Origin of the sequence: Ralstonia condita (assembly GCF_958405655.1) — a bacterium.
Classification (GTDB): Bacteria; Pseudomonadota; Gammaproteobacteria; order Burkholderiales; family Burkholderiaceae; genus Ralstonia; species Ralstonia condita.
The window spans coordinates 1-42,738 of record NZ_CATYWO010000012.1; the positions used below are offsets into that span (position 1 = coordinate 1).

Consider the following 42,738-nt stretch of genomic DNA (forward strand, 5'->3'; position numbering starts at 1 on the left):
GATAGTGTCCACGTGTCCACCTAGAACTAGATGGACACGATGCTCCTTGCTACGCGGGTCCCCTTCAAGACGGGTTCACCGGGTGCTTACGGAGATGCCGGGCGTAACCTGCATTATTGATAGCCAGCTCCAACTTGGGTCCAACGGCGCCGCTTAAGTTTAGCGTGATCCACTTGTGGCTCATCTGCACAATCACGCTTGGTTTCTCCGCGACTTTGACGTCGCCGGTGCCGGGAGACTCGGGAGCATCGGCCTTATTTTGAGCCCTCCTTTGCCGCCTGCCGTTGTCACCCTTTCCGGGTGTGCTTGAAGAGTTCCCAGAAGGTTTTCCACCTCCGCCACCCTTCCCGGAGCCGCCCACCGGCGAGGTTTGCAATTGGTCGTCGACGGGAGGTTCCAGTAGCCTGTCACCCGATGGTGGCGGCGGTACTAAGCCCGCTTGCCCCGCAGCCACCTTGCCGGCATCCAGAGCTGCCTCTTCGGCAGTGGCTTTGATGGTGCCCAGTTTCCCGGACACCTCCTTCTGGCGGCCCGGCGTCTTCAGCTCCTTGTCGACAAGCGATCCCTTGATCTCAACGATTGCGTACGGACGTAGTTGGTTATTGGCGGGATTAGCCCGCCACACGGCATCAATACCGTGTCCTTTCTCCGTCTCCGTCAACAGTTGTTCGAGCTTGCCATGACTGTCGAGTCGGCCCAGCACTGTCTCACTTGGCTCTTTCTGCCAAGTGCCCAACTCGCCTTTATCGTGGGATCGCCAGCCGGTGCCCCATTTCATCTCCTCAAGGCAGTAGTACGCGCCGATGTGTTCTGCGATCAACCCCGTGTACTTCGTATCAAGCACCTTCGACACGGAGAGCTTCGCGTTCACGGTACCCTGCTTCGGCGTAGCGATCCCACGATTGCGACCCTGCTTCGCGTCTTCGCCGACCTTGGCGGGCTTCTCGGTTTCTTTTGTTCGTTCCTGAACAGCCTGCGCCGAGGAATTTGGTTGCTTACGTCTCCAGTGAAGAAGCTTGCGTTCAAGGAACTGCGCGGTCCAGTACGGCAGGTTGGCCTCGACCCACACCATCGCTTGATCAAAGGACAGCTGCATTCCTGTCGACATGTGGCGATAGGCCCAGGATTTCTTGATCTGCTCGCGTGCGCTATCAAGCGTGGACTTAACGTGGGAAGCCTCGAACAGTTTGTCAATTAGCTCGGCCGGACTTGTTGGGATGTTCAGCTTCGTCAGCACGTAACGCAGGATGTCGTACAGGACAGGCCCATAGACCTCGGACTTGTGGTTGACAAGCCGAAACGTGCGTTTAACGCCGGCACCAACCATGGGCACCCAGCCAACCACGGCGAAGACCAGATCGAAACCTGCTTCCAGCTTTGCCAGTTGATCCTGACTTTCACGCACTGACCACACCGTCCAAATACTCTCGACAGTGTCGTAGACGTTTTGCGCCACATAAAAAAGCGGAAACGCATTGGTGGCAATGGCCGTACCGATCTGCTCGACAGCGTCTTCCAGGGCGGCTTGCTGCTCAGCTGTGAGCGGGAGAGTAGTGTCTTGCGCGTCGCTCATTTCAGGTCAGGCCTTCCAGCAAACAATTTGAATAGCGATTCGAGGTTGTCACCATCTGCGACCTGATGCCCACCGTTTTTTAGCTCCTCTAGCACGTCATCCATGTGCAGCTCTTGCGCTGCCGGCAGGGGCTGCGGCGTAAATGGGCGTGGGTCTTCGCCGAAAAACACCTTGCCGGTGTTCGGCACATCGTGCAGCACTGCGTGACCGTTACCGTCCAACTTCCCGCTGATAACGGTACCGTCCTGGAGCAGCACCTTGTACGCCGCATTCGGCACGGGCTTCAGGTTGTCGTCCGTTAGATTCAGCTCAAGCTTGTTGTGCAGATCGACCACTCCCAATGGCAACGGGGACAACTCAGCCGCTTGCCCTCCCGGTCCGACCAATGGGTGTCCGGCTCCCTTCACCGACAACAGTCCTGACGTCTCAAACGTGATGGCATTGCCTTCCAGCCGGATCATCGAATCCCCGCCGTGCAACACGATGTTCTTCTGCGCCAGGATTTCAACGGAATCTGCCGACGACGTGACGGTGACGGCCTTGTCCGCCAACACCGCCAATGCATCGGTATGGGCCTGAATCGACACCGGACCGCCTTCTGCGATCGCACGGATGCCGTTACGCTGCGCGAATAGGCTCACGCCCTTGGCAGCAGCCGCAGCAATGACGTTGCCGGCAGCGAGATGCCAGTCCGCCTGCGCCGTGCCATGCAGATGTCGGCCCGCGTAGACGGTCGTGGTGGCCTGTGAAGCCAGCGCAATGCTCGTGGGCGACTCCGCTACCAATAAAGGTTGACCGAAACGATCCACCGGAGCTTGGTTCGGCTGGATGGCGTCTTGTCCGTTGACGTTGCCGTCATAGTGGCCGTCCTGCGCCGGGTCCAGCGCCTGGGTGAGCGGGTCAAACGCTTCGTTGGCTGCCAACGGCAGCGCCTGCTGGCTGGTGGCCGCATCGGAGAGGCGCTGTGCAGTCTTCTGCGCTGCCGAGAGCTGGCCGCGCGCCTCGTGTGCGTCGAGCACCGTACCAGCCGCTTGAGGCCGTGCCGTTGTCGAGAGCAATAGCCCGCCGCCTGCACGCACCACGGCCCATGCATCGGTACGCAACTCCGCCCCGGTGCCCCGCCAACTGCCACGATCGCCACCGATGGCGCCGTGCGACATCACGTAGCCTAAACTGAGTTGGCTATTGGCCGTAGAGCTGGCAAGCCGCGTGCGCAACTGGCCTGGATGATCGTCGACCACCCACTGATTGTAGCCGTCGCCGCCCAGCCCCTGCGAGTGCCAGCCAGAAAGCGCTTGGCCGAGCGGCGCATCAGCAGCAGGCCAAGGCAAGGCATCCTGCTCGCTGTGGAGCTGCATGGCTGCCAACGGCCTGTCTATATCCCCGTCGATGAAGGTAAGCAATACCTGCGTTCCTGCACGCGGCAAGTGGTTGGCACCCCAATTCGGGCCAGCGCTGGAGGTCGCTACGCGCACCCAGGCAGTCACCTGGCTGCGGTCAGCGCTGTCCGGATCGCGGAAAGAACTGGCATCGGGCGCACGCAGCCACGGAAAGCGGACACGCACACGGTGATCGCGGTCCGTCGTGAGCGGTGCGCCGTCATCGGCAATCACCACGGCAGCTTGCCCCTCAGGCGCAGTGGGACGGCGGCGATACTGCGGCACGATCGGTGCATCGGCCGGCACGGCAACAAAACGATTGCGGTAGCTGCCGGACTCGATTTCCGTAGTGCCCAGCAAGTGGGCAAGTTCGGTGCCGAGGTTGTTCGCGGCTTCGTGTTCAATCTGCAGTGTGACGAATGAGCTGTGGCGACTGTCGAAGTGCTGTGTGAGCGTGAAACGCTCACCAGCGCCTAACTGGCGTACGCTGCCTTGGCCCTGGTAGCGCAAATAGCCACCCTCGTGAGCCTGCATGCGCAAACGTGCTGCTCGGTCGGCGCCTTGCGCATTCTTGAATTGATAAGGGCCGGATGCCTCGAAGCGCTCCAGCGTCGGTAGTTCGCCGTCTGGGTCGCTGGCGGTCGCCTGGGCGGAGGTGGCGGCCAGTGCCTTGTAATCCCACGAAGCAACCGTGACGGCGTTGGTGCCGACGGTATGCGTTTGCGAGAAGCGCTCAATAGCGTCTTCCTGCTCGGTGGCGTCCACGCGGTGGAAACGGATCTCGGGCTGTGCGCAGGCCGGCCGCTCGGCATCGTTGTCGAAAATGACCAAGCAGTGTCGCGATTGCGCAGTCTTGCCGTCCCCGGACTGGGAGTCGCCTTGCTGATGCTCGAACCGGTAGGAGAGTCCTTCCTCCGCGAGCAGCCGTTCGATGAAAGCGAAATCGGTTTCGCGGTACTGTGAGCAGGAAGAACGCTTGGCGCACGGCTGGCTCACGGCTAGGCGATAGTGCGCCAACGGATAGTCGGCCAATACATCTTCGATAATTTCCAGGGCTGTCTTGTCCTGGAATACGAAGCAATCGCTACGGGTGCGCAAGCGGTCAAACCACGAGCCGACTGTCAGCCGATAGCGCGCGAGACCACCATCGCCTCCGAGCGCGGCGCAAGCCACCACATAGCCGTGCCATGCACGGCGGCTGCCGTCAGGCAGCATCAGCCGCAGCGTGATTTCCTCGGTCGCCAGCTTGGCGGTATCGAGATGAGCGGACGGGCTCGGGCAGTCGATATGCAAAGCAAACGGCGCAGACACTGCCTCTTTTGCGGTGAAGCGCTCCACGACTAGGTTGTCCGTGGTCAGTGCGGTCTCGATAGTAATCTGGCGCGTATGCTGACCGAGCAGGCCTGATAGCGCCGACAAAGCAGATTCTGGCAAGTACATCGCTGTGGAGCTTTGGCGTTATCGGGGCATTGCGGACACATGAGCGCGGGGCAATGCGCCAGTCCGCGCAGCCATCTGTGTTGCGCACAGACGGCAATACCTAAGGTTCGATTGTTCGGGCTCGAAGACCACGTTTCCCCCCAACGATGTCGAGTGTCGGGCCAAGGCCGTTGGCCAAACCAGAAGTTTTGCGGCGGGGATATTAGAGGATTGCGGCGCCGCACACGTCCCTCTAGAGGATGATTCTCGTTGCGGGTTATTTATATCTGCGTTAAGCAAAAATACCGCGACCCCTTCCCCGGACTAGGCATGCTAGCGGGAGCAGCCCACCATCACGGTTATGATTTATTAATGTGGGCATGCGTCTCCGACAGGGTTATGGCAGCCACCTCAAAGAAATTTCATACGCTGCCGATATTGGCTTAAGTCATCCTCGTCCCTCATGACTCAACTGCAGATATCCGAGAGTGGTGGAACGCGCCATGAATGCTGAGGGAGCCGGAAAAGCCGCACTTCGCCTGACGGCGATGATGAGACAACCGTCCTAAGCGGATGCGCCCATCACCCTCTCCGCTTTGCTCAAAGGAAATCCATGAGTTCACTCGTCACACAGGAAAGGATCATCGAAGTGCTGGAATGGGCCTACGACAAGGCGCTCACTGGTGTTCCCGGCACAGACTCGTCCTTCGAGATGGCCCACGAGTATCTGAGGCATGAGGGTACGTTGGTCGACAAAGTAAATTCGTTGATCCGTTGGCAGAACACCAAAGCCGGCGCAGCGGGCTTTGTGACCGGTCTCGGTGGGCTAGTCACACTGCCGGTCGCCATCCCGGCCAATCTCGCTTCCGTACTGTTCGTGCAGATTCGCATGGTCGCTGCGATCGCTCATATGGGCGGGCACGATATCAAGAGCGACAAGGTGCGAACTCTCGTACTGTCGTGCTTGGCGGGAGACGCCGCCATGGAAATCCTGCGCGACTTCGGTATTCAACTCAGCGGCAAGCTTGCTCGGATCGCGATCAGCAAGATCAGCGGTAGCGTCATCAAGAAGATCAATCAAGCCATCGGGTTTCGGCTCGTCACCAAGGCCGGTTCCACTGGTCTGATCAACCTGACGAAGATGGTGCCGTTCGTTGGCGGCGTGGTGGGGGGAGCATTCGACGCGACCGTCACCAATACCATCGGCAATGTCGCCCGAAAGATCTTTATCACTAGCGAAATAGTCAACGATGCCGCCCAAACCACTGAGCCGGCTCCGGAGGCTGGCTGATTCGTAGGTTGCTGCGTTCAGTGACAGGCGCCACAAGCAAACATAGGGAATTCCAACACAGGGGAGAATTGCGGTGATCACGCTCAATGAGTTTGAGGGGCAGTGGCTAGAGGAAGTGGTTGCAGGCGAGCCTTCGACAACGCAGTTGGGGCATCGCTTTGCGGAAAAAATACTCCGGGACTGGCACGAGATCGACTCGGCCACGTCTGAGATCATTCTTTGTGATGGCGCGGGAGACGGCGGCATAGACGCTGCTGTTTTCGTACCCCGCGATCCGGATGAGGGAATCGAAGGCGACACGTGGCTGCTGGTTCAAAGCAAATACGGCACGGCTTTCAACGGTGCAGGGACAATCAGCGCAGAAGCGCAGAAGGTATTCGCAACCCTGGAGGGCAAGCGCGAAAAGCTTTCATCGCTATCCGCCGAATTGGTAGAGCGACTGCGAACCTTCCTCCAGAATCGTGGCGCCCAAGACCGTCTTGAGTACGTACTTGCGACAACAAAGCGGCTGACCAACGAGGAACTGGAATACCTCAATAACATCAAAACGCTCGGCCGCGCTAAGTTTGGCGAGTGCTTTGACGTGGACTCTGTATCGATCGAAACCATCTACAACAAAGTCGCTGAAGAGGATGCCTTTGGCGTATCCACGATACGGGTCAACCTCAAAACGGTTGTGGCGAGTTCAGGGAGCATCCTTCTCGTTGGCGCAACTCGCCTCACCGAGATCTTCAAGTTCATGCAAGCCTACAAGGCCGAATCTGGTGACCTTGATCTTCTATACGAAAAGAACGTCCGAAAGTTCCTCGGCAACAAACGGAAGGTCAATAGGGGCATCGAACAAACTCTTGAGGCACATCCTGAACGGTTTGGGCTCTACAACAACGGCATCACCATCGTCGCGGAGGCTGTCGAGCGTGTAGGCCTTGATGAGGTCGAACTCACCAATCCGTTCATCGTCAACGGTTGCCAAACGACGAGATCCATCTGGTCCGTGTTGCAACGTCGACTCAACGCAGGTGGCTCAGCTCCGACTGACGCCTACAGGCAATGGCTTGAGAGGCTTGAGGCGGCCGTAGTTATTACAAAGATTGTCGTCGTCGGATCAGAAGGTGAAGAGCTTCTGACAGAGACGACGCGCTACACGAATTCGCAGAATGCCGTGGGCGAGAAAGACTTCATTGCCCTGGAGAAGGACTTCCGTGCTTGGGCGCCGGCGTTTAATTCGAAGTATGGCATCTTCCTCGAGATCCAACGCGGGGCCTGGGAAGCTCGGCGCGCCTACCAACGACAGAACCCGCTTGCTCTACCTCACTATGAAGAGGCCGCCTATGCGTTTGACCTGCTGAAGGCCTACGCTGCGGGATGGTTGACGGAACCCGGTATTGCCTACGCGAAGAATCCGCCGTTCGCACCTGGCGGCACGCTCTTCAACCGCATCACCAGCGATGGTCAGTTTGGGGTGGATGCGTTGTACGCAGCGTTCCGAATGCAAAAGCTTGCCGACGGCTACAGTTTTGGCCGAGGCGCGAAGAAGCAGACGCGGGGACAGACGCGGTATCTCTTCATCATGGTTGCAGTAGATCTTGTACGGGACTTCCTGCTCAACAATCAGCTCGACTATTCGCACCCGGCGATTTGCGTTGCAATTGCCAAGCTACACGACGCCGACCTACTTCAGCATGTGGGGGATGCTGCAGTTGAACTGATCGACGACTACCTCACGGTCGGCAACGAGGATTGCTTGTTCTTGGAGCCCGAGTTTCTGAAGATGCAGGACCTGAACGCTTTCCTGAAATCGGAAAAACTCGGAAAGGGGGAAGACTTTTGCCCACATTTGCGCACGCAGATATCGATGGCTAAGCGGCTCTTTCGCCGGAACACGGCAACAGAGAGTATCAAGACAGCGTTGCAAACTGAAAGCAGACAGATCAACTCGCCCGCCAACTGAACCGGGACTAGCCATCCTTCCCGCAGCGTAGCGGCATATGCAACGTACTCCCCGCAAGCCGCCGACGCTTAGTACGGCGGGCGCGCAACCTGCCTCGGGACATCGAAGCCAACTATCCTATTTTTTCTGAATTACATATCACCCTCCCGAGCTGGCTAGAGCCCAGCTCCGTTCGTGCAATCCCGCACGGGCGTACCGCTCGGGAGATCCCGTGAATTTCACTCTTTCGACCACGCTCGTGGTCTGTCTGATCGCTATCGCTGTCATCCTCCTTGCACTGGGTGTGTACTGGTGGAGGTTTCGCAAAGACAAGCCGCGACAGAACCCAATCCGCCCGCCTGAAACCGCGTGGCGGTCTGATCCCAGTTCATTCGATCCGTACGGCGATGAGTGGGAATCGTTGGCTCCGTATCCAGAGCACACCACACGCGCCATGCACCACGCCCGTTCCATGGGGCAAGCCGGTCGCGCCTTTCATCACCCACACAGCGTTACATCACTCGATGCCCCGCGTCTCATCCGCGATCAGCACGACGGCCAAGATCTGTGGGAAGCATCGCAACAGGTCACCACACCAACACCTTCGCCACCCGCTTCAGACATTTCCGGCAACGACTCGCACGTCTGCTGTCCGCATTGCCAGTCGTACCGCATCGAGACGCTCAATATCGCCCGCAAGGCGGGCAGCACGATTGGCAGCGTCGCGGGCGCGACGAGTGGCATCGCGATGGCAATGTCGGGTGCGGAGGTGGGCGCGACTGTTGGCGCTGTTGGCGGCCCTATCGGCTCGATCTTCGGCGGCTTGGCCGGTGCGGTGATCGCCGGACTGGTCGGCAGCGCTGCCGGATGCGCAGCGGGCTCCGCTGTTGGCGCCGCCATCGATGACAACGTGCTGGAGAACCACCTGTGCCGCTCATGCGGCTCCACATTCAGCGTCAATCAGGAATGAGCCGGGCATTGTCCGGCGCCTTCTTTGTTTTCCCAATTTCCAAACGATCCGCAACCGCCTGGCCGTGGCCGGGCTTTATGCCGGATCGATTCGTCGACAAGGATTCCATCATGCATCTCGTTTCCTCCATGGCCTACGCCGGTCAACAGCCCTGGCACGGGCTGGGTAACAAACTCGCGCCCAACCAACCAATCGAAGTCTGGCGACAGCGTGCGGGCCTGGACTGGACCATCGAGTCCTCTGAGGTCCGCTTTGTGTCGGGCAACGCCGGTTCCAGTATCGGGGCCATTCATGCCTTCCCCGATCAGAAGGTGCTTTACAGGTCCGACACCAAAGCGCCGCTTTCCGTAGTTTCTTCGCGCTTTCGCGTAGTGCAGCCGTTGGAGGTCTTGGACTTCTACAGAGATTTGACAGAAGTCGGCGGCTTCGAACTGGAGACTGCAGGTGCGCTAGCCGGCGGGCGAAAAATTTGGGCACTCGCCAAGACCGGCCACTCCGGCGCACTTAAAGGTAAGGACACTATCAAGGGGTATTTGTTGCTCGCCACTGCCTGCGACGGAACGTTGGCAACGACAGCCCAGTTCACCTCTGTACGGGTGGTTTGCGCGAATTCATTGCAGATCGCCCTGGGAGACACCTCCGGCGCTGTCAAAGTCTCCCATCGCAGCCAATTCGATGCGGATGCCGTCAAACGTCAATTGGGTATCGCCGTTTCATCCTGGGATGCTTTTATGGCGCGCACGAAAGCACTGGCTGAACGCAAGGTTAGCGATTCCGCTGCGGAAGCATTCTTCCGGCGTGTACTGACCTACCCCGCTACCAATCCGGCTGATCAGGCAACGCTTGCGGTCAATGAACGGGCGATCAAAGTAGTCGGCGAGCTTTTTGCCGGACGCGGCAAGGGTGCACAGCTCATTTCTGCCTCTTCCACCGCCTGGGGTGCTTTGAACGCGATTACGGAGTACGTCGATCACCATCGCCGTGCACGCAGCGACGACCACCGCCGCGATGCGGCCTGGTTCGGGGCTGGCGCCGTTCTGAAACAACGTGCATGGGACGAAGCGCTCCGGCTTGTGGTGTAGCTGTCCCTCTTCCCTCTCTCAAACTACGGGCCCGGTCGAGTTCGCTCACCGGGCCGTTTTTCTTTCTGGAGGTTCCATGAGTGCCATTGAACCCATCCGGCCCGGACCCCGGCGCGCCGCATTGAAGCTGGTCAAGACAACCGAGCTGTCCCGCGCCGATTGGCTGGAAGTCCGCCGCACCGGCATCGGCGGATCGGACGCCGCTGCTGCGGTCGGCTTGAACCCCTACAAGAGCCAATTGGAACTGTGGCTGGAGAAGACCGGCCGCGATGCCGATCTGCCCAAGCCTGATCCCAACGACACCACCGAGCCGATCTACTGGGGCACGCTGCTAGAACCCATTGTGGCAGCCGCGTACACACAACAAACCGGGCGCCGTGTGCGCAAGGTCAATGCCGTGCTGCGGCACCCGACCATCCCTTTCATGCTCGCCAACCTGGACCGTGAAGTCGTCGGCGTGCCCGACGTGCACATCCTGGAGTGCAAGACGGCGGGCGAGTTCGGCGCCCGTCACTGGCAGGACGGCGTACCGGAATACGTGCAGCTACAGGTGCAGCACCAGCTAGCGGTCACCGGCAAGCGTGCTGCGGATGTGGCTGTGCTGCTCTGCGGCCAGCAGTTGGCCGTGTACCGCATCGAGCGTGACGACGAGTTGATCGCGCGGCTGATCCCACTGGAAGCGCAGTTCTGGCACTACGTCGAGACCGACACGCCTCCACCGGGAGACGGCTCCGAATCCGCTGACCGGGCGCTGCGCTGCCTGTATCCGCGAGACAGCGGAGGTACGGTGGATTACTCGGACGACCGCCAGTTGTCCGGGGTGTTTGCCGACCTAATCGCCGTGCGCGAGCAGATCGAAACACTGGAAGTAGCGGCGGCCAAGCTCAAACAGACCATCCAGTACGCCATGGGCGACGCCTCACGGGCGCTGTTCGATACCGGTGAAGTCACCTTCAAGCGCAGCAAGGATGGCACCAGCACTGACTTGGATCGGTTGCTGGCTGACCACCCAGAGCTTGCCCAGCAGTACGCCATCCCGAAAGCCGGCTCGCGCCGCTTTCTCATCTATCCCTGAATCGGAGTCACCCAATGCTCAAAGGACTCGCCATCACGCCGCCCGTCATCGGGCGGATCTCTATTGGCCGCGTGGTCGAGAAGAACGGCCGGCGTCTGCCGGAGAAGGACGACCAGTTCACGTTAACTACCCAGGTGCAACAACGCGGGGAATGGGTATTGCATCCACTGAATGAGTCACTGCGCAAAGCCACCCCGGGCAAGCTGCGATCGATCCCCATTCGGCTGCTGTTCAATGATCCCGACCTAAACCTGCGTGCCGAATACACATTGTTCGATCGGGAGACCGGCCGGCCCGTTTGTGTCGGCAACGGCGAGCGCTGCAAGCGTGTCGAGGAAGGCGGGATTGCGATCCTTCCCTGTCCGTCGCCGGACGGTTGTCAGTTCGGCGGTCCTGGCGGATGCAAGCCGTACGGGCGGCTCAATGTCAGTGTGGGGGACGAGGACGAGATGGGCTCGTTCATCTTCCGCACCACGTCATGGAACTCCGTCCGTACGCTGGCTGCACGACTGCACTACTTCAGCGCCGTGTCCGGCAACCTGCTGGCCTGCCTGGCGCTGGAATTGAGGCTGCGGGGTAAGTCCACCACGCAGAGCTACCGTGCTGCGATCTACTACGTCGATCTGAGTGTTCGGGCGGGAACGACGCTGGAAGCCACGATCACAGAGGCGCGCGAGTTGGATGCGCGTCGCAAGGCCAGCGGGTTCGATCAAACGGCCTTGGATGCTGCGGCCAAGGCGGGCTTTGCCAACGGCGCATTCGAGGACAGCCCGGAGGAAGCCGCAGCCGTCGCCGAAGAGTTCTTTCCCGAGCCGACGGCTGGCAACACCGAGTCTGGTGAAACAGGGGCAACAGGAGAGCCCAAGCCGCCGACCCTGCGCGACAAGCTGGACCGCAGGGCTGCTCTCTTGGGCGGGACCGCTGCATGATCCGGCTGTCCTGCTGGGTGCTGTCGATCGCGGCAACGGCCACGGCGATCTGCTTGTCAGTGTTGGCCGGCTGGCAGCGAGGCGGATCGCTACCGGAACGGCTGGTGTGGGTGGCGATCGGCGTCGTGCTGGTGGCGAGCGCCCACCTGCTGCCGGCTCTGGTGCGGGATTCGCCGTACCGGGTGCGTGCCATTGCGGGCATGCTGTGGGCCGCCTGCATGCTAACGGTGTGCTACGGGCACGCGACGTTCTTCGTCCTTGCCCAGCGGCATGCCGGGGAACTGCAAGCCACTGCGGTTCCCGTAACCGAGGCCGTACCGACTGGCCGCAGTCTCACGGCGGTCATGGCAGAGCGCGCCGCCGTGACTGCGCGACTGGCGGCGGCCAACGCACAGCGCTGTACTGGCAACTGTACGACGCTGGAAGCCCGTCGAGTCACGCTGACTGCCAAGCTCGATGCGCTGGAGGCTGAAGCCGGAGAGATCCGGCGTCGGCAGTCAGCGGATGACCGGGCAGAGGAACGGCGTGACGCCCTGGTAGCCGATCCAGTCACGGCGCGGCTCGCCGCGTTACTGGGTACGACCGTTACCCGGGTCGATCTGCTGTCGGGCCTCACCTTCGCTGCGGTGCTGGAAGGCGTCGCCTGCCTGCTATGGACGGTCACGCTGCGGTCACGGCCGCCAGTCCCAACCGTTCCGACAACTGTAGCAGCAGTTACGGTCGATCATGCGCCAGTCACGGCCAGTCACGCACCTGAGCCTCGGAGTCACGAAGCGGAAGCGGAGGGTCACGCACCGGTCAGCGAACCAGTCACGCCGTTTCCGACAGGTGAACCGCCTGATCCTGACGTGACGCAGCTCGCGCAGGTTGTTGCAGCCGGACAGGTCCGCCCGACCGTTGCCGACATCCGGCGTTTCCTGGGCGTCTCACAGGCCCGTGCGGCAACACTGCGCCGCCAACTCGCCGCACTCGACTCGTCCTGACGCCATATGCCGGGGCTTCGGCCCCGGCTCTCTTTAATCTACCCAACGAGGGGACAAGGCCATGCCGAAACCCAAAACCAATATTGAATTCGCCCGCGAGCTGATGGACTTCTCGCGCTTCGGACCGCTGGCACAAATGTTCGTGATCGATGCGCTTTCCAAGTGGTCCGACAAGATCGCCAACACACCGATCGAGGAACTGCGTAGCGCATTTGAGGGCAACCCACTGATCGGCGCCGAAGCCTGGCAGGGCGTGGCTCGCGAAATCAAGGAAAAGCTCCATGCCCACTTCGCTCGACAGACCTGACATGCCCAACTCCGCTGTACCGATCGGGGTCCCCCGGCATGATGCTCTTCGGGGCATCTTGTATGGTCCATCTTCAAATAAGCCGGTATTGCAGCGATGACTCTCGTCCCTTGGCACGAAGCAGCTCGTAGAACTTGTATGCCGTGTACTTTTCGAGGTCTGCCTGAGGGACTTGTCGAACTTGATCTGGCCGGCTGGACTCGATGTCCCCCATCCGGAACTCTTCGAACGTGCGCTGAATGAGCTTCAGGGTAATCATCGGATCTGCCTTGAGATCGTCTAGTAACGTCAAGCCAAGCTGATTTTTGGCGATGTCTGCCTTGCAGAACATGGAGCGCACAGTTTCGAACCGCTCAGCGTTCTTCAGAAGAGAGTACTCCGCTAGCAGCAGTACAAGGCTTTTTGCTTGTTCGACGGTTTCATCCGGCTCTAGCGAGTACGCGCGAGCTCTAGCGCGATTCAATACGTCAGTCTGAATCTCATCCCAAGAGCGGTTGGCCATCTCGACACCGAACTGGCCGGCAAGTATGTGGAGATCCTTTGGATCTCCGGCCGTGAATGTGTGTTCGTCGAATTCCCACTTCTCGGCTTTCTGCACAAACTTGCGGGTTAGCGCTGGTCCGCTATATGCCTTGCTTAGGAGAACGTACTTTTGAATGGTCCCAAACAGCTCCACGTAGCAGTACAAGTTGGAACCCTGACTAAATAGATACAGATGATGGGTAGGGTATGAGCCTTCGTGGATATGTTTCTCTGTCTCGTAGAGGCGTTCGACGTCGTCCGTTGGGTAATAGGAAAACACGCTTGCCCGCAGGAGTGACTCCGAGTTGGTCAGATCGTCCTTGGCTAGGAGATGCTCGAAAATCTCTCGTGCGATCCCGTTGTGGCTGGCGTAACCAATGGCGATCTTGAGCACTCCGCGAAGGACCGGGATGGAGTTGGGACTAGCTGTGACGAGCAGGCTCTCCGCATAGATCGCAGCGTTGGTGCTCAGCTCCAAGCTGTAGCCGTCCAACAACTCTGACTTCACGGTATCGGATTTCGCGTATTGCTCGGCCTGCTTCAGCGTCGCCGCCAGAACCGTTACGGTTTTCCTGGAATCGCTCTTGAGGAAGAGGGGCCGCTTTGGCACCACTGAGAAATCGTTCTGGAGCATGAACAGTTGCTGCTCTAGAGGCCCAGCGTCTGCCGTGTTAGGCACCAGTCGGGCTTCAGTCCGCGAGTGGTCACCCCGGTCACGTGGAGGTTGAAGCAGAACAGTCAGGGGGGAAAGTGCAAGTGCGAACTGCTTGTCCACAGCCTCGCCGAGGTTCGCGCCACATTTCTCGCACAAAATGGCGGGCGAAATCAACGCTCCACCGATAGAGTTCTGAATAACGTGCTCACCGTGTTGACGCACCGTTGAGTCATTAAACGGCTTACCGCACAAATAGCATGGCGCTGGCATTCCTTATCCCTTTTTGTTCAGGCGTCTTGCGTCTCCTCGGACGCCGCGTGCTAGCAGCGGTCGTCGCTTCGAGTCAACTGTGCATGATCACGGCAGAAAATAAAAGGTGGGGCCGAATGTCGTGTTCTGGCCGAACTCGGCTCGTGGGTCGGCTCTTGGATGCTCCCCGGAAGATCCGCGAAGAACGGCGTTTCTTGTGTGTAGCGCAGACGAAAACCGCGCACCGATCCCACCATTTGTAACATCGTCAGGGTTCGGGGCTTCGCACCGAAGGCGCTCAACCCATTGATTTGTAGAGGGAATTAGGCACTACAGATTCTCACAATTTAAAACGGTATCGAATCGGTCGATCGACCAAACTTTCTCCATCAACAGACCACATGCGCTGGTCACGGGAGAACGAAGATGAACAACGAGCAACCGAACGTCCAAGGTCAACACTACGCCGGCACGTCGACGAGCCAAATGCCACAGTCGCGCAGCATGCATCCGCTGATGGCTGCTGCTGCCGTCGCGGTGATCATCGCGAGCGTGACGGGTGTGGCTGCCATGACTGGCGTGCTGCCCACCTCGAAGGCTATGCAGGGCAGCACCAACCCGACCGTCGCCGCGCAACCGGCCTCCGCACCGCTGGCGCTGGCTGCACCCGGCCAGACGGCAGTGCCGAATCAATCGGCCCCGACCTATCCGACACAGCCGAGTGCGGTACACCACACGGTGCATCATCCGGCCCCGTCGTATGCGGAACATAACCCGTCGTCGAACGCCGACTATGCGCAGCCGAGCCCTGCTGCCAACCCGTATGCTGGTCAGGTCACCGCTATCACGCCGATCGCCACGCAGCAAGGCAACGAAACCGGTCTGGGCATGATTGGAGGCGCTGTGGTGGGTGGCCTTCTGGGCAACCAGGTCGGCAAGGGCAATGGCCGCACGCTGGCAACCGTCGCTGGTGCGGTGGGTGGCGGGTATGCAGGCCACGAAGCCGAGAATTACTACCACCGCGACACGTCCTACAACGTCAGCGTACGCATGGACAACGGCGCCACCCGTACCTTCGCGTATAAGGCTGCACCGGGCTTCCAAGTGGGTGACCGCGTGCACGTGGAAAACGGCAATCTGGCTGCTGGCTGATCGTTGCACGCTGCCACAGGCAGCATAAAACCGGCACTCGGGCCGAACGCGGTTCAGTTCAGCGCAGAGCCAGAAACAAGCAAAAAGGTCGCTCCGGTAAATCGGAGCGGCCTTTTTTTGTGCCCTTAACTTGACGGCATTGCAGGCATAAAGCCGGGCTTCGCGCCCGACCTTCTCTTCTTTCCATTTCCGCAATCCCGACGACCCTGCGTCCGGCTCCGCTGGAGGCCGGCGCTCGTCCATTTTCAGGAGCACTCCATGACAGAACCATCCGTACCCGCATTGTCCCAGCCGCGCTTGCCGCTTGGGCAACTGGTGGCGACGCCTGCCGCCGTTGCCGCACTGGCCACGGCTGGCGTGTCGGTTTTCAAACTGCTGAACCGCCACGCCAGAGGCGACTGGGGCGATCTTTCAGCCGAGGACCTCGCACTGAACGACCTCGCAGCTATCACCGGCCAGCGCGTGTTGTCCAGCTACTTGCTGGGGAATGGACAGAAGGTGTGGATCATCACCGAATGGGACCGCTCGGTGACGACCGTCCTGCTGCCGGAGGACTACTGATGGACGCCTTGGTCCAGAAACTGCACCCGGCCATGAGTTCCGGGCAGCGGTTGACGGTGGCGGATTCCGGCAAGCCACTCTTCAGCCGACAAGGCGATTGGGACGGTGGCAGTCCGTTGCACTGTGTCGCCATGGCGCTCGCGCTGCTCGGCAAGCTGTCCGATCCGGTCCAGATTCGACGGCATGCAAGCGGACCCGAAAGCCACTTCTGGGATCGCGCCTGGCCGCACTACCTGCACGGCCTGACATTATCGGAACTGGAAGCCTTTATCTGGGAACTGAACTGCGGTGCCCGGCCAGTCTCCATCGAGGGCAATCCGGCGACCGTGCTGCGCTTCTGTGTTCGGGAGCTGTCCAAGGGCTGGCCGGTGATCGTTGGCTGGCACACCAGACGACATGCGCATGCCGCGCTGGCTGTGGGCATCGAGGGACGCCAACGCAATCGTCGTTTTACGCCACACACCTTGCTGCTGCTTGATCCAGCCGAGTCCGAACCAGGGTTGGCCGCCTTCAATGCTAGGCTGAAGTTTGGCAAACGCAAACCGCTACTGGCGATGGCGGCGGCAACACAAGCTGTGACGCTGGAAGGTGCCGTATCGATCCGGCTGAACCCACCGTAGCTACCGCAACCGGCTGCGCTTGATTTCGGGTGGCGTGGCTGCGTTGGCACGCCGTTGGCCTGTTGGCTTGAGCGATACACCGTCCAACGGCGCGAACAACTCGGAGAGCGTCACACCAAGGCAGTAACAAATGCTCGCCAGCGTCTCGACCGATGGGTTGGCAACGCCGCGCTCGATGGAAGAAATGTAGGTCCGGTCGACGTGCGCCTCAAACGCCAACGTTTCCTGCGACTTATCGGCAGCATGCCGGCACTGCTTGATGCGTTTGCCCAGGGCCACCGAGATCGGGGCCGGACGAACTACTGAGGGTGTGTCGGAGCGCTTGGCTGTCATGGCGAACAGGATGCCCACCTGATGACTGATTCACGACGCTATAAACACGTCAAATAATGCTGTCTATACTCTACAATCCACAGGCTAACTGCCGATAACCCTGAGCAGTGGGGTTTCGTCACGCCCTGAGTTGTCGAGTAAACACGACAAAACCAACAACACCAATAAGGAAGCTGAAATTGAAGAACATCACTGTAGGGGGTAGCAAATTCATCGTGGGTGTCGTGATGGCCGCCGTTTTGACGGCCTGTGGTGGCGGTGATGGTGGCAGCACTGCCGACACCGGCACGTCGACGGCACCCGCAGCCAACCCGCAGAGCCTGACCGGCACCGTGGCAGTCGGCACAGCGTTGGCGAATGCCAAGGTGATCGTCATCGATGCCAAGGGCAACACCACATCGACCACCAGTGACGCCAGCGGCAGCTACACCGTGTCGCTTTCGGGTCTCACCGCTCCGCTGCTGATTGCGGCCAACGATCCGGCCGGTATCTCGCTGCCGCTGTATTCCGTGGTTGCCAGCACGGCCACCGGCAGTTCCGCACCGGCCGTCGCCAACGTGACGCCGCTGACCACGGCCGTCACTGCCCAGCTCACCGCCGATGGCAACCCGGGAGGCTTGGCGACATCCTCTGCACTGGCGGGCGTGTCTTCTTCCGCTGTCGCAGCCTCAGTAGCGAAACTCAATACCGCCCTGTCGGCCATCCTGGCGGCCAAGGGGCTCGATGCTGGGTCGTTCGATCCAATTGGGGGAGTCTTTACGCCGAACCAAACCGGCGCGGATGCGGTGATCGATGCTGTGGCCATCACGCAATCGACCACGGGAAGCGGCCTGCAGCTTTCCAGCATTGCAGATCCGAACACGGCGATCCAGTTGAACCAAACCGCCGCGTCCACCGCGCCTCTCGCGGTGCCGCCGCAGCCGGCGAACTATCTGGCGACGCTGGTTTCGCAACTGGGCCAATGCTTGGCCGGTACGGCGTCGGCCTGCTCCACTGCCATTGATGCGAGCTACCTGAACCAGGGCTTTGCGACCTTCCAGGCGCGTCACCCCGGCATTGCTGCCACGGGTTCGAAGCTGACGGGCGTGAAGACGGTAACGTTCCTCAAGCCCAACACGCTGCCGAACATCACGGGTAATGCTGCGCTGGTGTACTTCCTGTTCACCGATGCAACGGGCACGGCGAACTTCGCGAGCGATATCGTGCAGCAGCGATCCGATGGCACCTGGGACATCATCGGCAATCAGGAGCAGTTCAACCTGTACATCGCCTCATTCTTGGGCCGCAAGCAGTTCCTCAATGCGGCCGACGCCGGCAATGGGCGCCTCGAATCAGGGTTGGATATTCGGATTCCCGCAACCTTCACTGTGGGCAGCACGACCACCACCGTCACATCGGCCTCGGTGCAAGGTCCTGGCCTTCCGGCTGGCGGGGTCTACCTGACCAATATTGATCCGCAATTCAATCCGCGCCTGACGTTCCCCACGCCAGCATTGACCGGGCCATTTGTCGCCAACGGCCCGGTGCCCAGGCCGGACATCGGCATGTCGACGCAGTACAAGTGGTCTTGGGCATCGCTGTCGGGTGGCAACAGCACCTACGCGCCCAACGGGCTGGCCGAGTATTCATCGCAGCCAGTCGATGTCTCCAGCATCACGCAGTATGGCGTCTACACCGTCACGCTTTACGACGCAACCGGGACCGCCATCGGCACGCCGCAAAAGGTGCTCAATGTCGGCCCCAACGCAGCAGCGGCAGCAGCCATCCACGCGCCGTGGCAGACGCTGAACAGTACGACGATCGGCAACTACCTGACGGCCGGCACGACGGGGCCGGGATGCCAGGGCAATCCAGCCACGGTGACGTGGACCAACCCGGCTAATGCGCCGGCCTATCCAAACCTGTGGGCGGCGTTCGCTTCGTCCTTCCCGCGATCGGTTGTCAACGGCATGCCCTCGGCGCTGCAATCTGCACTAGCGATCAACTCGTCTACACCTACCAGCAATAGCGATGGGTCGTTGTCGTCGGTTGTCGCCAACGCGCACGGTGGCCTGACGGCAACTGCGAGCTGCGGCGCGGTCAACGCCCAGCAAGTGCAACTGGGCTGGCAAGCCGGTGGGCTCTATTACAGCAATTCCTGGCAATACAACAACTAATCCATGACACAGAACGGCAACCCGCCCCGAGAGGCGGGCAACCGTGACGGGGAGCATTTGAGCCGTGCCTGTTTCGCAGGCGCGGCTTTTTTACAGCCGCCGCCCCCAACACCGAACCCATCACTCTCATTCCAAGGAATCTATCCATGAACACCACCACCACCCTGCATTCAGCACGTCGCGTGCTGGCCCTCGGCGCGCTCGTGACCAGCGCGTTTCTTCTGAACGCCTGCGGCAGTCGCACGCTTGATTACCGCAACGCTGAAATCGTCAACGGCAAGGTCTACGCAAAGGGGGCCAATTCGCCTTTCTCCGGGAAACTCACGAACACGCCGTCGAACGTCCTCTTTATGCGTCAGGAGGGATACCAGAAGCTGTTGGGGCAAGCTGGCACGCTCATGATGGGCCTCTATGGAACGTCACTGCTTTGCGATGCCAAGGTGGACGATGGCGTTCCTGATGGCGATGTCACCTGCAAACGCGCAGGGACCAACGTCTTGCTGATGAAGGCGCATTTCGATCAGGGCGCGATGGCTGGGGACTTTGTGATGTACAACGAGTCGGGTGAGAAGCCAACCATTGAGGCGGGTTTCAAGAACGGGAAACTGGACGGCGAGGTCAAAGCCTACGCTGCGCAGACAGGCAAGCTGGTCAGCCGACAGTCGCTGAAAGACGGCCTCAATGAAGGGCGTTTCCAGCAGTGGGATGCGAAGACCGGGAATCTCGTCGTTGAGGCCAACTATCACAAAGGCATTCAAGATGGGAGCTACGTCAAGAACGACGCCGATGGCAACGTTCTGGAGAAAGGGAGCTTTGCCGAGGGGAAGTTCACGGGCGAGCAGACCGTGACGGTGGGCGGGCTCTTTTACAAGGAGCCGGTCGAACAGCGAACCAAGGATGGCGTCGTACAAAACCAGAGCGAGATCGACACGGCAACTCGTACCGCAAGTGACGTTAGCCACTGCGTTGAGCGACTTCGCTACGAAGTCTACGAGCGGAATCACAACTTCCCGACCACAGAAGAACTCCCCCCGCTGATCGACCAATGCAAGCAGCGTCTTGCATCGGCCTCCACTGGACCCAGTGTCCTTGAGTCGATGGCGGCAGAGGGCCGCGACAGGTGGCCTGATGAAAGCAATGCCTGCACCGAACGCTGGTCAGCAGCCTTCAAGAAAGCAAACGGCGAAGATGCTCTCGTGAACTATCAGCAAGCATGGGAGTGGGTGGACAACTGCCGCGCCGGCAAAGAGCCGAAGTGATCGTGTGGCGCCTGCAGCCACATTTGCCGAGCGTGGCCCCTCTGCAAGGGAGGGGCTACGCCGGCATTATTTTTTTGCTTAACGGCAAGTGGGCGTCATACGGCGCCAATGCACGTGACCATGTCAGCTAGACTGGGCACCGCAATCGCCTTCATGAGCCGTCGAAGGGAACTGGCAGTTCAACCTGCGAGTACATCATGGACATCCATTCTCAGGGACTGTGGGTTGCCGCATGCTTGATCGGCTGCACGGTCTTCTCTGTCGTTCTCTGCATCCGGGTTTTGCCGAACCCCGCTGATAGCCTCGCGGAGATCGAACAGCCTGACCTGAGGCGAAACAACAAGCTGGTGCTGGGTTGGGTCGTGCTTGCTTGTACCAATCTCGTCGTCGGCCACTTGATCGCCTACCACATGCTGGGTTCACAGCCGATGTGTTGACCCACTGTGGCAACGCGCAACACGCCGAACAGTGTGGCCGGCGCGAGCATCAAATGCGCGTAGTCTTGAGGTATCGGACGACCTTGCCCGAGCCGAACGCCAACGCGATACGCATGCAATTCGCTCCGCTCGCGTCAGGCTGCATTGGCTTTCCACCGTGGCGGACCATGAGGTCAAACGCCTCTGGTAGATCGCTTTCGGCGGCCAGCATCAACGGCGTTCGCCCCGGCACCGGGTAACTGTGTCCGGCGTTCGGGTCGGCCTCGAACTCAAGCAGCAGTTCGATGATGCGCAGCAGCTTGTCAACGCGGTGACGACGCACGTGTTCGTCGACGATGAACTTCGCAACTTGCCCGGACAGCGAAGGACTCCCTGCCGCCAAGCGAGGCTGCGTCCCGAAGACGCCTGCCGAAGTCACTCCGTAGCGCCGTAGCGTATCTTGCAGCATTAAATCAGGGGCTTTCAAGAAGCCCTCAATCAGCCGGGCCATCATCCGCTCAGGATGAATCTTTCCCGACAATTGGCTCAGTGCGTAGTACAACGGCGATTGTTGGTCCGTATGTGCCCGCATATTGGGATCGGCCCCTTGGGTCAGGAGCGACGCAACCACGTCCGGTTCACCAAGCTCGATTGCACACATGAGCGGCGTCAGCTTCTTGCGCGCCGTCTCGGAATTCAAGGTGTCGGGCTGATGTGTAACCTTCAAGAGCAAGTCGAGTGCCGCTCTTTCCCCCGTACGAACCGCGTGCTGCAGTGCACATAGCAAGGGAGACCCACCGGAACTGCCCACCGCGTCCACGGACGCTCCGGCATCGAGCAGCCGCCGAACGTGCTCGGGCCGTCCAAACGCGGCAAAGAGGCTGAGCTGTGGCCAGCGCCTGACTCGACCGTCTTCAAAGTGAATCGCCCGGACACGATCGACACGCCTCAGGTCGGGTTCGATCGCGGAAATCGCTTCGTCGGAAATCAGCAGCATCCCCGCAAGAGGCTGCATTGCGAAATCTGGTGGGGACTCCTGAAACCGACCATCGGGCGGAAACAGCACAGGCAACTGCTGACTGAACTGCTCCACTTCCCAATCCTCGACAACGTGCCCATCTTGGGGCGTCTGGAACAACCCGAGCGCGACGGCCACGTGCTTGAATCGTTTCAAGGCGGGCCTCTTCCCCAAGAAGGCTGCAATGCAGGCGGCCTCCTGCACAATGTCCCTGAGCTGGTGTCCCGCGCGGTAGCAGGCCAGTTCAAACGCGTTTTCAAAGTGCGGGAACGCTTCCTCGTACTGGCCCGACAGCACGTGCCATCTCGCTTCCATCCATTCGTAGTGATAGGCCGTCCGCCCTTCGGGGTCATGGTCACTTGCCAGCGCCCGAAGTTGCTCTATCTCGCCCCACAGGCGTGATTGATCCCCTGCTGCCTTGGCCGCCCCACGCGTCAGCTCGCTCCAGAGCCTTTGGCCGCGCCCCGCCAACTCGGGCCGCATGGCCCCGGCCTCGCGGACCAATTCGGCTAGCAGTGCGGATGGATCGCACGCTGTTGAAGCGCCGATCAGTTGCCGTGAGAGCAACGGACGGAGCGACTGCACCCAGCTCCGCTCGAATCGTGCCAATGCCGCGCTCACCAGCAACCAGAGACCAGCTGACTCAGCGAGATCATCATCGGAATGCGTGCGAAGCTGCATCACGAGCAGTTGGACGCTTTGCGATGACGGAACGTCGATACCTGTGCGCCACCTGGTGAGCTTGTCACGCTCAGTCCGATCCGTCCCGGTACTCGCCGGGTAGAGGAACGTGTCGATGGGACCGCCAATGCGTTCGCCAAGCCAGTCGAGAACCACGGCGACGGGCACGCATTTCTCATCAAGCAGCAGGTGGAGATCCGGCCCGCTGCGCCGCTTGTGAAGCGACATCAGCAGCTTCGCCGCATTGGGCACAAAGAAATGCTCGATCAGGACCGGCAGCGCGTGAGATCGATCGAGCGCGTCGAGAGGCACCCCCAGCACCAGACGACAGTAGCGCTCTTTCAGATCCAGTAGCCACGGTTTGATGAGCGCCTGCGCATCGGCCCCCATCGCCCGCGTCATGCCGTCGATCAGCAGTTCCTGGATCACCGCATCAATCTTCGCCCAGTCAAAATCTCCTTCCCGAGCAAGCCGGTCCACATCGCGGTCGCTGTGCTTGATATCCAGGGCACCGGCTAGCGCGCGAATACATTCGCCAATTCTTGGATAAGGGGGCGCTGCCTGACTCATGCCTGCGTCCTCGTCAAAACGCGGCGGACGTCCCGCGTGAAGTTCCGGCTGGCACGCCAGTCGCTGGGCGTGCATGGCACCGCGAGCATTCGACCATTCGGGGCAATCAATCTGCCATGTTTGCGGCCGGCGATGTAGCGCCAACCATCCTTTAACAACCGCCGCACTGTGCCGGCGATGTCCTTGTCTTTACTGTACATAGTGAAATGCGGACTCGGTGGCACCAAGGGCACCGAGCCCTCCCCCTTATTTGGAACCCTTTGCACCGGTCTGATTGACCGTGGCTGCGCGCTGTGCGCGGGCGGCAAAGGTGCCTGCGGTTACCTGCCCGCCGCCTGCCTTTGCCGTACTGGACTGGATACGGGCAGCCGCTTGGGAGGTCATGGGGGACGGAGATTTGGATGCCTTGGATGACATGTTGATTCCTTTCGAAGTTATGGTCCACGTTGGACGCTCGAAAGGCTATCGGTCTGCGGCTCAGCCGTCTTCCGCGCCGTTGGTCAAAAATTTCCACAATCTGCTCTGCATTACCGCTGCGGCTGCGCTTTTCGCCGTGCAGCATGCGGCCCCGACATCAGTTGGCCTGGAGCGCCGCGCACATCCCACTCCTGCTGGCCTTGCATCTGCGTGACTGCAGCGCGGCAACCCGCACCCTGAAAGGCTGCTGAAAGCGTCGAGGCCATAAAGTAGTACCACTGCCTAGGACGATCTGTGCCGGCGCAGCGCGGTCCGCGACAGACGTGATCGGTCGGGTGTGTTCGAAATCATCGGGGCGTTGTCAGATGCGGTAGTCAACCGGCGCAAAGCATTTGTCGCCGGGCAGGCTCCGCCCCCGTTTTGCTGTAAGCCTGTCTTCTCTCTCCATATTGGGCCTGTGGTATCCCGCAGGCTTTTTCTTTTCTGGCCCCGTCGCCTGGACAATCGCTGAGTTTATGGCTTCAACGAATGAAACTAGACGGATGCGGTAACTTTGGAGTTGGCGTCGGATTTGCTCTATGCTTGCTGCCAGCAATGCAGCGTGCTGCACGGTACGCTGATGCTGGAGTGTTCATTCACCTAGTACCAATTTCTCCTATGGCTACCAAAGCTAAGACTGCAGCAAAGAAGGCGACCCCGAAGAAAACCGCGCCGGCAAAGAAGCCTGCACCCGCCGCCGCGTCGGTCAAGCCGTTGAAAGACACCTTCACCAAGGCCAGTCTTGTGAGCCATCTGGCCGAGCAGGCCCAGGTTGACGCCAAGGCGGTGAAAGCAGTGCTGCTCCATCTGGAGAACACCGTCGTCGGCGCCCTGCACAAAAAAGGCGCAGGCGAATTCACGCTGCCTGGTCTCTTCAAGGTGACGTCCGTGAAGGTCCCAGCGACCAAACGACGCTTCGGCAAGAATCCATTCACCGGGCTGGAACAGTGGTTCGAGGCGAAGCCGGCAACCGTGCGTGTCAAGGTACGCGCCCTGAAGAAGGTCAAAGACGCTGCCCTGAACGGGTAACGCAGGAAAATGCAAAGGGAGCCGAGGCTCCCTTTTTTTGCATGCTAAATCTCGAACAAGGCACTACTGTCGAACCACCTGGCAGCGCGTTGCTTCGCCTTGCTGAACTTGAAGCCGCCATCAACACCGCAACGTCACTGCTATCGCTGGCTGATGCGCGTGCAATCTGGCGCGAATTGAACGCCGTTGCCCGAGCGCTCAAGCAAATCACTAGCCCATGACCGTCACAACGAAGTGCATCGCACTCTGGCTCGCCATTGGTGGTCTGGTTTTCGGCCTGATAGCAGCGTGGTACTGGTTCAGGTCGACACGGGTACCAATCGATCCGCTGAATGGCGATCCCAACGCGATCATGCCGGCTGTGCCAGAACTCGGGCAGCTCGCATGGCTGGCAGCACAGTTCCGTGCTAACCAGGAAGTCGGTCGCCTAAACACCATCGCCGCGAGTCTGACTGCTGTCGCCGTAGTTCTCAGTACCGCCTCGTCCGTTGTCGGCATGCTGTGACGACAGTGCAGAGCATTTATCTCTCAGTGTTACAGGTAACCCAAATGGGGCTACCGGAACGACGCCCCCGTAGCCCAGGGGCAAAGCCATTTACTCCAAGACTATTCAGCTATGTCGGATTCAATCCTTTGGGATCGAGGTGAGGAAGTCGCTAAGCACAGGGGCCGCCAAGGCAAGGCGTGGGAGCTTGATTTCTTGCGCGGGATGCATGCCGAACCTGCCCTCCAGCATCTGGCCACCCACCTGTCCAATAACACCGGCCGACACATCCAGCTCTCCTCGATTTGGCTAGACAAGCATGCGTGGGTCTCGTGGACCGACGAAAACGGCAAACGGGTGAGTAAGCGTGAACTGGCGGACCTTGCAGTCATCGTCAGAAGGCCAAGCGGAAGGAGCCTTTCAAGATGGATGTGGCTTCTGCAGGGAAAGAGAATCGGCTGTCCATTGGAGACCTATTCAGGGACGAGCTCTCCCTACGAAGTGGATCTGTTGCAGCGTATGCCGCCGTTTAATCTCCGAGGAACGAATTTTGACCTGCAGACCCGAGACTTCGACCCTACGGTGAAGATCAAGGTAGGCTCGCCGTGGAATATTGAGCAAGTTTTCGTGCCATGGACTTTCCTTGATTTTCCCGATTCGAAAACATCGTCGCGGTTTACCAATCATCCACTCATAGCTCCCCGATGGTTGGGCGGAATGCCGAAACCCGGCTGGTGGGCGAACACGTGGCTCAACGGGGCGGTGACACAACGGATCAGTTCGTACACCGAATGCCTTTTGTCCATTGTTACAGGCCAAGCGCCAGTATGGTGGGACCCAAGGGGCGGGTCACGAGTGGCAGGTCTTGTACCCGGGGCACCTATCCATAAGCGCTTTCCGACGTGGAAGCGGCTTTACCAGTCCCTGATGAGCGCAGCAGTCTCCTCGACTTCCGGGCATGCTGTCTCCAAAGACAATCCGACGGGGGCGGTACTTCAAGTCAGCAAGTTCATAGCCAACTTTAGCCATGCACCATTTCTTCCATGGCTCTATGCTGAATCACTGGATTCGACGGTTTCAGTTGCCGGCCATGCACATGGCGGTGATTGTTCGGACTTCTTCGAACGTCGGTGTGCCTTTGGCCAGCGCGTTAAGCTTGAGTCCGACTATTTTCAGGCTAGCCACGACGTCGTGCCTCCTCTGGGCGAAAGCATAGAGGATGAGCCAGGTGGAATGCTGATCTTGTTCGTTGACATTCTGTCACCGCCGAAACGCCGCGCACGTTAGCCGAAAGCGAAGCAACCCTGCACGCGAAAATGCGTTGTGGCACTGGGAAGCTCGTTGGCAACTGCACAATCATGGCTGTTTTGCGGTAGCGGTTGGTACCACAAGTCGGAGTCTTGGCGGCTACGCGCGGTCTCATGGCCAATAGCCATAGCCTACACACGCCGATTGACCAGCCGCGTGACGACGTCGCTAACAAAGCACTCCAGCGACGACGTTTATAAATCTCGCCTCGTGTGAGGCACCTGACCTGCCGCCAACAAGGCAACGCAACGATCGGCAAAAGCAATTGGCACAGCAAGTGCACAAAGATGTCGAGCCCGGGTCAGACCAACATAGAGGACACGCTTTGCCTCCATATCCACCCGAGCTTCCCACGACTCGAACAGCGCTTCTGCCCGGTTTTCAGGGGCACGATTGGGTGGAATCACAACGCACACAGCGCCATATTCGCGGCCCTTCGCCTCATGAATCTTGGCGCACCGCAAGCCCAGATCGACCGCTATTTGAAGATGGTCAGACCACCGCGCATTGGCGGGTCGGCGAAAGAAGGTCCGTACGGTCACCCCGTCGGGCAGCGCCAGGCCCAGCAATTCTGTCGCGGTGTGCACCGAGGCGATCCAGGCAAGTCGATCCGCATCAGTATTTCCACATGCTTTGGGAAGATTCATGAGGAATGAGAGAGCCCGTCTCCGATGTGCCCGCCGATCCATGCCTACCCGCTCAATCGTTCGCCGTAGATGCTCGTTGGGCTGACGTAACCCCATGAGGTCAAGCAGCAATGTCTCCACTGCCTGAACCACCGCCTCCCTCGATCGCGCCGTCGTGGCAGGTGACCAGAACTCGCCCACTTTGCGTGCCAAAAACTCAATCCGCGAGTTGCCACTCGAATCGTTGGGAATCACGCCAGCGGCACGCTCCGCAACGTTGCCTGAATGCGCTAGAACTACCGAATCCGTCGAATCCAAGCGAAGTTCCGCAATATGGTCCAAGAATGCCCGACCGATGGTGGCATTCGGCGCTCGACCTCCGTACGTCAGAATCAAAACAGGATGTTCGACGCTCGCGGTGTCGCCGACAGATTGATCTACCTGTCCGACACTTTTGAGCGTGGCGGCTAGCTGGCACACCGCAGGGCTGCTACGAAAATTGCCCGTTAACTGGCGATGGGAGTCAACAGGGTATGTCTCCTTGAACTCCTGAATGCCTGCTGGATTGCCATCGCGGAATTCATAGATCGACTGATCCGGGTCACACACAAAAGTGACATGGATACCGAACCTCCTAAGCCACGACAGGATCTGCAAATCCAGCGGATTGCAATCCTGCCCCTCATCGACTATGACTTCTTGGAAACGTGCCGCCAACGCTCGGCCGAGCGCTCCGCCGCTTGAAGGATCACGAATTAGTCTGAGGGTCTGGGCACGTGCATCGCCAGCGCTCAGATAACCAGCCTGCAGCAAACCGCGCCGCCGATGTGCTGCCGCCTGTTGATATCGGGCTTGATGCTGGCGAACATGATTCTGCAATCCAATCTGCCTGATCCTCCCAGGGTCAATAGCATTGGTTTCGGGGTCGAACAGATCCAGGCTCACTGGATCGCCTCGGAAGGCAAATTGCCCCGTTAGACGAATCTCGATGCCAAGAGTGTCCCAACTATCAACGATGATCGGTCGTGTCGTACTCGTTGCCGCGCAACCGGGTAGCACCACGAAATGCCGAACGAACGCATCAAGCGTTCCCATGAAACTGGGATGTTTTAGGAGCAGGGCTAGCCCTGCCGCTTGGCAGCGCTCCCGAAACTCGTCGACAGCGGAGTTCGTGAACGAGAGCACAGCCACGCCACGACGAGGTGGCAACGTGGCTGCAATATTCGCGAGACGAGCAATAATCGTGCGAGTCTTTCCGGCGCCGGGACAAGCGTGCACGAAAGCGCCCCCGATGTGCGTGGCGAATGCTTCCTGCTCCGCCGTCAAGCCTTGAATGCCGCTCATGCTCGGGCGGCACCACGAATCGCGTCGGCGAGATAATCCGGCACGACAAACGGCTCACCCGTCGCAAGACGTGATGCGATCGCTTGAGCCAAGTCACCCTTGCGAGTTTTCTTCGCCTCAATCAACCTAAGAAACGCATCAGGACGGTCTTGCGGCGCGACATGCTCGATACGCTCCTCCCAATCTCGACGCGAGTTGCGATGCAGGCGAAGAAACACGCTCTTTAGGAATGTCTCATTTCCGGCACTGAATATCTCATGCTCCAACGTGTGCTGATTGGTCAACACAGTCAGCGCCTGCGGCGCGCCATGCGCCGCTGCGAGATATTCCAGATCGCCCCTCCTGTTCCCCAACACCGTTGGATCAGCATCGGTAATCACGATCAGCCGGTCAGCAATGCGTGCGTCTCGATGCGGTCGAAGTAACACCTCGACGTAAGGACGGAAGTCCACGCCCTCGATCGGCACAATAACCGTTCCCTTGAACCGGAGCCATCCTTCGGCATCACCAGCGAGGACCAGTTTTTGTGCCAATACAGGCAACAGCAGCGCTTCAGCGATTCCCTCCACCAGAATGGCCCTATCACCGAACAGCAACGCAGAGCGGGTCACATCCAGATACCTGCTGATCTTATCCAGTGTCTTTGGTTTGAGTCCCAGTTCTGCGATGGGCACGCTAACCGATTCAGAAACTGCCCTTCCATCTTGGTCGCGACGACGCGAACGCATGACCACCAGATGAGTCGGAGAAACCCACGCGGTCAGATTCGGCGAATGGGTCGTCACGACGATCTGAATGCGACCTTCCGGCTTGCCGGCTTCGATTGCACGATTGGCTGATTGACGTGCCTGGTCTAGCAGGAATTCGAGCACCAGCACTTGCAACTGCGGGTGCAGATGCGCTTCCGGTTCTTCGACAAGGAAAATCGTGAGGTCGGCGTCCTTGGCTTTCGCCAGTTCTACGACTACCGTGGCCATGTACAGCAGATTGGAGTAGCCCAGACCAGAGGCCCGAATGTCTTCTGGAGCTAGGCCAGAATCGGCAAGACGAAACCTCAAGTCGCGGGCGACATCGAGCAGGGTTTCTGCACCAAAATCTAACGCTGCCGATTGGGGGCGAACCCCATTGGTCAGCATTCCCAACGCCGTACCAATTTCCGTGTTTATCGTCGTCAGGATATCGGGCCGGTTCTCTGCACGCCTGACACCGGTAAGGAAATTTTGTTCTTGATCTTTCGGCAGGAAGTGCCGCAGTAGCGCCATGACTCGTGTGCCGCTGCCCGTACCAAGCGCCTGATGCGCGTCGCGTAAGGGTGGCAGGTACACATGCCGAATCAGGTCAGTGGAGCCGGCCTCCGGCTCGTTGGTATCGAAGCGTCCCGCCCAGGTAGTGGTCTTGCCTCGCGGTGCGCGCTCGGATCGTGCTTCATACCGATAGCCGAACACGGCTTCGTTCTTAGTGGGGTCAGGGACTGCAGAGACGAGCAGTCCTTTCAAAGTGTCGCCGAGCTCTCGGAAAACCCCTTCAATCTGAAAATTTGGAACAGTCGCGTTGCGTCGTACGTCTTCATCCTCCGGATACCGCTCCCGGCGCCCGCTCAACGGCAAGGTGAGCAGCCGGATTGCATCTATAACGTTGGACTTGCCGCCATTGTTCTCACCGACCAAGACTGTTAGATCAGGGCGAAGGCTGATGGTTACATTGTCACAAGACCGGAAACGCGAAATTGTCAAACTCCCCAAATGCATGAAATCCCCTTTGATGGTTCAACATGCTCGGATATTTCTTCATGCGTTGCTTTTCGAGCATTCTATCGGCCACGTTCCCCGCATCGCTTGACCACAGGGCTACCCGCCCCAGCGGTCATCCACATCGCGCAACAAGTGCCCGCCAAGAATGTAGTCACCGGCTGCTGCGGCCTTGGCCTCCAACCTCTCCAATTCGCCCGTTGGCAACGCACCTAGGTCGAACTGACAGTAGAGATTTCGCTGGCGGAACGTCAGCTTGGCGCGAGAAAGTCCATTCACAAGCGCTTCCAATGATTCGACTGCGATGTTCTCTTGTCCTCTGAACTCCACGCGAATTCCGGCCCTCTGGCCCATGCGGCCCAGCTCGACTGCATCCTGCCACCCCATTTCGTAGTCCAGCTCAACGACTGCGATTCCATCCGTCTTCAGCAGCCGTAGCGCTTCCTCCCGCGTACCGGCACGCGCTGTTGCCATCCCTTCCCCTACTCAATATTTGAGCGCCTACAAGCCACACCTTGCTCCCGGCCTATTGTAGCCAGAGGCGGACCGGAGCCACCCAAACGCACCGGGCACGCTTGGCTCAGGGCTCCATGCAGGAGTTCGATTTTTCCGCACTCCATCGCCCCGGAACAAAGGTCAGCGAGAATAACGCGGTCGGCAGCCACACCCAGTACAGCTCCGACGCCATGAGGGCTAGGCCACGGCTCCCCATGAACCGGAATACACCGAGCGGCGACACTGCAATGGGGCGAAACGAAAAAAACCAGCGATGCTCGCTGAACGGCCACAACAGCGCCACCCCCATCCCGCCATTAGTGCAAGCATCGAGCAGCGGTGTGACAGCGTCGAGAGCCCAACAAAGATCGCGCTGCGCCACGCGGTGCTCTTCAGAAGTGGATGGGCAAGCGCCGCCAGCGCAGCGATGACAAGCGCAAACATGATCGAGTGCGTGGCCCCCCCGATGGCCGAAAGCATCTTGATACCGGATGCCCAGCTTGAGTGCGGCGACGTCGAGACCTGGCAGCATTGCCGCAACTGCACCGGCAAGCAGAAGCCGGCCACTGACGCAGCGCCGTCCCGCTGCCGCCCCGAGCATCAACGGCACTGCAGCATGTGTGATGACGGATGGCACCTCTTGTCAGCCCTCGCTCACCGACACTCTCACTCCCCCGGTGGATCTTCAAAAAAGCCACAGAGCGCCAAGTACGCACGCAACTTTCCAGGCGTTTCGGCAAGAGCATGATAGATGCTGCTCTCCCATATCTCCCCGACGCGATAGCCATGTTCATTCTCGAACACAACCGCAATCTCGTCGTCGCGCTCCGCGAGCCGCGCATTGAGAATTTTCCACGCGGCCTCCAAGGACTCACCATCTTCAAATTCGCTTACCGTTTCACCTACAGCGATGCGCAAAATGTTCGCCATTGCCTGACCTCCTCAATTGAGCAGTCGCGATGATCCAGATTGGAGGATAGAAAGAATGCGAGAACCAAAGTACCGTTCTTAATTGAGTAGACAAATGAAGCCTACTGCGCGCCTCGGCGGGCGCGCCCCTCGTCTGCTTGCATTCGACAACGTAGCCGCCATTGCGATTCTCGTGTCATGATTCGTCGGACGACGGCGTCTCAAGACATTCTTTTGGAAGAGCGTCGCACACTACGACGAACCAGCCTTCCGATAAGCTGCATAGATAGCCTTGCTCGCCTAGCCATTTCAAATACTCTAAGACAGCCACTCTTACTCGAATATCCGAGGCAGGGTCGAATTTATACCGGCGAGCCAGCCACTTGGTCACTACTCCGACATTCAGATCTTGATCGATGTCTCGCGGCGCGGCAAAGGCACCTCTGACAAACCGCCTGAAGATGTCCGCCTGCCAGATTCGGCGTGAGACGCCCAAAGCATCGTCCCACATGACAGGGACATCGAGAAGCGAAGGCCATTTGAGCGCGTTTATGCCTAGTTTGGCTGTGACGAAGGCCAACTTACGTGATTCGGAACTGGCGAAGAAATTTTGATTGGCGGCTTCGATTTTTCGCTTTTGCGACGGAGAAAGTCTTCTACCCTCGCCCCAATCGCCAGGCCATGAGTTCCCTATGTACTGTTGGTTAGGCTCATCGAGTTCCTTGTCTCGCATGGCCGGTCGGCGCCTCGCAACCTCATCTGCATCCGATTGCTGCTCACGCGCTGCTCGCAGTTTGTCCTCGGCCTCGATCAGCCCTGGGTAGTACAACCATGATTTGTCATCAATGGAATCCAGGAGACGATTTTTCAAATCGGCGGCCGTTACCGATCTCGGTACATCTGATAGGTCAACCTCGACTGCGGGGATTTGGAGTGCATTGAGCTTCGCTCTCTTGCCCTTGTTGGAGAAGTGGGTGACGGCTACTTCGATGATTAGCCGCTCGCCCCCGAAGGAGACAACGAAGTCCGGACGTATATCCTCCAAGGCAATCTCAATCTCGCCCGGGATTTCCCAGTGAACTATGCTCTCTTCACAGAGAGAAATATCTCTTTCACTGGGCAAGACATCGGCCCTACAAATCAAGCCAGGGGTTCGGAAATGGCGAGCGTCGAGCAAAATCTGCTTCGCCATGGCGTGGACGGCCGTTTCGAACGCTGTCTCGCAGTTCCCCTCCGTCTTGTGCGCAAAATGCCATACGTTGATGTCCCCGCGCCTGGCGACAAGTGGGTTTCTGCAGCCGGCGCAAAGAAATGGGCCAGCGTCATCACGCGCGAGCGCGCGCGCCTCTACGACTCTCCCCGTGCCGTTGATGGCGAATGGAACTCTTAGCTGAGCGGTCACGCCGGAATCACTAGTCGAACTTGCGTAGGTTTATGCCCATTTAAGCACACCGCATCGCCGCTTTGCTTTGCTGTACCAGCGGCTTGTGTTAGTGCTCGGCGTTGTTCGAGCGTTGGCTGTGGAGCCGCCGTAACAGACGGGGTGTCCTGCTCGCGTACCTTCGATAAAAGCATATGGCGGAAACTACGGGCCATACATGCCAGCTTGCGCGACGACTACAGCGGCCGCCACTATGCTGCCCATCTACATTGACAGTTCAGTCAGCAGCAGTCTCGTCAACTCCATCGGGCAACTCGAACCCCGTCTCATCCGTCGCCGCCTCGCTAAACCGATCGACGTCGAATGAGCTTCCACCCACATTGCTCCCATCACCACAACTACGAGGACGCCCTGATTTCTTCTTCTCCGGCACCCGCCCCATGCCGAACGTATGGATGCGCTTTGTTGTCCTCGCCATCAGATACTGCTCCGCCTTACCCAGATACGCCAGATTCACTCGCAGCGCCTGCCGCTTCTCGGTCTCGTCCCAGTTGATCTGCCCCACACCAATGCCGTGACCACGCTCGGCGTACCATTTCTTCCGCCACCCGGTGTTGCTGTTCCAGCCATCCCCCTTCCCTTGCGTCACTGTGTTGATCCAGTAGTCAAGGATCTGCTTCGCAATGAACACGTCGTGGTTGAACCCCGACGAATAGAACAAGATCACATGCAGGTGCAGCCCTGATTCTTCACCCTGCTCGATCGCCCACACATAACCCTTGATGCCCGACATGAGCTTATTGAAGTCTCGCGCAGCGAAGAAACGTTCGCGATGCTGCTGCATCATCTCGGGCGTGATCTCACAACGAAACTTCGGCTTGTAGTTCAGCGTGAGCGAAAGCACCAGCCATCGAGACCGCCCCGTTTTCTCGGAGAACATCGCTTCTTCTAGCGCAAGCGCCCGTCGCACATTCCGTTTTGCGTTCTCCCCCCTCAACCGCTCACGCTCTTTGAACTCCCGTGTCTGGCAACGGGCACGGATCTTCTCGATCAGGATGTTGAACACGTCCATGTTGCGCATGCCATCAGCACGCACAATGTGCTCCGGCTTACCAACAAACGAAAAAGGGTACGCACCGAGCAGCCCCAGCTCCTTGCAAGCAGCGTAGAAAACTTCTACTCGCGCCGAGTAATGGTAGATGTCGGAGTAGTGGCCTAGCCACTCATCCACCAACCGGTAGTATTTCTTGCCAAGGTACAGCGGACGAATCTTCCACTTCCGACTGTAGCGAGTCATCTCATCGACGAAGCCGTCTTCCCCTTTCTGGATGTATTTCACGAACTGTTCGATTTCAAACAGATGCAGTGATGCGTAGCCCTCGTGGATGACGGTTGTTCTCTTACCATTGATGTCGGTTTCTTCGATGTTCGTGCGCTCGTCAAGGCGAGCGATTACCTCCAGTGCTTCCTGGTCTTCGCTGTTGTCGTACATGGGCTTAATGATGTGTCGTCGCTCGAATGGCGACGGTGATTGAGGTTCGGTCTCTCGTTCTTCTTCTCGTTGCTGAACTGCCTGCCAGCGATGCTCAGCTACCGATGGACTTGAGACCTTCTTTTTTTGTCGGTGATTGATCGATGCCAGATGTCATCGAAGGAGCCTCTCATCCTCTGCTTGACATGCGAGGTTGGAGGATGAAGATGCTTGCTTATGGAGGGTCGCTACGTATTGGTTGCTTTGTATTCCATAAGAAGCAGAAGTGGCATGCTTCGATTGACACGAGGATCACGGTGATTCAATCATCGACATCTGCGAGAAGATCGTTCATTGATTACGCCTCTCATACACATACATACGCACGCATAAAAAATATTCAGTCAAGCAATGAGGTGCCGATTTCATACCGACGAAATAGCCTCAAACTCTGCAAAAGAAAATAAAAACGGCAGGCCGTGCCGGCCGGTATTAAAGAGTTTGAGAGGTGATCCACGCAGTACCTTGATCGACGCGCGCACGAGTAGGCTCTGTGGCCGCTACAGTGCTACCTGTAGCGGCGTAGCATCAATATGCCCTCAACGAACCGGGCCGCGTCTGGTTGCGGAAGTAGTCATCGTTCAATGTCACCCCGAGAATGTCTCCCTTTGCGTCGGACAACGGGGACACGATCCGTTGGCGCTCAAGGAACGCAAGGGCATCCACGACGTGAGTCCTCTTGCTCCGAATCTCTTGCGTGCCCACGTACTGCTGAATCTTGCGCACAGTCACCACTCTGTTTGAATACGGCACATAGTGAAATTCCCATTCATTGAAGAAGCGCTTCAAGAGTTGAAGAACGATCGCAGCATGCCTCTCTTCGATTGGCGTGTTGATATCACCGAAGAGCGCGATATGCTGTTCTGTGTAGAAGATCATCAACTGTATCGCGCTTTGCAGAATGTCCAGTCCAATTTCGGTTCCCTGACGCTCCTCGATGACATGCAGGTTTGCAGCAACCCGCAGGGTGTTCTCCGCTATGCGATTTGCAAATTCTGGAATCTTTGCTAGATATCCGTTACCTGTCCTGTTTTCTGCAATCCATCTCAATGTCAAGTCAAATTGCGTTTGCGCTGCTGCCGAAAGGGTCAGCGTTGTTCGCTCAATCTTCCCCGATCGCATTGCCCGCGCATGGCGGTTGAACATTCCCGCAAGGTTCGCGTTGTGACGATTGCGAGCCTCGCGAACGACGCTGACTCTTCTCGGATTTGGATTCGGCTTCACGGGTCTGCACACTGCGATCAGCGCTCTCGGCCCCATACCGACATCAACGAAATCCTCGCCAAGATCTCTGACATATGCAGCCCATCGCTTTGGCTGCATGCCCCAGCAGATCGAAAAACGAGGCGCTGCTTGATACACTGGATCGCTTGCTATGCGCGCCCGCTGCATGAGGGTGCCATCCCATGCCGAGTTTAGATGCGGCATAAGCCGCCGCAAGTCTGGCAGAATTGACGTCGCCTCCTCACTCATCCATGACGTACATGGAGATTGAACTTCGATACTTCTCGCCAATGATGGATAGGTGACGTCCTTATGCATGATGTTCGCTGCCGTCTTTGCCACCCCTGGCTTGGCCTTCAGTAACGCTGCATATTGCTCCTTGAGCTTATCCAACTGCTCTTCGCTGTTCAGGCTCTCGTCGATTTTCTTGAGAAGCGATCTTTCCCTAGCTTCCCAGATTTTCAACTCCGCCTTTAATTCGTACTGATCTTGTGGGCCATCACTTTCTGCCGCTTGGAAATCCCGATGAGCCTCCGTTAGCTCAAGGAAAGACTTCGTCTTTCGACTACCGGAGCCAGCGACGAAGATGCCGGCAATCGATGGGGGACATTGAATCATGTCGAGATACGCCACATCAAAGAGACATTGCGTTGCAACTGCGGTGGAACTCAACATGACCGTAGTGATCAGTTCGGGAACAGATTCCGTTACCGCGTGTACCTCATCATGCAGTGCTCGTGCATTCCTCGGAAGGACACTGCTGATATCCTGTCGATCGAATTGAGCCATCTCCAGCGGCAAACCAAAAGGCTTCTCTTGCTCTTGCTGTGTTGCGTTGCTTGCAACTAATTCACAACTTCGCTCCCAGCGCGACATACCGCTGCGATATGGAGATGGCGCGTGGCCGTTAGATCCATTTTTCATATCTAGCCAAAAAAAATGAGGCGCTGAAGCGCCTCGCTGTTGATCAGATTTGCTCCCTGTCCCTCTTTAATAACTCGTCCCACTTTTTTTTGAACGTCACCGGCGAATACTTCGCTCCCAGTTTTTCGTAATGCTTGCGGATCTTCGTTAAGCTGACGCCAGCATTGAAGCGCTCCAATGCCTTTACGAAGTGCTCTTTCAATATTTCCTCCTTGTGAGCCTTACCATCCGCATCCAGATCATCCCAGCCATTTTCAAAATCGCCTGATTGGCTGACTCCACCCTCTTGCTCATCACGAGCAACCGCCTTTCCTTGCATATTCCCGAGAGCCGGAGACACGCCTGAGATCATTTCTTTTTCCTCACTCATGTTTTCTCCTGATTACGAGGCGGATTTGTCTCTAAGGTAGTTCGCAGTCGCCGCACCAAGAATGCGTGTCACGTTTCCACACAACTTCGTTCCAATCATCGTCGTCGTCCTGCTCAGGAGGATTCTCTTCAAGCTCCAGAGAAATTGCACAGGCGTCGATGTAATCCAGGTCGTCGAAGAAGTGATATCCCGGTTCACCAATTAAATCTCCGCCATATTGAAGATCGACCCCATTAATAAAATCCCCACGCACTTTTTATCTCCTTTCGCTCAGTTAGGTTGAGTTTCGTCATCGCACTACGCACACCGCGACGATATCGATGCGTCAACGAGAACGCCCACGCTATCCGCGCCAGCCAGAAGTGGTCAAGCGCCGAAAAATGAGCGCTGAGACGGCATCCATGCCGATCAATGTGGATGGATTTCGATCCATTTAGAGGTCGAAGCTTGGTTGGCAAAAATACAACAGGGAGGGGATGAAGCAGATTGCTCGTGCGGAGCGCACGCTAGCGTACGGCGAGCGAGGTGGCCGAGCCAAACACGCGAGAAAGATCAAATACTCGCGTGCTTGACTGGATACTTGAGATGAATAAGGGGAATACTATTTTTTAGCCGGCTCATCCGAAGCTGGGGGCTCACCGTTGAGCAATGCATTCACTTGCTCTACGGGCCAGTGCAGCCGTCCACTAGGAAGCTTTCTAGGGCGCACCCCATGATAGCTACCGTCCGCTGAGTACCGCTTGTGTAGAGTCTGCGGCTCGATGGCCAGAACGGCGGCGAACTCTTCTGTCGTCAGAAAATCCCGGTTCATCGGTACGGGCATCGGCGAACGACGCGAGGATTTCTTCTTTTTCTCGCCGGCTGCATCGGCAGGGTCAATGGTGCCCAACTGATCCATGAGCACATCGACAGCTTTTGCGGTGCGGGTCACATATTCGACTATCGGCAAGGGGATCACGTCGACCTGCGCAGCTTCGCGCCCATAGCCAAGAAGATTGCGGTACAACAGGAGCCACTCGGTCTCAATTGGCCAGTCCTCGCACCAACGCAAAAACTCGTACGGAGAAAGCTCGGTGGGCGTGACCACACCGTCTTTCTCCTCGTCCTCGCAATGCCATCCCCATTTCTCCCAAATCCGGCGAGCCTCAAGCAGGCGATCGGCACCAGCGATCCTGCCGTCAAGGCCCGTACCACTAGCGGGGATCTCCGTGCAATTGGGGGGCGGGTGGATGCCCGACAGAATCAATGCCCCTTCAACGGGGGTCCAGGTTGGGCGCTCCAGGTATTGCCTCAAGACGGCATAAAGCCGCCGCGCGGCAGCGATGCGTTCTTGTGGAGATAGATCGTCGGTCATGGCCCGCTAGATGGATTAACGCTTGCAAGATATATCGGCAGCGTTTGGCGATTCTATCGCGCGCCAAGTAGGGACCGGACCGTCACGGACCAGCGGGGCTTTCGAAAGAGATTCCAGCCTGCTCGAGCATCCATGCCTCGATCTTGTCGTGCCACATGCGGAGTAAGTCGAGCGGACGCCGCCGGTAGTGTTTCTCAGCAATTGCTGATGGCTTGTGCCCCTGGATTTGTGCGACCACACCAACAGGAACCTCGACCCACTCAGACAGCGTACCGAATGACCGACGCAGTCCATGCAGAGTTAGATGAGGCAACTCGGCTGCGGCAAGCGCCTTGTTGTGTGCGATTCGGGGCTCCGCAATCTTGCCATCCTCCGAAGTCTTGCTGGCGAATACCCAGGGCGACGGTTCCCACCTCTCCCCCTTTTCCGCTAGGCGTGCCAACTGGCGTTTGTTGGGCGGCGTCTCGTTCAACTGTTTCAGGTTCCCCAGCAATGTCGCCAAGTACGGCGTCAATGGAATAGTTCGCCCACCCGTCCCCTCGACCTTGTCATCGAGCACGACACTCCGCCAGCGAAAATCGACATCCTCCCAACGCAAACCCGCCCACTCTTCTCGACGAGCACCGGTTATGAGCAACCCCTGCAGGTATGCACTTTGAACCGGGCTGGTGATATTGCGAATGCCACAGAACCATGCCTGCAACTGCTCGCGTTGCAAGCAGTCCACTTTGATTGTGGGCTTCGTCAAGTGCTCCCGTATGCGCTTGTTCGTACAAACCTCAGATGAAGCCAAGTCTGCGAATTCGGTCTGCTCCTGGCACCATGAGATAAATGCCCGCAGCAGTGAGAATGCGAGTCGGGCCCGCGCGGGTCGTGTCTTCGCCTCTTCCGCAAGCCACACATCGACGGCCTCTCGCGTCAATTCAGACATGCGTAGCTCCATCAACGGTGCAAGCGGGCCAGCAACAATTTGGCGTCCGCCCTTCTTCGCTTGACGCCCTCCCGCCTCCGATAGCCGAATGTGGTCAAGATAGTGCCGATCGGACCATTTGTCCTTGCGAACATCCAAGTACCGCTGCCACGCTTTCGAAACGGACAGATCCTGTCGCCGGGCTTCAGCTTGCCGCGCCTCATGGGCGGCTTGCTGCTCCGCTCGCACTTCACGCGGATCTTTACCATCGTCGATCAACGTCTTCAGTCGTGCTGCCTCGGTGCGTGCTCGCCCCAAGTCCCACGCCCGAGCGTCACCGATTGTCACCCGGATCGTCTTGCGGAATAGACGCGACTCAAAAATGTAGGCCCGCGCGCCTGCCGCCGTGATACGCAACCCAAAGCCGGGCGTCTTAGCGTCCCAAAAAATAGTCTGCTGCTTGTTTGGCTCACATTGGAAGCCCTCAATCCGCGCCGCAGTAAAGTTCTGTTTGCTCACCCCGCTCCCCTATGTAGGCACCGTGTAGGCAAATCCTAGGGGAGTCAGTCAATCTCAGTCAAGGCAAAATCCGCAGAACATCGCCGCAAACCCTTATAATTCAGCCAATCAGATGCCTACACGGATATCGATCCATGAGAGAGAATCCCCAGTTCTTCGGAATCATAATCCGCAGGTCCGGGGTTCGAGTCCCTGATTCGCCACCACTCACTGGAAGGCCGCTGCTCCGCAAGGACCAGCGGCCTTCTGCTTTCCGAGACCCTTGATTTATAAGGGTTTCCGAGGTGCTGGCTCAAGTTTTTCCACTTGCCGACCGTAACAACGGACCGTAGCAATTTGCGTACGAATCCGCCCCGATAGGTCACCCAGTGGACAAAGCCTTGCAACAACCGTACCTCTACCAGCGACCCGACAGCGAAAAGTGGCAGTTCCGGCGCTCGGTCCCCAAGCACCTCCAAGCCTCCATCGGCAAATCGTCCATCACCGCCTCTCTGCGTACGCCCGACGCCAAGGTCGCCGCCAAACGCGCCCGTGAGTTGGCCGTGAAGACCGATAACCTTTTCGCTACCCATGAGGCCAGACTGCAGGCTGTCGACGAGACACCGCCCACGGCCGGCGTCGATGGCGATAAGCAACCACAAAAGCTCCAGCGCTGGATGATTCCGTCGCTCGTCGAACGATACAAAGCCGCGATTCTCGAGACGGATGAGTTCGAGCGGCCGAAAACGGTCGCTGACCTGCACGCCCGCCGCGCGGAGCTTACTCGGGAGCTCCAGGCACTCGAAGACGCTTGTGCAATTCAGGACATCTCATTCGCCGAATGCAATGCCCAGGACATGCTGGAAACGGAAGGTTTCGACGTCGCCACGACGGAGCCCAATCTGCTGCAGCATTACACCTTGCGGTTGATGCAGGCGGACCTGCAGGCCATCAAGAGTCAACTCAAGAGGCTGCAAGGCATCGAAGTGCCGACCCCCGAGATGCCGGCCGCCCCCGGCGAGAATGATAGTTGGGACCACTACCTGGACCATTGGGCCGGTGAGCGGCACCCTGAGCCCAAGACCCTTGATGAGGCCCGGTCACAGGTGACGCGGCTGCGGAAATTTTCCGGCGACCGGGCACCTGTTGAGCTCACCGCCGACGATATTCGTGACTACGCACGGTACCTCGAACAAAAAGAAGGCCTCTCGAAGAGCCGCGTCAAGACAATTTTTGCGCTGCTACGCCCTATCCTGGAGACGAACTTGGAGAGCGGTCTCACGGCCTTGTCGGCGAATCCCTTTGCAGAAGTCAAAATCCGGGTCTCCGCGAAACACAAGGAGGACCGCCAGCCATTCGAGTTGCCGCATCTCCGCCTTCTGTTCAAGACCGAGGTATTCACCGCAGGCAAGCGGCCCGCCAAAGGTGGTGGCGATGCCGCCTTCTGGCTACCGCTGCTTGCGGCCTTCAGCGGCGCGCGGGAGGAAGAGCTCGGCCAGTTGATGGTCTGCGACGTGGAAACGAGGAACCATCGCCTGTTCCTGCGCATCACGGACCTGGGCGAAGAACAAGGGGTCAAGAACACGGTCTCGAAGCGCCACATCCCTGTTCACAACGAACTGCTCAAAATCGGCTTTGGCAACTATGTCGAACTGATGCGGGCCGCCGGTCATGAACGACTTTTCCCGGACCTGAAGCCGAACAAGTATGGCGTGTTCACCGCCAAGTTCTCGACCTGGTTCAACGAATACCTGGACAGGTACGTTATCGACGATATTCGCTATAACTTCCACTCGTTCCGCCATACTTTTGAAGAGTACGGCGGCCGATGCGGACTCAAGGAATACCAAATCAATGGCATCCTGGGTCATCAACCCGAAGGTATGGCGGGCCGCTATGGGAAGAAACGTGCTGGCCGGCGTGTCTACGACCCCATGGAGCTCGCGGCGGGGATGGACCTTTACGAAATTAGGGACGTGGATTTTTCGCACCTCTACAACAGCTACTGACCATAGTGCAGCTACCTGCGGACGACGCTCGGCATCATGGACCAGCAACTGGTAACCTGTTCGTTCCGGCATACCGTCATTGACGAGGCCCTGGAAACCGGTATCTCAAAAGAGGGCGGAGACAATCTGATCGGCCACGCAGAAGGAGATAACCGAACCAAAAACGCCGGTGAAGCCTACTATGGCGCGCGCTGGTATTTCGCCAAGCCTTCACTGGAGGCGGTTATCCAACTCGATGGCCTGCACTAACTGCCGCAGGGTTTTCCGGCCTGGACTGAGTTTCAGAAGCGCAAAGCGGATTTCTCCCAGGTCGTCCGCTCGGCGAAGGCACTCCCCTTGAAGCGTGGCCGACGGATAGCTCCAATGATGTGGCACCGCAAGTCAGGCCTCTCAGGTGTATCACGCCTGGGAGGACATTACCCTCGACGTGTCGCAGCCCCCCGTCATGCGCACCGCTTACTCGCGCACGCTGCCGATCTTGGCTATGCCATCGTAGCTTCATAAAGACCTCTTCACTTCCCAACCTTGGCGGAGAGCGATATCGACTAGCGAGTCTGTACATAAGAACTCTCTTCAGAAAGAAGTTTTTATGCTTTGTTGGTGAAGCAGGGCGCTTGAAGGGCGAAGCATCCCCAAGCCGCAGCGTCGCTGCGGTTCGTGCTTCACCCGAGTGACCATGCCATGCCGGAGCCAGCGTCGCACCATCGAGCACGAGAGTCGGGACGATCCGCTCACGCACAGCCAGACTATTTACACGCATTCGTCACGTGCCAGTTCCCCTCTAGCTGTAGCACCCAGGGTGCGCCCATAACTGCCCGCTTGGCGCGATTGGGACGGTCGCGGTGGTCTACCCCTCTCCCCCGTCCAAGAGCCCCGGTGTCACCGTGGCTCATAGACGAATAGCAACGCGTTTTATACGTAAGCACCCGGTGAACCCGTCTTGCCAGCTAGGTGGCGCTGGGCGTCCAGCGATGCGGGAGCAGTTCGGCGATGTCGGCCGCCTTGTGG

At 58.5% G+C, this 42,738-nt stretch carries 36 protein-coding genes and 2 pseudogenes; 19 read left to right on the forward strand and 19 right to left on the reverse strand.

The genetic code is table 11. The features are described from left to right. Window positions 1–64 precede the first annotated feature (64 nt). Together R2N03_RS20615 and R2N03_RS20620 are read right to left on the reverse strand one after the other, a co-directional pair. Window positions 65–1,573 (reverse strand): hypothetical protein, encoded by a 1,509-nt coding sequence (locus R2N03_RS20615; RefSeq protein ID WP_316659739.1) that lies wholly within the window; start codon window positions 1,571–1,573, stop codon window positions 65–67. Further along, window positions 1,570–4,392: a type VI secretion system Vgr family protein gene (locus R2N03_RS20620; protein WP_316659740.1), complete on the reverse strand. Its 2,823-nt coding sequence runs from the start codon at window positions 4,390–4,392 to the stop codon at window positions 1,570–1,572. Before R2N03_RS20620 ends, R2N03_RS20615 begins: the two co-directional genes overlap by 4 nt. A gap of 592 nt (window positions 4,393–4,984) precedes the next feature. Between R2N03_RS20620 and R2N03_RS20625 the strand changes: the two genes are divergently transcribed. From R2N03_RS20625 to R2N03_RS20660, 8 genes are all read left to right on the forward strand, one after another. Next, window positions 4,985–5,662 carry an EcsC family protein gene (locus R2N03_RS20625; RefSeq protein ID WP_238500815.1) on the forward strand — a complete coding sequence of 226 codons (678 nt, stop codon included), beginning with the start codon at window positions 4,985–4,987 and terminating at the stop codon, window positions 5,660–5,662. 73 nt (window positions 5,663–5,735) lie between these two features. Further along, complete coding sequence (locus R2N03_RS20630) at window positions 5,736–7,613, forward strand: AIPR family protein (RefSeq protein ID WP_238500814.1); 1,878 nt, start codon at window positions 5,736–5,738, stop codon at window positions 7,611–7,613. A 211-nt stretch (window positions 7,614–7,824) separates the two neighbouring features. After that, complete coding sequence (locus tag R2N03_RS20635; RefSeq protein WP_238500813.1) at window positions 7,825–8,562, forward strand: hypothetical protein; 738 nt, start codon at window positions 7,825–7,827, stop codon at window positions 8,560–8,562. A 110-nt stretch (window positions 8,563–8,672) separates the two neighbouring features. Next, window positions 8,673–9,644, forward strand: a complete 972-nt coding sequence (locus tag R2N03_RS20640) for a DUF932 domain-containing protein (protein ID WP_238500850.1) — start codon at window positions 8,673–8,675, stop codon at window positions 9,642–9,644. Between the two features lie 76 nt (window positions 9,645–9,720). Further along, window positions 9,721–10,719 (forward strand): YqaJ viral recombinase family nuclease, encoded by a 999-nt coding sequence (locus R2N03_RS20645; protein WP_238500812.1) that lies wholly within the window; start codon window positions 9,721–9,723, stop codon window positions 10,717–10,719. A gap of 14 nt (window positions 10,720–10,733) precedes the next feature. Then, complete coding sequence (locus tag R2N03_RS20650; protein ID WP_238500811.1) at window positions 10,734–11,648, forward strand: recombination directionality factor; 915 nt, start codon at window positions 10,734–10,736, stop codon at window positions 11,646–11,648. Further along, window positions 11,645–12,631, forward strand: a complete 987-nt coding sequence (locus tag R2N03_RS20655; RefSeq protein ID WP_238500810.1) for a hypothetical protein — start codon at window positions 11,645–11,647, stop codon at window positions 12,629–12,631. Before R2N03_RS20650 ends, R2N03_RS20655 begins: the two co-directional genes overlap by 4 nt. Before the next feature lie 61 nt (window positions 12,632–12,692). Then, window positions 12,693–12,938, forward strand: coding sequence for a hypothetical protein (locus R2N03_RS20660; protein ID WP_238500809.1), 246 nt, complete (start codon window positions 12,693–12,695; stop codon window positions 12,936–12,938). 73 nt (window positions 12,939–13,011) lie between these two features. Here R2N03_RS20660 and R2N03_RS20665 read toward each other — a convergent pair whose 3' ends face one another. Further along, complete coding sequence (locus tag R2N03_RS20665; RefSeq protein ID WP_238500808.1) at window positions 13,012–14,094, reverse strand: hypothetical protein; 1,083 nt, start codon at window positions 14,092–14,094, stop codon at window positions 13,012–13,014. 135 nt (window positions 14,095–14,229) lie between these two features. Beyond that, window positions 14,230–14,385: pseudogene (locus R2N03_RS21060) on the reverse strand (HNH endonuclease); the annotation flags it as partial. A 405-nt stretch (window positions 14,386–14,790) separates the two neighbouring features. Here R2N03_RS21060 and R2N03_RS20670 point away from each other — a divergent pair. From R2N03_RS20670 to R2N03_RS20680, 3 genes are all read left to right on the forward strand, one after another. After that, window positions 14,791–15,516 carry a glycine zipper 2TM domain-containing protein gene (locus tag R2N03_RS20670; RefSeq protein WP_238500807.1) on the forward strand — a complete coding sequence of 242 codons (726 nt, stop codon included), beginning with the start codon at window positions 14,791–14,793 and terminating at the stop codon, window positions 15,514–15,516. 258 nt (window positions 15,517–15,774) lie between these two features. Then, a complete protein-coding gene (locus R2N03_RS20675; protein WP_238500805.1) occupies window positions 15,775–16,077 on the forward strand; it encodes a hypothetical protein in 303 nt (100 codons plus the stop codon). Further along, a complete protein-coding gene (locus tag R2N03_RS20680; RefSeq protein ID WP_238500803.1) occupies window positions 16,077–16,697 on the forward strand; it encodes a hypothetical protein in 621 nt (206 codons plus the stop codon). Before R2N03_RS20675 ends, R2N03_RS20680 begins: the two co-directional genes overlap by 1 nt. Here the strand turns inward: R2N03_RS20680 and R2N03_RS20685 are convergent, their stop codons facing one another. Further along, window positions 16,698–17,042, reverse strand: a complete 345-nt coding sequence (locus R2N03_RS20685; protein WP_238500849.1) for a helix-turn-helix domain-containing protein — start codon at window positions 17,040–17,042, stop codon at window positions 16,698–16,700. Window positions 17,043–17,209: 167 nt separating this feature from the next. Here R2N03_RS20685 and R2N03_RS20690 point away from each other — a divergent pair, with 167 nt between their 5' ends. From R2N03_RS20690 to R2N03_RS20700, 3 genes are all read left to right on the forward strand, one after another. Beyond that, a complete protein-coding gene (locus R2N03_RS20690) occupies window positions 17,210–19,186 on the forward strand; it encodes a cell wall anchor protein (protein ID WP_238500800.1) in 1,977 nt (658 codons plus the stop codon). Between the two features lie 146 nt (window positions 19,187–19,332). After that, the gene (locus R2N03_RS20695; RefSeq protein WP_238500798.1) at window positions 19,333–20,445 is read left to right on the forward strand and encodes a toxin-antitoxin system YwqK family antitoxin; all 1,113 of its coding nucleotides are present in this window, start codon (window positions 19,333–19,335) and stop codon (window positions 20,443–20,445) included. Window positions 20,446–20,642: 197 nt separating this feature from the next. Then, window positions 20,643–20,882 (forward strand): hypothetical protein, encoded by a 240-nt coding sequence (locus tag R2N03_RS20700; protein WP_238500796.1) that lies wholly within the window; start codon window positions 20,643–20,645, stop codon window positions 20,880–20,882. Window positions 20,883–20,931: 49 nt separating this feature from the next. Here the strand turns inward: R2N03_RS20700 and R2N03_RS20705 are convergent, their stop codons facing one another. Further along, entirely contained in the window at window positions 20,932–23,130 is a 2,199-nt protein-coding gene (locus tag R2N03_RS20705) for an ankyrin repeat domain-containing protein (RefSeq protein WP_238500794.1), read from the reverse strand. A gap of 1,074 nt (window positions 23,131–24,204) precedes the next feature. Here R2N03_RS20705 and R2N03_RS20710 point away from each other — a divergent pair. The 3 genes from R2N03_RS20710 to R2N03_RS20720 all read left to right on the forward strand — a co-directional run bounded on the left by R2N03_RS20710 (window position 24,205) and on the right by R2N03_RS20720 (window position 26,386). Further along, window positions 24,205–24,615, forward strand: a complete 411-nt coding sequence (locus tag R2N03_RS20710; RefSeq protein ID WP_238500847.1) for an HU family DNA-binding protein — start codon at window positions 24,205–24,207, stop codon at window positions 24,613–24,615. A gap of 217 nt (window positions 24,616–24,832) precedes the next feature. Beyond that, window positions 24,833–25,120, forward strand: a complete 288-nt coding sequence (locus R2N03_RS20715; RefSeq protein ID WP_238500792.1) for a hypothetical protein — start codon at window positions 24,833–24,835, stop codon at window positions 25,118–25,120. 111 nt (window positions 25,121–25,231) lie between these two features. Further along, entirely contained in the window at window positions 25,232–26,386 is a 1,155-nt protein-coding gene (locus tag R2N03_RS20720) for a hypothetical protein (protein WP_316659741.1), read from the forward strand. Window positions 26,387–26,601: 215 nt separating this feature from the next. Here the strand turns inward: R2N03_RS20720 and R2N03_RS20725 are convergent, their stop codons facing one another. From R2N03_RS20725 to R2N03_RS20780, 13 genes and pseudogenes are all read right to left on the reverse strand, one after another. Continuing rightward, entirely contained in the window at window positions 26,602–28,377 is a 1,776-nt protein-coding gene (locus R2N03_RS20725; protein ID WP_238500789.1) for a UvrD-helicase domain-containing protein, read from the reverse strand. Then, window positions 28,374–30,125 (reverse strand): ATP-dependent nuclease, encoded by a 1,752-nt coding sequence (locus tag R2N03_RS20730; protein WP_238500788.1) that lies wholly within the window; start codon window positions 30,123–30,125, stop codon window positions 28,374–28,376. The genes R2N03_RS20725 and R2N03_RS20730 overlap by 4 nt, the downstream gene beginning before the upstream one ends. 99 nt (window positions 30,126–30,224) lie before the next feature. Then, complete coding sequence (locus R2N03_RS20735) at window positions 30,225–30,599, reverse strand: PHA-granule associated protein 4 (protein WP_238500787.1); 375 nt, start codon at window positions 30,597–30,599, stop codon at window positions 30,225–30,227. A 106-nt stretch (window positions 30,600–30,705) separates the two neighbouring features. Beyond that, window positions 30,706–31,257, reverse strand: coding sequence for a metal-dependent hydrolase (locus tag R2N03_RS20740; protein WP_316659742.1), 552 nt, complete (start codon window positions 31,255–31,257; stop codon window positions 30,706–30,708). A 29-nt stretch (window positions 31,258–31,286) separates the two neighbouring features. Next, window positions 31,287–31,550, reverse strand: coding sequence for a hypothetical protein (locus R2N03_RS20745; protein ID WP_238500786.1), 264 nt, complete (start codon window positions 31,548–31,550; stop codon window positions 31,287–31,289). Window positions 31,551–31,725: 175 nt separating this feature from the next. Beyond that, window positions 31,726–32,721, reverse strand: coding sequence for a hypothetical protein (locus R2N03_RS20750; protein ID WP_238500785.1), 996 nt, complete (start codon window positions 32,719–32,721; stop codon window positions 31,726–31,728). Between the two features lie 36 nt (window positions 32,722–32,757). Next, window positions 32,758–32,931 (reverse strand): annotated as a pseudogene (locus R2N03_RS21065) (competence protein CoiA family protein); the annotation flags it as partial. A 256-nt stretch (window positions 32,932–33,187) separates the two neighbouring features. After that, window positions 33,188–34,402, reverse strand: a complete 1,215-nt coding sequence (locus R2N03_RS20755; RefSeq protein ID WP_238500784.1) for an inovirus Gp2 family protein — start codon at window positions 34,400–34,402, stop codon at window positions 33,188–33,190. Between the two features lie 567 nt (window positions 34,403–34,969). Continuing rightward, window positions 34,970–36,541 carry a DUF3987 domain-containing protein gene (locus tag R2N03_RS20760; protein WP_238500783.1) on the reverse strand — a complete coding sequence of 524 codons (1,572 nt, stop codon included), beginning with the start codon at window positions 36,539–36,541 and terminating at the stop codon, window positions 34,970–34,972. Window positions 36,542–36,632: 91 nt separating this feature from the next. Then, complete coding sequence (locus R2N03_RS20765; RefSeq protein WP_238500782.1) at window positions 36,633–36,959, reverse strand: hypothetical protein; 327 nt, start codon at window positions 36,957–36,959, stop codon at window positions 36,633–36,635. A gap of 31 nt (window positions 36,960–36,990) precedes the next feature. After that, window positions 36,991–37,212, reverse strand: a complete 222-nt coding sequence (locus R2N03_RS20770) for a hypothetical protein (RefSeq protein ID WP_238500780.1) — start codon at window positions 37,210–37,212, stop codon at window positions 36,991–36,993. A gap of 348 nt (window positions 37,213–37,560) precedes the next feature. After that, a complete protein-coding gene (locus R2N03_RS20775; RefSeq protein ID WP_238500778.1) occupies window positions 37,561–38,313 on the reverse strand; it encodes a hypothetical protein in 753 nt (250 codons plus the stop codon). An 82-nt stretch (window positions 38,314–38,395) separates the two neighbouring features. Continuing rightward, complete coding sequence (locus R2N03_RS20780; RefSeq protein WP_238500776.1) at window positions 38,396–39,742, reverse strand: tyrosine-type recombinase/integrase; 1,347 nt, start codon at window positions 39,740–39,742, stop codon at window positions 38,396–38,398. A gap of 380 nt (window positions 39,743–40,122) precedes the next feature. Between R2N03_RS20780 and R2N03_RS20785 the strand changes: the two genes are divergently transcribed. Next, a complete protein-coding gene (locus R2N03_RS20785) occupies window positions 40,123–41,730 on the forward strand; it encodes a DUF6538 domain-containing protein (RefSeq protein WP_316659744.1) in 1,608 nt (535 codons plus the stop codon). A 36-nt stretch (window positions 41,731–41,766) separates the two neighbouring features. Next, a complete protein-coding gene (locus R2N03_RS20790; protein ID WP_316659745.1) occupies window positions 41,767–41,979 on the forward strand; it encodes a hypothetical protein in 213 nt (70 codons plus the stop codon). Window positions 41,980–42,738: the final 759 nt, after the last annotated feature.

Coding starts and splice junctions, on each gene's coding strand:
- R2N03_RS20705 (WP_238500794.1), bottom strand. CDS start 23,130: ATGAGTCAGGCAGCGCCCCCTTATCCAAGAATTGGCGAATGTATTCGC.
- R2N03_RS20615 (WP_316659739.1), bottom strand. CDS start 1,573: ATGAGCGACGCGCAAGACACTACTCTCCCGCTCACAGCTGAGCAGCAA.
- R2N03_RS20660 (WP_238500809.1), top strand. CDS start 12,693: ATGCCGAAACCCAAAACCAATATTGAATTCGCCCGCGAGCTGATGGAC.
- R2N03_RS20670 (WP_238500807.1), top strand. CDS start 14,791: ATGAACAACGAGCAACCGAACGTCCAAGGTCAACACTACGCCGGCACG.
- R2N03_RS20735 (WP_238500787.1), bottom strand. CDS start 30,599: ATGGCAACAGCGCGTGCCGGTACGCGGGAGGAAGCGCTACGGCTGCTG.
- R2N03_RS20620 (WP_316659740.1), bottom strand. CDS start 4,392: ATGTACTTGCCAGAATCTGCTTTGTCGGCGCTATCAGGCCTGCTCGGT.
- R2N03_RS20665 (WP_238500808.1), bottom strand. CDS start 14,094: ATGCTCCAGAACGATTTCTCAGTGGTGCCAAAGCGGCCCCTCTTCCTC.
- R2N03_RS20625 (WP_238500815.1), top strand. CDS start 4,985: ATGAGTTCACTCGTCACACAGGAAAGGATCATCGAAGTGCTGGAATGG.
- R2N03_RS20790 (WP_316659745.1), top strand. CDS start 41,767: ATGGACCAGCAACTGGTAACCTGTTCGTTCCGGCATACCGTCATTGAC.
- R2N03_RS20680 (WP_238500803.1), top strand. CDS start 16,077: ATGGACGCCTTGGTCCAGAAACTGCACCCGGCCATGAGTTCCGGGCAG.
- R2N03_RS20765 (WP_238500782.1), bottom strand. CDS start 36,959: ATGAGTGAGGAAAAAGAAATGATCTCAGGCGTGTCTCCGGCTCTCGGG.
- R2N03_RS20650 (WP_238500811.1), top strand. CDS start 10,734: ATGCTCAAAGGACTCGCCATCACGCCGCCCGTCATCGGGCGGATCTCT.
- R2N03_RS20640 (WP_238500850.1), top strand. CDS start 8,673: ATGCATCTCGTTTCCTCCATGGCCTACGCCGGTCAACAGCCCTGGCAC.
- R2N03_RS20725 (WP_238500789.1), bottom strand. CDS start 28,377: ATGAGCGGCATTCAAGGCTTGACGGCGGAGCAGGAAGCATTCGCCACG.
- R2N03_RS20715 (WP_238500792.1), top strand. CDS start 24,833: ATGACCGTCACAACGAAGTGCATCGCACTCTGGCTCGCCATTGGTGGT.
- R2N03_RS20760 (WP_238500783.1), bottom strand. CDS start 36,541: ATGTCGCGCTGGGAGCGAAGTTGTGAATTAGTTGCAAGCAACGCAACA.
- R2N03_RS20645 (WP_238500812.1), top strand. CDS start 9,721: ATGAGTGCCATTGAACCCATCCGGCCCGGACCCCGGCGCGCCGCATTG.
- R2N03_RS20750 (WP_238500785.1), bottom strand. CDS start 32,721: ATGGCGAAGCAGATTTTGCTCGACGCTCGCCATTTCCGAACCCCTGGC.
- R2N03_RS20755 (WP_238500784.1), bottom strand. CDS start 34,402: ATGTACGACAACAGCGAAGACCAGGAAGCACTGGAGGTAATCGCTCGC.
- R2N03_RS20710 (WP_238500847.1), top strand. CDS start 24,205: ATGGCTACCAAAGCTAAGACTGCAGCAAAGAAGGCGACCCCGAAGAAA.
- R2N03_RS20675 (WP_238500805.1), top strand. CDS start 15,775: ATGACAGAACCATCCGTACCCGCATTGTCCCAGCCGCGCTTGCCGCTT.
- R2N03_RS20720 (WP_316659741.1), top strand. CDS start 25,232: ATGTCGGATTCAATCCTTTGGGATCGAGGTGAGGAAGTCGCTAAGCAC.
- R2N03_RS20775 (WP_238500778.1), bottom strand. CDS start 38,313: ATGACCGACGATCTATCTCCACAAGAACGCATCGCTGCCGCGCGGCGG.
- R2N03_RS20655 (WP_238500810.1), top strand. CDS start 11,645: ATGATCCGGCTGTCCTGCTGGGTGCTGTCGATCGCGGCAACGGCCACG.
- R2N03_RS20745 (WP_238500786.1), bottom strand. CDS start 31,550: ATGGCGAACATTTTGCGCATCGCTGTAGGTGAAACGGTAAGCGAATTT.
- R2N03_RS20695 (WP_238500798.1), top strand. CDS start 19,333: ATGAACACCACCACCACCCTGCATTCAGCACGTCGCGTGCTGGCCCTC.
- R2N03_RS20700 (WP_238500796.1), top strand. CDS start 20,643: ATGGACATCCATTCTCAGGGACTGTGGGTTGCCGCATGCTTGATCGGC.
- R2N03_RS20730 (WP_238500788.1), bottom strand. CDS start 30,125: ATGCATTTGGGGAGTTTGACAATTTCGCGTTTCCGGTCTTGTGACAAT.